The organism is Verticiella alkaliphila, assembly GCF_018904615.1.
GTDB lineage: Bacteria > Pseudomonadota > Gammaproteobacteria > Burkholderiales > Burkholderiaceae_B > Verticiella > Verticiella alkaliphila.
Genome location: NZ_JADCNH010000007.1, coordinates 1 through 56,009, shown reverse-complemented (window position 1 = coordinate 56,009; position 56,009 = coordinate 1). Strand labels below are relative to the sequence as shown.

At 65.0% G+C, this 56,009-nt stretch carries 57 protein-coding genes (1 of these 57 running past the window's edge); 10 read left to right on the top strand and 47 right to left on the bottom strand.

What is annotated here, in order from left to right; translation table 11 throughout:
• The 42 genes from IMZ29_RS07180 to IMZ29_RS06980 all read right to left on the bottom strand — a co-directional run.
• A protein-coding gene (locus IMZ29_RS07180) for a hypothetical protein (protein ID WP_216182188.1) crosses the window boundary here: on the bottom strand, positions 1-105 show its 5' portion. The gene continues 258 nt to the left of window position 1, outside the view; 105 of the gene's 363 nt are visible here — the first part of the coding sequence; it begins with the start codon at positions 103-105; its stop codon lies beyond the left edge, outside the window.
• Positions 102-608 carry a Panacea domain-containing protein gene (locus IMZ29_RS07175; protein WP_216182186.1) on the bottom strand — a complete coding sequence of 169 codons (507 nt, stop codon included), beginning with the start codon at positions 606-608 and terminating at the stop codon, positions 102-104. The genes IMZ29_RS07180 and IMZ29_RS07175 overlap by 4 nt, the downstream gene beginning before the upstream one ends.
• Before the next feature lie 186 nt (positions 609-794).
• Positions 795-2,528, bottom strand: coding sequence for an ATP-dependent DNA helicase (locus IMZ29_RS07170; protein ID WP_216182183.1), 1,734 nt, complete (start codon positions 2,526-2,528; stop codon positions 795-797).
• Entirely contained in the window at positions 2,510-3,811 is a 1,302-nt protein-coding gene (gene mobF, locus IMZ29_RS07165; RefSeq protein WP_216182180.1) for a MobF family relaxase, read from the bottom strand. The genes IMZ29_RS07170 and mobF overlap by 19 nt, the downstream gene beginning before the upstream one ends.
• 17 nt (positions 3,812-3,828) lie before the next feature.
• A complete protein-coding gene (locus tag IMZ29_RS07160) occupies positions 3,829-5,382 on the bottom strand; it encodes a type IV secretion system DNA-binding domain-containing protein (RefSeq protein WP_216182177.1) in 1,554 nt (517 codons plus the stop codon).
• Between the two features lie 17 nt (positions 5,383-5,399).
• Positions 5,400-5,774, bottom strand: a complete 375-nt coding sequence (locus tag IMZ29_RS07155) for a hypothetical protein (protein ID WP_216182174.1) — start codon at positions 5,772-5,774, stop codon at positions 5,400-5,402.
• 2 nt (positions 5,775-5,776) lie between these two features.
• Positions 5,777-6,484: a StbB family protein gene (stbB, locus tag IMZ29_RS07150; protein ID WP_216182171.1), complete on the bottom strand. Its 708-nt coding sequence runs from the start codon at positions 6,482-6,484 to the stop codon at positions 5,777-5,779.
• A gap of 4 nt (positions 6,485-6,488) precedes the next feature.
• Positions 6,489-6,866 (bottom strand): hypothetical protein, encoded by a 378-nt coding sequence (locus IMZ29_RS07145; RefSeq protein WP_216182168.1) that lies wholly within the window; start codon positions 6,864-6,866, stop codon positions 6,489-6,491.
• A gap of 562 nt (positions 6,867-7,428) precedes the next feature.
• On the bottom strand, positions 7,429-8,355 hold the full coding sequence (locus tag IMZ29_RS23230; RefSeq protein ID WP_371820151.1) for a helix-turn-helix domain-containing protein: 927 nt from the start codon (positions 8,353-8,355) through the stop codon (positions 7,429-7,431).
• Positions 8,356-8,397: 42 nt separating this feature from the next.
• Complete coding sequence (locus IMZ29_RS07140; protein WP_216182166.1) at positions 8,398-8,646, bottom strand: hypothetical protein; 249 nt, start codon at positions 8,644-8,646, stop codon at positions 8,398-8,400.
• A gap of 2 nt (positions 8,647-8,648) precedes the next feature.
• A complete protein-coding gene (virB11, locus tag IMZ29_RS07135) occupies positions 8,649-9,701 on the bottom strand; it encodes a P-type DNA transfer ATPase VirB11 (RefSeq protein WP_216182164.1) in 1,053 nt (350 codons plus the stop codon).
• A 128-nt stretch (positions 9,702-9,829) separates the two neighbouring features.
• Positions 9,830-10,009 (bottom strand): hypothetical protein, encoded by a 180-nt coding sequence (locus tag IMZ29_RS07130; RefSeq protein ID WP_216182162.1) that lies wholly within the window; start codon positions 10,007-10,009, stop codon positions 9,830-9,832.
• Positions 10,010-10,283: 274 nt separating this feature from the next.
• The gene (virB10, locus tag IMZ29_RS07125; protein WP_216182160.1) at positions 10,284-11,459 is read right to left on the bottom strand and encodes a type IV secretion system protein VirB10; all 1,176 of its coding nucleotides are present in this window, start codon (positions 11,457-11,459) and stop codon (positions 10,284-10,286) included.
• Entirely contained in the window at positions 11,456-12,259 is an 804-nt protein-coding gene (virB9, locus tag IMZ29_RS07120; protein WP_216182157.1) for a P-type conjugative transfer protein VirB9, read from the bottom strand. Before virB9 ends, virB10 begins: the two co-directional genes overlap by 4 nt.
• Complete coding sequence (locus tag IMZ29_RS07115) at positions 12,256-12,813, bottom strand: hypothetical protein (protein ID WP_216182154.1); 558 nt, start codon at positions 12,811-12,813, stop codon at positions 12,256-12,258. The genes virB9 and IMZ29_RS07115 overlap by 4 nt, the downstream gene beginning before the upstream one ends.
• Positions 12,814-12,823: 10 nt before the next feature.
• Positions 12,824-13,528, bottom strand: coding sequence for a VirB8 family type IV secretion system protein (locus IMZ29_RS07110; protein ID WP_216182151.1), 705 nt, complete (start codon positions 13,526-13,528; stop codon positions 12,824-12,826).
• A gap of 211 nt (positions 13,529-13,739) precedes the next feature.
• Entirely contained in the window at positions 13,740-14,702 is a 963-nt protein-coding gene (locus IMZ29_RS07105) for a TrbL/VirB6 family protein (RefSeq protein ID WP_216182148.1), read from the bottom strand.
• An 11-nt stretch (positions 14,703-14,713) separates the two neighbouring features.
• Positions 14,714-15,391 (bottom strand): P-type DNA transfer protein VirB5, encoded by a 678-nt coding sequence (gene virB5 / locus IMZ29_RS07100; protein WP_216182145.1) that lies wholly within the window; start codon positions 15,389-15,391, stop codon positions 14,714-14,716.
• On the bottom strand, positions 15,388-17,808 hold the full coding sequence (locus IMZ29_RS07095; RefSeq protein ID WP_216182142.1) for a VirB4 family type IV secretion/conjugal transfer ATPase: 2,421 nt from the start codon (positions 17,806-17,808) through the stop codon (positions 15,388-15,390). The genes virB5 and IMZ29_RS07095 overlap by 4 nt, the downstream gene beginning before the upstream one ends.
• A complete protein-coding gene (locus IMZ29_RS07090) occupies positions 17,805-18,125 on the bottom strand; it encodes a VirB3 family type IV secretion system protein (protein WP_371820150.1) in 321 nt (106 codons plus the stop codon). Before IMZ29_RS07090 ends, IMZ29_RS07095 begins: the two co-directional genes overlap by 4 nt.
• An 8-nt stretch (positions 18,126-18,133) precedes the next feature.
• Positions 18,134-18,424 (bottom strand): hypothetical protein, encoded by a 291-nt coding sequence (locus IMZ29_RS07085; protein ID WP_216182136.1) that lies wholly within the window; start codon positions 18,422-18,424, stop codon positions 18,134-18,136.
• A 43-nt stretch (positions 18,425-18,467) separates the two neighbouring features.
• Complete coding sequence (locus IMZ29_RS07080) at positions 18,468-19,133, bottom strand: lytic transglycosylase domain-containing protein (RefSeq protein WP_256445164.1); 666 nt, start codon at positions 19,131-19,133, stop codon at positions 18,468-18,470.
• 14 nt (positions 19,134-19,147) lie between these two features.
• Entirely contained in the window at positions 19,148-19,714 is a 567-nt protein-coding gene (locus tag IMZ29_RS07075; RefSeq protein WP_216182133.1) for a hypothetical protein, read from the bottom strand.
• Positions 19,711-20,913, bottom strand: a complete 1,203-nt coding sequence (locus tag IMZ29_RS07070; RefSeq protein ID WP_216182130.1) for a DUF1173 family protein — start codon at positions 20,911-20,913, stop codon at positions 19,711-19,713. Before IMZ29_RS07070 ends, IMZ29_RS07075 begins: the two co-directional genes overlap by 4 nt.
• Before the next feature lie 313 nt (positions 20,914-21,226).
• Positions 21,227-21,448, bottom strand: a complete 222-nt coding sequence (locus IMZ29_RS07065; RefSeq protein ID WP_216182127.1) for a hypothetical protein — start codon at positions 21,446-21,448, stop codon at positions 21,227-21,229.
• A 439-nt stretch (positions 21,449-21,887) separates the two neighbouring features.
• Positions 21,888-22,529, bottom strand: coding sequence for an SEN1982 family lipoprotein (locus IMZ29_RS07060; RefSeq protein WP_216182124.1), 642 nt, complete (start codon positions 22,527-22,529; stop codon positions 21,888-21,890).
• 33 nt (positions 22,530-22,562) lie between these two features.
• Positions 22,563-23,771: a DUF4214 domain-containing protein gene (locus IMZ29_RS07055; RefSeq protein WP_216182121.1), complete on the bottom strand. Its 1,209-nt coding sequence runs from the start codon at positions 23,769-23,771 to the stop codon at positions 22,563-22,565.
• 19 nt (positions 23,772-23,790) lie between these two features.
• Positions 23,791-24,000, bottom strand: a complete 210-nt coding sequence (locus IMZ29_RS07050) for a hypothetical protein (protein ID WP_216182118.1) — start codon at positions 23,998-24,000, stop codon at positions 23,791-23,793.
• A gap of 753 nt (positions 24,001-24,753) precedes the next feature.
• On the bottom strand, positions 24,754-24,909 hold the full coding sequence (locus tag IMZ29_RS07045; protein ID WP_216182115.1) for a hypothetical protein: 156 nt from the start codon (positions 24,907-24,909) through the stop codon (positions 24,754-24,756).
• A 1-nt stretch (position 24,910) separates the two neighbouring features.
• Entirely contained in the window at positions 24,911-25,633 is a 723-nt protein-coding gene (locus tag IMZ29_RS07040) for a Rha family transcriptional regulator (RefSeq protein ID WP_216182112.1), read from the bottom strand.
• A 326-nt stretch (positions 25,634-25,959) separates the two neighbouring features.
• The gene (locus tag IMZ29_RS07035) at positions 25,960-26,385 is read right to left on the bottom strand and encodes a HepT-like ribonuclease domain-containing protein (RefSeq protein ID WP_216182109.1); all 426 of its coding nucleotides are present in this window, start codon (positions 26,383-26,385) and stop codon (positions 25,960-25,962) included.
• Complete coding sequence (locus IMZ29_RS07030) at positions 26,382-26,672, bottom strand: nucleotidyltransferase family protein (protein WP_216182440.1); 291 nt, start codon at positions 26,670-26,672, stop codon at positions 26,382-26,384. The genes IMZ29_RS07035 and IMZ29_RS07030 overlap by 4 nt, the downstream gene beginning before the upstream one ends.
• A 101-nt stretch (positions 26,673-26,773) precedes the next feature.
• Complete coding sequence (locus IMZ29_RS07025) at positions 26,774-27,022, bottom strand: hypothetical protein (protein WP_216182108.1); 249 nt, start codon at positions 27,020-27,022, stop codon at positions 26,774-26,776.
• A gap of 47 nt (positions 27,023-27,069) precedes the next feature.
• Entirely contained in the window at positions 27,070-27,378 is a 309-nt protein-coding gene (locus tag IMZ29_RS07020) for a hypothetical protein (protein ID WP_216182106.1), read from the bottom strand.
• 82 nt (positions 27,379-27,460) lie between these two features.
• A complete protein-coding gene (locus IMZ29_RS07015) occupies positions 27,461-28,792 on the bottom strand; it encodes a prepilin-type N-terminal cleavage/methylation domain-containing protein (RefSeq protein ID WP_216182104.1) in 1,332 nt (443 codons plus the stop codon).
• Positions 28,793-28,848: 56 nt separating this feature from the next.
• The gene (locus IMZ29_RS07010) at positions 28,849-29,478 is read right to left on the bottom strand and encodes a type II secretion system protein (RefSeq protein ID WP_216182102.1); all 630 of its coding nucleotides are present in this window, start codon (positions 29,476-29,478) and stop codon (positions 28,849-28,851) included.
• A 67-nt stretch (positions 29,479-29,545) separates the two neighbouring features.
• Positions 29,546-30,505: a type II secretion system F family protein gene (locus IMZ29_RS07005; RefSeq protein WP_216182100.1), complete on the bottom strand. Its 960-nt coding sequence runs from the start codon at positions 30,503-30,505 to the stop codon at positions 29,546-29,548.
• 122 nt (positions 30,506-30,627) lie between these two features.
• Positions 30,628-32,358: a GspE/PulE family protein gene (locus IMZ29_RS07000; protein WP_216182098.1), complete on the bottom strand. Its 1,731-nt coding sequence runs from the start codon at positions 32,356-32,358 to the stop codon at positions 30,628-30,630.
• A 435-nt stretch (positions 32,359-32,793) separates the two neighbouring features.
• Positions 32,794-34,098 carry a hypothetical protein gene (locus IMZ29_RS06995; RefSeq protein ID WP_216182095.1) on the bottom strand — a complete coding sequence of 435 codons (1,305 nt, stop codon included), beginning with the start codon at positions 34,096-34,098 and terminating at the stop codon, positions 32,794-32,796.
• Positions 34,098-34,913, bottom strand: a complete 816-nt coding sequence (locus IMZ29_RS23225; RefSeq protein WP_216182092.1) for a type II secretion system protein GspD — start codon at positions 34,911-34,913, stop codon at positions 34,098-34,100. The genes IMZ29_RS06995 and IMZ29_RS23225 overlap by 1 nt, the downstream gene beginning before the upstream one ends.
• Positions 34,844-35,815 carry a hypothetical protein gene (locus IMZ29_RS06985; protein ID WP_216182089.1) on the bottom strand — a complete coding sequence of 324 codons (972 nt, stop codon included), beginning with the start codon at positions 35,813-35,815 and terminating at the stop codon, positions 34,844-34,846. Before IMZ29_RS06985 ends, IMZ29_RS23225 begins: the two co-directional genes overlap by 70 nt.
• Positions 35,816-35,825: 10 nt before the next feature.
• Positions 35,826-36,224, bottom strand: coding sequence for a toxin co-regulated pilus biosynthesis Q family protein (locus tag IMZ29_RS06980; protein ID WP_216182085.1), 399 nt, complete (start codon positions 36,222-36,224; stop codon positions 35,826-35,828).
• A 404-nt stretch (positions 36,225-36,628) separates the two neighbouring features.
• Between IMZ29_RS06980 and IMZ29_RS06975 the strand changes: the two genes are divergently transcribed.
• On the top strand, positions 36,629-37,474 hold the full coding sequence (locus tag IMZ29_RS06975; protein ID WP_216182083.1) for a class I SAM-dependent methyltransferase: 846 nt from the start codon (positions 36,629-36,631) through the stop codon (positions 37,472-37,474).
• A gap of 36 nt (positions 37,475-37,510) precedes the next feature.
• Here the strand turns inward: IMZ29_RS06975 and IMZ29_RS06970 are convergent, their stop codons facing one another.
• Together IMZ29_RS06970 and IMZ29_RS06965 are read right to left on the bottom strand one after the other, a co-directional pair.
• On the bottom strand, positions 37,511-39,682 hold the full coding sequence (locus IMZ29_RS06970) for an ATP-binding protein (protein WP_371820149.1): 2,172 nt from the start codon (positions 39,680-39,682) through the stop codon (positions 37,511-37,513).
• Positions 39,683-39,938: 256 nt separating this feature from the next.
• Positions 39,939-41,501 (bottom strand): phospholipase D family protein, encoded by a 1,563-nt coding sequence (locus IMZ29_RS06965; protein ID WP_216182081.1) that lies wholly within the window; start codon positions 41,499-41,501, stop codon positions 39,939-39,941.
• Between the two features lie 217 nt (positions 41,502-41,718).
• Between IMZ29_RS06965 and IMZ29_RS06960 the strand changes: the two genes are divergently transcribed.
• From IMZ29_RS06960 to IMZ29_RS06950, 3 genes are all read left to right on the top strand, one after another.
• On the top strand, positions 41,719-42,126 hold the full coding sequence (locus IMZ29_RS06960; RefSeq protein WP_216182079.1) for a lysozyme inhibitor LprI family protein: 408 nt from the start codon (positions 41,719-41,721) through the stop codon (positions 42,124-42,126).
• A gap of 208 nt (positions 42,127-42,334) precedes the next feature.
• A complete protein-coding gene (locus IMZ29_RS06955) occupies positions 42,335-43,336 on the top strand; it encodes an HD-GYP domain-containing protein (RefSeq protein WP_216182434.1) in 1,002 nt (333 codons plus the stop codon).
• Positions 43,337-43,366: 30 nt separating this feature from the next.
• Positions 43,367-44,272: a LysR substrate-binding domain-containing protein gene (locus tag IMZ29_RS06950; protein ID WP_216182077.1), complete on the top strand. Its 906-nt coding sequence runs from the start codon at positions 43,367-43,369 to the stop codon at positions 44,270-44,272.
• Between the two features lie 15 nt (positions 44,273-44,287).
• On the opposite strand, the gene IMZ29_RS06945 is transcribed toward IMZ29_RS06950, so the two are convergent.
• Positions 44,288-45,025, bottom strand: coding sequence for a sulfite exporter TauE/SafE family protein (locus IMZ29_RS06945; RefSeq protein ID WP_216182075.1), 738 nt, complete (start codon positions 45,023-45,025; stop codon positions 44,288-44,290).
• Between the two features lie 171 nt (positions 45,026-45,196).
• On the opposite strand from IMZ29_RS06945, the gene IMZ29_RS06940 reads away from it, so the two are divergent.
• Positions 45,197-45,856 carry an NUDIX hydrolase gene (locus tag IMZ29_RS06940; RefSeq protein WP_371820147.1) on the top strand — a complete coding sequence of 220 codons (660 nt, stop codon included), beginning with the start codon at positions 45,197-45,199 and terminating at the stop codon, positions 45,854-45,856.
• A 19-nt stretch (positions 45,857-45,875) separates the two neighbouring features.
• Here IMZ29_RS06940 and olsF read toward each other — a convergent pair whose 3' ends face one another.
• Entirely contained in the window at positions 45,876-47,600 is a 1,725-nt protein-coding gene (gene olsF / locus IMZ29_RS06935) for a bifunctional ornithine lipid synthase OlsF (protein ID WP_216182073.1), read from the bottom strand.
• A gap of 227 nt (positions 47,601-47,827) precedes the next feature.
• Here olsF and kdpA point away from each other — a divergent pair, with 227 nt between their 5' ends.
• From kdpA to IMZ29_RS06910, 5 genes are all read left to right on the top strand, one after another.
• Positions 47,828-49,525: a potassium-transporting ATPase subunit KdpA gene (gene kdpA, locus IMZ29_RS06930; protein ID WP_216182071.1), complete on the top strand. Its 1,698-nt coding sequence runs from the start codon at positions 47,828-47,830 to the stop codon at positions 49,523-49,525.
• Between the two features lie 10 nt (positions 49,526-49,535).
• Positions 49,536-51,554, top strand: a complete 2,019-nt coding sequence (gene kdpB / locus IMZ29_RS06925) for a potassium-transporting ATPase subunit KdpB (protein ID WP_216182069.1) — start codon at positions 49,536-49,538, stop codon at positions 51,552-51,554.
• A gap of 51 nt (positions 51,555-51,605) precedes the next feature.
• Positions 51,606-52,202: a potassium-transporting ATPase subunit KdpC gene (gene kdpC / locus IMZ29_RS06920; protein WP_216182067.1), complete on the top strand. Its 597-nt coding sequence runs from the start codon at positions 51,606-51,608 to the stop codon at positions 52,200-52,202.
• 131 nt (positions 52,203-52,333) lie between these two features.
• Positions 52,334-55,033, top strand: a complete 2,700-nt coding sequence (locus IMZ29_RS06915) for an ATP-binding protein (protein WP_216182065.1) — start codon at positions 52,334-52,336, stop codon at positions 55,031-55,033.
• The gene (locus IMZ29_RS06910) at positions 55,030-55,752 is read left to right on the top strand and encodes a response regulator (protein ID WP_216182063.1); all 723 of its coding nucleotides are present in this window, start codon (positions 55,030-55,032) and stop codon (positions 55,750-55,752) included. The genes IMZ29_RS06915 and IMZ29_RS06910 overlap by 4 nt, the downstream gene beginning before the upstream one ends.
• 19 nt (positions 55,753-55,771) lie before the next feature.
• On the opposite strand, the gene IMZ29_RS06905 is transcribed toward IMZ29_RS06910, so the two are convergent.
• A partial coding sequence (locus IMZ29_RS06905) for a (2Fe-2S)-binding protein (protein WP_216182061.1) occupies positions 55,772-56,009 on the bottom strand: 238 nt, incomplete at its 5' end.

The following is a 56,009-nucleotide window of genomic DNA, read 5'->3' as shown; positions in this document are numbered from 1 at the left end:
GAACTTGGCTTCGTCCGAGCCGCTCACCCGAGGAGGGTCAGCACTCTTAGGTTCTGCACCGTCCAGCTCCAGCCCTTCGATCTCGTCGATATCCGGTGGCGTCATTTCTTCGCCGCTGCTCGCGCACGGATTCGAGCCAATGCGTCTTCGAAGTGCTTCTTGATGAACTCAGGCGGTATGTCAGTTCCCCGACCTCCGCTCGACAGCGATCGTGCACGGTCCCATGGCCCGCCTGGGGCGTGAGTCATCTCCGATAATTGAATGCCGGAATACTTGGAGTAAGTGTCCCAGACCTTTCGAAGAAACCGCTGCACTTTCTCGTCCTGTGGTGGATCTATCGGAGCGAAATCGAAGTCCTCAGTAAGTTCGGTAGCGAGAGCTTTGATGGGCTGTCGGCCGTACTGTTTGAACTCATGATAGATGGAAGGAATCACGGGTCCGTAGGGCCACGCCTCGATCGGTTCGTTGATCAGGGGGGTGCCGGTGGTACCCAAGTACCACCCGTTTGCGTAGTAGACGAGCTTCTGCAACTTCATCGGATCAAGCGAAGACTTGGTCTGCTTCGCCCGCTCGATAAAGTAGTTTGCAACAGCCTTGGCGCTGTACATAAGGCCTCCGGTAAGGCTGTATAAAAATACAGTGTTTAGCACATAATGTTAACGCAACTTTCCTCAAAAATGTTGTGAGGCGAACGCATTCGCTCAGAGCCAGCGGCCAGATGCAGATATCTCGCTGAGGCCCAGCCACTAGCTTGAGAGCCAACAGCACCCTGAGTAGCAGAAACGACCGCCTAGCTAGGAAGCTAGTTCAAGCGCGGTCCCTTTCTCGGCTGCTCGCATAACAGAGGCTGGCAGCCTTGATGCGTCGTCCGTGAAAATCTCCGCCGTATGCCGCGCCCGCGAGACCGCGACGTAGTAGACCTCCTTGGAAGTCGTCCTGCTCTTGCTGTCTGCATGAAAAAGGACGTGGTCAGAGGTGAGCCCCTGGCTGCCGTGTACTGTCGTGGCGTAGGCCAGATCCACGTGCAATCTCTCGGTCGCGGGCAGCTTGACCTCTCGGTCCGGTGCGGTCAACGTGATGTTGGTGTCGTCCATGGCCGAGACCTGGAAGCGGTTGCCCGTTGCGAGGTCGCGGGCAGCGTCGTTACGTGTGATTCTGATCCAGTCGCCCACTGCTAGTTCTGCGCTTTCCGGCTCGTAGACCGATAGCTTCAGGGTACGGCGCGGGTCGAACTCGACCTGGCTGCCGTCGTCAGCCACTACCTTGAGCATGTTTCCCTCTCCCGACCCGAGGATCGTGTACATCGTCCCGCGCTTGAGGCCTGACGCGTAATTCCGCTCTGGCTGGATGATGTCCCCGCGGACGAAGTACTTTGAATGCCGGCGTTCCGCTTGTGTGGTGTCACGACGACGCAGAAGTGTGTAGTCTCGACCCGTGCCGTCAAGGCCGAGCTTGGTGCGTACCAAGTCGTTGATCGCGCGCCGCGACTCGTTTGTTCCAGTGACAATCAGCGTGTTGTCTCGCGTCGCGGCGTCACGTTCAGCGAAGGCGGCTGCCAGAGCCTCCCAACGATCGGCTTTGTCCTTGAACTGCTGGACGTTCGTGATTTTCTCCAAGGAGTCATGAGCTTTGCCTTGAGACGCCAGCACCACTGCCTCGCGCAGCACTGGGTCCAACTGGCGTTTGATCTCGCCCATCAGAGCCGTGGTCATGCCCGCTGCCTGCAGCTGATCGAAAGGCTTTCCAGCCTCAATGGCTTTGGTCTGGCCTGTGTCGCCGATGAGCACGACACGCGCATTCGCGCGCTCGGCTTGCACGAGCAGCTTGTCCATGAGACGTGCGGGTACTACTCCCGCTTCGTCGACGACGAGAACGGTCTTGCTATCCATGACGAAGCGGCCAGCCGTTGTGGCGCCGAGCATTGAGGCGATCGTGGCCGATTCGACACCGAGGTCTCGCAGCGCACGGACTTGGGCGCCGTAGGACGCCACAGTCTGGACTTTGTAGCCTGCAGCCTCGATGGCCTTGAGCGTCGGCTTGAGCATATGCGACTTGCCCGTTCCGGCGAGGCCTTGTACGCCGACTACGCGATTCGAGGTGGTGAGCATGAGCTCGGCGGCCTGGCGCTGACCAGGCGACAGCTTCGCGTCGTTCAGCACGGTCTGCGCGTCGGACATCGAGAGGACGGGCTTGATCGACTCTCTGCCGTCTTGCTCGACTCGAAGTACCGAAAGCTCGCGTCGGCGAGCTTGAGGTGTGGTGTAGCTCGGAGCGTCAGGGATGAGCCTGCCTTCTGCCACGGCGTTCGTCACCAGCGCTTCAGCCGCCTGGGCCGATCTTCCCTGCCTTCTGATCTGCTCCATCCAGCCTTCTGCCGTTAGGGCAGCGCCATCGCGGGCGTTCGCGGCGGGTCGGTACGTCGCGGTGCGTACTACTATCATCCCACGATTGATCAGGCTGCTGATTGATGATCCGATCTGCCCTGGAGAGGCTTTGCCCGCGGCATGCGTCAGTGCTTTGATGCGCAACTGCTCATGTCGACGATGCTTTCTCGCTCTGTCAGGTGGCGCAGGGCCCAGCGGACTGCGGCCTCAGCTGCGACATCGCCCGGCTCCACCTCTGTGCGCTGGGCACCGGAGTCGGCTGGTTCCGTCACTCCCCTGTTGCCAGGGGGTGCAGAGGAACGCGACGTTGGTGGTACTGTGCTCGCCGGCACAGTCTGCGTTTGCGGCGAATGGATTTCGCTCGCGAAACCGAATGCTCGCATGACTCGCTGTAGAAGCGTCTCCCGCTCGTGGAGCGCATCGGATTGAAGGCCGGCATCTATAGGAGACTCAGATGGGCCGGGCATGCCAGGGATCGGGCCTTCTAGCCGCACCTCTGCGTGAGCGTCCATCCGTTCGGTTGCGTTGAGTTCAGGGTCGAACTGAAGCCCGATTGCCTGCGCCTGTTGCATCCACTCCTTGCGCAGTTCGTCACGACTGAGCTCTAGATCCTTCCCTAGGCGCGACTTCAGGATGATCGTTTGCTTCTTGTTGCTCGAGGCTGTGGCTCTCGTCAGCCCTTCGGCGCGCAGCGTGGCTTCAAGGTCAGCGCTACGCTTGCTGAATGCTTCGATCTGATCCCTGGAGATATGGGCAAGGTCGAAGGATCCGTCCTTGTTGAAGCGCACGTCGTAGCCCAACTGCCGCAGCTCCTTCGCCAGCTCAGAGACATACACGGCGTCGATGTAGCGCTTCATGTCAAAAATCGCGCTGTTGTCCAACGCTCTCCATGACCCGTCCGATCGCTGGGTCATGTTCATGACGATCGCATGCGTGTGCAACTGCGGGTCGGGCAAGTCGTTGGCGGTTGGCCGTGCAGTCTCATGGCGGAAAGTCGCGGCCACGAGGTTTGTAGTGCGTTCTCGGTGGACCTTGCCGGATGTCTTGCTACGCGTGGCCGCATATGACTCGGCTTCAGTCAGCGCGCTTGCCACGGCTCGGTCGTGCGCTGCGATGACCCGACCGTCGCCGCCGAGGAGAGCCTGGAGCGTGACGCTCTTGGGCGCGCTGAAGGTAAGGTCCATGCCAGCACGCGCTTTTGAGTCCTTGCGTGTCGTCGCTGGCATGCTGAGCTTGCCTGCCAATTCGCCACGCAGGGCACCGACGAAGTCTTCTGGAGTGACTTCTCCCTGCAGGCCCAGCGCCGCGGCGCCCTTGCCATGCCACTGGGACGCCCCTTCCTTAGAGTAGTAGTCGTCCTTCTGGTCGACGTAGTAACGCTTCGCGTCGCCGGCAGCGGCGCGGTGCAGGGTCTTGATCTTGAGCATCTTGGCGCGTGATTAAGCTAAGGATTTGTTCGGAACGCGGTGGATTCGACGAACGGGGCCGTGTGCTGACGAAAGTCAGTGGGCGTGAGCACGACCCGCGCGATTGGCAGTTCGCCGGCGAACGCGACGTAGCCAGTGAGATGCGGAAGCGCAGCCACTTCTGCCGGCATGACCACACGCTCGCGTGTGCGGACGATACGTTCCCCTGTCGACTCGCTGCGCACGGCGCGAGTCTGGCTGTAGTCGATGCGCTCGACTTCGTGCTCCCCCAGCGCCTTGCTCATATCCTCGGCAGTCTGGGGGTCGGTCTTTGCGCCACCCAGGACCACCAACGAGCGGAAGGAGGCGCGCAGAGTCTGGGCTTGGTCACCGCCATAGATGTCGTTCAGTTGGGAGGTAGCCTGCAGGCAGGCGCACACGCGCAATCCGTGCTTGCGGCCCTTGGTCAGCGCGTCCTGCAGACTGGCCAGTTTCTCCAGGCTGGCCAGCTCGTCAATGTTCAGCCACCAGCGCCTTGAGCGGCTCTCTGGCAACGAAAGGATCGAGGTGCAGAACACGTCGGTCCAGGCCGACACAAGCGGCTTCATCGCCTTCGCCATGTCCTCGCGCCAGGTCACGAAGAGCGAGCCTGCATCGGGATCCGCCAGCCAATCCCGGATCGAGAAGTCCCCCGCTGGCATCGACGTGTGCTCGGCAAGCTTGCTGGAGAGCACGAAGCGGGCGCTGGAAAGGGCGCGGCTGGCTTCGGACGAGCCCGCGAACAGCGATTCGGCCAGGGTGCCCTCGAGGAAAAGCTTTAGTTCATCAGGTGGGGCGATCGTGCACCACCGGAAAAGCTCGTGGATCGAGGGCTGGCCCATCATGTGCAGCTTCTTGGCGGCTTCTCGCAGCAGCAATCTGCCGTACGTGTTCCACTCTTCAGCGTTGGCGTCCTTGCCCAGCGGCACCAGCGAGAAGGCAAAGCGGTGCCAGTCATAGTCGGCCCGGATTTCGTTGAAGAACGACCAGCCCTGTGTGCGGGCGTCATAGGGATTGAGAATGACGTCGCCCGGCCGCGCGAATCTCGATAGCAGATCTCCGTTGGGATCCACCACGAACATGCGGTCCCCGCGCCGGCGAGCGGTGTACGTCAGCCGACGCAACATCACTGACTTGCCGGAGCCGGTGGCACCGTTGATCAGCAGATGTAGAGTTTCAGCGTCGGTAGGCATCGGAATGCCGGCGACGTCGATCTGCGGCGCCTCCTGCTGGGTCAGACTGCGCAGCTTATCGGCCGTTGCGACGCGAGTCCCACGAACGAACTTTCGGTACTTCGCGCCAGCGAAGCCGTCGGTCTTTCTTTCAGGCAACAGCACGAGCAGAAATACCAGTGACGCTGCGACGGCCCCACCGACCAGGCCGTACACCAACGGATCGTACGACCAGGTCGCCGGCACTAGGGCAATGGCGTTCCGGATGAGAGAGCCAGGGGCGTGGAACAGGCCGAGGTGATGAGCGCCAACCGCCCACCCGCTGATGGGCAGAAAGAGAAACGCGCTCCACAGGATGAAGCGCCGTGTGTCGGGTGCCATGTGAGCTCCAGAAGGGATCAGGCGGAAAACGCCAGTGCCGCTGCCAGGTAGCCGGCCGCGGCGCCGGCGAGGGCGCCGGCGGCCATGCCGACTGCCAGGGCAATGTGTGTGTTTCTGCGTGTGGCGGCGTGGATGCTGGCCGCGTTGGTGCCCAGTTCGCGGGTGACGCTAACCAGGGAACGCTCTGCGTCGACGGAGGCTTTGCGAAGGTCGTCTGCCAGCCGCGGACCTTCCCGCTCAACGGCCGCGGCGACCTTGCCGGGAAGATCCGCCAATGCCTGCTGTGCGGCCTGCAGATCTTTGGCGGCGATCTCCAAGCGCGTTGTCAGCGCGCCGATGTCGCCCAGCGCCTCCTGGTACAAGAAGTCAAGCTTGGTGCGTGGATCGGCCATGGTCAGCTCATGAGCGCATCGAAGACGGCGTCGAGGTTGCGACTCACGGGTTTTGCCAGCGCGCGCGCGGCGAGCATGTCCGTCCACTGGTTGCGCTGCTTGACGTCGGCGTCAGGGTTCCCACGCAGCAGCGCGCGGTAGTCCGTGTCGTCGGCAAGCAGGTTCGCGATCGTCAGTCGCTTGGCGGCCAGCGCTTCGAACACCTCGTTCTCCCAGACGACTGCGTCTGGCGTCAGCGTGAACGCCTTGGAGGCCTTCGCATAGCCGAAGATCGCCGCGAACTCATCGCGAACGTCAACCTCTACCCGGTTGAATACGACGTGGATGCGGTCAGAGGGCACACCTACACCCGCCAAGGCCTGGATCGTCTTGATGGACTCGCGCTGTGCTTTGCCAGTGCTGACGACAGGCACGATGTAGGCATCCAGCTCGTCGTGCGAGTCCTCATACTTGGCCACCCGGTCGAGGAAGTCCTCGATGTTGGACGCACCTACATCCACGATGGCGTTGTCGAGACTCAGCAGCCGCTTGTACAAGGATCCGAACTGTCCGCCACGGAGCTGTTCGATGTCCAGGCCGAGGTCGGCCGCGGTTTCGTTGGTGCTCTCGACGGCAAAGATCGGCGCGTCGGCCATGCGGGGGGACAGCAGGTGCGAGGCGATGGTGGTCTTGCCAACGGAACCGCTGTAGTTCAGGACTGCAACTTTCATGGAGTTACTCCTTGGATTTGCCCAGTTGGGCGAGGGTGTCGAGATCGATTTCGGTGGTGCGAAGGTTGGCCAGGTCGGCCCGGTTGCGGATGCGGCCAGGGGGCTGCAGCCCATGGACAGGCGCAGGATCAAGACGAGGAGTGGCCGGTGCTGCGCTTGAGGCGCTGGGCTGATTCGCCTTGCGCCAGCGATACAGCCGCTTGCGCAGCGTGGGCACGGAGATGTTCAGGCCGTGGTTGGCCAGCAACGCGACGATCTCCTGGTGCGAGACGCCGTCTGCGATGCGTCGGTCGATCGCCGGCAGCAGACCGCGCAACTGTCGCGATGTGTCGCCGATCGGCATGGCCTCGATAGCTGCCAGCACGGTCTCGGGCTGTGGCATGTGAACTCCAGGTGGTGGTGAGCACGTACCGGCTGCCTGAACGGGGTCCGGGGCATGCCCTGATTCCGGGGGGAGGCCGGCTGCGCAAGGCGGTCGGGGGGCTGGTACGGCCCCCAGGGGGGCTCGGACGGCGCGGCCCGAAGGCCGGGCCAGGGGGGAGGCACTCCCCCGCGCCTTGGTGCTACGCGCTGCGGTGGCGGGCGGTCAGTGGCGCGAGGGGGGAGCCGGCGGCGTAGCGCCGGGGGGCGAAGCCCACGGTCGGAGGGGCATCCCGACCGCTGGGGGGCCAAGTCTCCCCCCGCCCGAAGGGTGGGGGACTTGATCATGGGGTTCAGGCCGACGCCGTAGGCGGCGGGGCGTAGGGAGCGCAGCGACCGGAGGGTAGGCGGGTTTTGGGCCGTGGTGGTTCGGTGCCCTCGCGCGCGAACCCTTTCAAATCTTTTAAACCTATAACCTATTGAGGCCCGTTTTCGGGACAGGCGTCGGTACCGTTTTCGGGAGAGGCGGCATCCGAAATCGGGATAAGTGAAATCCGAAATCGGGCTGGGTTGTGGACAACTCGCTAGGCCCGAAATTGGGCCAGGTTGTGGGCAAGTGCTGGGGATGAAGCGGCCCGGTGCACCGCATCGTGAACACGTTGTCGGAACGCCGGGCAGCTCTCCGAAGGGCCCTGGAATAGACGTAGCTCTTCGCCCTTGGCCACGATGCCAGACCACGAACTGTCCCAGGCGCGGCCACTCATAGAGGTCTGCTTGTCGCGTTGTCTGAAGACCCATCCGCGCCAGGTCTCAAACCAGTCTGCTGAAAGGCCCGCGTCCCCTTTGGATCGCCAGTAGGCCCCGAAGGTCGCAGCCAATGCATCGGTCTGTTGCGCTGTCCAGCGTGGCCGTACCTGCGCCGTCCACGCCCGCCATGTCTCTGGCAGCGTCCATCCAGGCGCTAGGCAACTCCCTCCCGCACCGGCAACGACAGGCGGGTTCGTTGTCGGGGCCTTCTGACGTCGTCCAGGTGCCGCTGTAGCCGATCCCGACGCAGAGGCGTCCGCCGATGTTGTCTTCGGAGGCGCGGCCGGCGCGTGCGGGTCTTGAGCTTGGCCGGCACCCTCTCCCGGAGGCACGGGGGGCTGGTGTTGATCATCTCCGTTTCCGTCTTCATCAGTCGGAATGTCTAGCGTCCCTGCGCCGGCGGCGTCGGGCTCGCAGACCAGTGGTACAGCGGACGGGCAGAGGCTGTACACCGGGCAGCTTCTATTCGCGCCTGCCTTGCGGCCCGTGTCCTGGATGACACCCAGTTCGCGCAGCCTGGCCAGCGAGTCGATGACGGTTTTGCGGTTCAGGTGCGTGATTCGCGCGAGGTACTCAATGGATGCGAATGCCGTCCAGGCGGTGGCGCCATAGCGCACCAGGTGAGCGAGTTCCAGCAGCACGGCTTTGTTGGAGGACTTCTGAACATCGGCGAGCCGAGCCCATCGGGAGGCATCAATACTCATTGCCTGACCTTGTATGTTGATTTACCGGGTAAAGCTGTGGCTTCATGGCGAAGTGACGCTCAGCGACTCCTTGATGGAGCGACGCATGCGCAACGGCAGGCCATGTGCCTCAAAGAACTCGCGGCGTGCCGCCAGCCAGGCCTTGTACGGCCAGTGAGCTCGAGGACCCCAAGGGTACGAGCGATCGATGCGGCGAGCGATCGCCTTCTCGTTGTCGCCGTCAGCGACGGCCTCCTGGTAAACGGTCTGCATCAGCTGATAGGCCAGCTTGACGCGCGAGAGGTCGGACATGGCTATCCTCGCGAACCCGTGATGCGCTCACGAGCGTAGATGGGGTCGTAGAACACTTCGGCCAGCTTCCAGTTGGCGAAGTACAGGACGACATCGATGGTGCTGAAGAGCACTTGGCGGATGACGTCGATGTCGATATCGCGCCCGGCGGGTGACTTCTTCACAAGTAGCGCGATGCGCTCGAAGGCAGCGGCCGCGCTGTTGGCGTGGGTCGTCGTGACGGAGCCCGGGTGCCCGGTATTTAGAGCCATGAGGTACTCCCATGCTTCGTTGCCACGTAGTTCGGCCAGGAAAATCCTGTCCGGCGATTGGCGCATGCAGGAGGCCAGACAAGCATCCGCGGAGATGCGGCCGGCGCCATCGCCGTAGAGCATGTGCACGCGGTTCGGATGACCGGGCAGATGCAGCTCATGGACGTCCTCGATGGTGACCAGACGCTCCTCGGGCGGGACAGCCTGGATGAGCGCGCGCGCGAACGTGGTCTTGCCGGAACCGGTCTTGCCGGCGATGACGATGTTGCGATGGTGTGCGACGCAGGCGCCGAGAAACGCTGGCATGTCACCGCGGCGCTTGAGCTGCAGCAGTTGCGCGTCGGTCTCGTCGAGACGGTGAACGCCGTGCACGCGCTTCAAGATCTCGATCTCTTCAGCGGTCGGGTTGTGGTAGCTGGTGTCTTTCCAACTATCAAAGGCGCCGGCGTCAGCGAGTTCGACCAGCTGCCGCGAGGTGCCGTTGTGCTTGCGAATGGAGAGGGATACAGAGCCGTCGATCACGGCCGGCGGCAGCACGATCTGGCCGCGCCAGCCCTGCGGCAGCACGACAGATGACACCGGCGCGGGCGCCAATCCGTTGTAGACGATCATGGCGTTGCTCAAGGCATTGAGCATGCCAGCGGTGAGCTCGGGCGCCGCGTGATGACGCCAGCCACCGTTCTCCCGCGTCCAATACTCTCCAGGTTGGTTGATGGTCAGCTCGGTCACGTCGTGGCGCTCGAGTTGCTGCTGCAACGGCTGCATCAAATGCAGCAACGTGCCGTCTCGGGATGTAGGTGTCATCGGGTTGGTCTGATTCAGGGGCGACGCCGGCGCAATGGCGATGCCGCGGAGGTCTCTTCGCCCGTGCAAGTTCAATTACAGTGAGAGCGACCTGCCAGTCCTGCCGTCGCCCTCGGTCTGTCCGGGAGCTATTGGTCGTCTTCCTGCCTTTCGACACTCAGGCGCGCGGTCATCACATCATCGCCCTCGAACCATCCGTTTCCGGACAAGCCGACCTCCTCCTCCAAAAGAGCGCATACCTCGACCGCAGCTAGCTGCGCGTTACCTGCCGCTCGCTGGATAACAATCTCGATTTTCTTGCGTAGCATTGATAGAGCTCCGCGTGGCTGTGTAGGCCACGCTTGACGTTAAATGGACTGCAAGAGTCAGGAAGGACGGCCCTACGGCGACGCTTTCTCTACGTCGAACACCTCAGCGATGAGTGCATCGAACTCCGCCGGTGTGGGTCTGACGGGATCGGGCAGGAGCATCAACGCATCCTCGAAGCGAGCGTCAATCGCCTCGTCAGCGCTGCAGAATCCTGCGCGAAATGCTCGGTAGAGTTTGGCGTGAAGCTGATCGAGGGCCGCTGAGGCCATCGGCTCAGCGGTCGGCAGCGGACTTGAGGTCATAGACAGCTCCGAAGTCCAGGTCACGTGCGACGACAATGGTCACGCGCTCGCCCTGGTGTTTGTAGAGAGTGGGGGGAATGTTGATCGAGTTGCGCAGCACCTCGGTAACGGCGTCCTGGGCGCCTCGGGATGTGCCCGTGAACTGCACCCTCTCAGTGCCGCTGTTGCTGCGGTTGGTCGCGGCTTCGCCGATGTCACCGATGATGCTGATGAGCAGTGCACCGCCGAAGCGTTGCCAGAAGTGGCTGTCCACTTCGCCGCCAAGGCCGGCTTCGCCAAGCGGGCCGGCGCCCGGTGAGTCCAGCGAGATGACCACGCCGTCTGGCGTCTCCACACGCGACCAAGTCACGAAGATTCGGGCTTGCCCCTGGGCCAGGCCGCCTTCGTACCGGCCTACGACGCGCGAACCGGCGTCCAGCAAGATCACCGCGCCGGAGGCCGATCGAACATCCTCGGTCAATGTGCAGGTGACCAAGCCTGGCTGCGCGGAAACGATGCGGGTCGTGAGCACGCAACTGATGGTTGCGCCTTGTGTGAGCAACAGGTTCCGATTCCCGATCAATCCCGCAGCCGCAGCTCGTAGCCGGAAGGGCTGCAGGCGATCGGCGAGATCGCCCGAGGCTGCTTCCGGCGGTAAGCTCTGGTTGCTGGCACCAGGTGTTCCCGATGGGGACACTGATGCTGCCAGTGGCGATCCGAGACGGCGGGCTTTGACGGTGTCGACCGGTGCTGTCCGAGCGCTAGGGACCCAAGGCTGAGCCGTTGCAGCTGGGGCCGAGTAGGGAATCTCATTCGGGCGGGACGACAGCGGCGGCACCACGAGGCCCGGATCAGGGACGTGAGCCGATGCCGCCGCCGGCACTGCCGGCGCAGAAGATGGGGTGCCCAGCGCCAACGGCGGAACACGGCTGCGACTGGGCGCAGAACTGCCATTGGCGGACGTCGTCTCCTCGCTCACCTGAATCGCCTTCCAGGAGAACGCTATGGCTGCTGCCACGACGATTGCAGCGCCGATGGCAAATGCTGCGCGTGCGCCACGTGGCGCGCCGCGCGCTTCGTCATCTAACTTGGCCGGTCCACGGGCGGCGACTCCTTCATCAAGGGATCCCATTTCTGCGCCGGCGTCGACTGTCTTGATGCGGCTCATTGAAACTCATCCTTTACGACGCGACGCACTTGGTCCGATACCGTGCGCGTCAGCGTCGGCCGCGCCGCAATGACGCCGTGCTGAGTGTCCTCGACGCCCGCGGCGCTCTCGCCCAAGCGCAGTACCCAACGCGCGGATGTCGTGTGCAGCACCACACGGCCGTCGGCCGAGCTTTCGACGTGCTGGTTTACGAGCCGCTCCTGCCCCGAGGCATCCATCGCGTAGATCGCCGGCAGCTCGCGGCCAGGACCGAACTGGAACCACGTGGTGTGCCCGTCATTCCAGGCGTGTCGCGGTACCAAGGTCGCATTGCCGAAGAATTGATAACCCTCCCAGCTCACCGGGGACGACGTGGTCTGCAGATCAGCGGCGACTTGTGCCCGGGTCTGCGCCTCTGCGGCGCGCGCGCGGTCGTTGTCCGGATAAGAGAAGCGCAGGGTGTAGAGGGCCTGCGCGCGCCGATCGGCCGTGAACGAAAGGCGGAACGCATAGGTGCGCCGGTTGGTCACCACCGCCAGGTTCGTGTTGGCATCATCAGCGGCCGGCTTCAGGAACAGATGGTTCTGATGCGTGGCGAACTGATAGGCCTGGGAGTCGCCGAAGGCGTGCGTCATGAGCTCCTCACCCGGTTCAAGGATCACATGCGTGGCGGTGCCCACCACGGCGTCGATCTGGACAACATCATCGGGGTTGTAGACAACGTTGCGCACGCGGTGGTCATAGGGGCTGTGCGTGGGTAGATCCAGCGCAATGGCCGGCGCTGCAGCAGACAGTATGAGGATGGCAGCGACTCGCTTCATCGTTCAATGCCTCGGGAGATCTGATAGGAGGGCGTTTCCAGGGCGGCTTCCCTTCCGGAGCTCGCCAATCCGATGGCGCCGTGTGGATAACGGATGTGAGCACTGGGCTCGTGGGCAAGCCGGCTGAGGTCACCAATCAGCTTCTGGCGAACATGCACGATGACGTCTCCGGACGCCATGTCGCGCTGAAGCACGTTGGCCTCGCTGACGCCCAGGATTGGACCTTTGTACGATTGGCCCGCAACGGGTGAGCGGACCATCATGTCGCGCTCAGAGACCAGATTGACCTCGGCGTAGCCCGTGTCAACCGTAAAGTGCTTGGCCACGACATTGGCCAGCCGTACGACCTCCGGCGTGCCGGCCGGCTGAGCTTGCACGTGCGCTGGAGCGTAGGCCTTCCAGAGCGTCGCAACCTCTTGGAGATCAACCTTCGCGTGGGCCTCCATGCGGCTCTGAAGCGATAGATCCGAGGCAGACGCTACGTAGAGGTCGCGGATGTCGCGAACCCGCTTGATCGACTCGATCAGCTTGCTGGAGTCGTTTTCGATGCTCATGAGTGCCTCGTCAGTGTTGTGCAACCAGGTCGTTGTCAGACCTATAGCTCGTGACCAAGAAGCCGCGCGGATTGAGCCACCGGTCATCTCGGCGCTGTGCCGCGTCGTCGTAGCTGTAGGTGAGCGTGGCGATCTTGTGCTGGGCGGGTTCACGGATTCCGTCGTCATGCTGGCGTTGGACCGTGAAGCGGATCACTGCTGCACCATGAGGGGCCGGCGTGATCGAACCAACCCTCACGCGGATGAGGACCCGGCTGCCGAGCTGGTTGTGCAACGCATCTTTGCCCTGGTACTGCGCCACGTATTGACGCTGCACCTCGGCACTAGAGAGAGCGCCGCAGGTCTCGTAGTCGCTCGCGAGCGAGTACCAGTTGTAGGACTCGCAAGCCAGGACGTAGCGATAGATGTTGGCTTGGTCTTCGGCTTCGGATGGCGTCAGCTGGACGTCACCGAGCGTCGTCATTTCGGCAACAGTGCCCGTGGTGCTGTCCACGCGCAGAACGATGGGAGGAGCTACGGTCTTGAGCGGGGTGAGAGCCAGGAGCGCGGCGATAGCCATGGCTGCCATGAGCAGCGCAGCTGTAGCAAGGATCCAAGCAGTACGACGCGATCTAGCGACTTCGTAGATCACGTCCCGCTCCAGCCCCTGGGTCTCGCGCAGATACTGGCGGATGCCGGAGACTTTGACCGTTGGCGAAGTGTTGCCGGTCGTCATGCCGTACCCTCCAGAATAGGAGGTGGGACGACGTTGACCGGCTGCGGCTGTGCGTCACTGTGGAAAGGGTCGATGGGAGATGGCGGCGCGAACGCGCACGCCGTCAGGCTGCTCAACAGGAGCAGCAACAAGATTCGTTGCATGGGAGATCTCCAAGGCCGTGAAACGGCGGCCTCGATAGGAAAGATGGGCTTGTGATGCCCCTAAGACGTTACGGCCGCATGAGTCGCTTAGCTAACCCTGCTGCGGCTCCGATACCGTGAGGCATCGCGAGGCGTGCAGCTGTGGCAACGCCGCCAAAACCGGAGCCTATGACCGACGTACCACCGCTAATTCCGCTGGCGATGGCAGGGATCCTGAGGAGCAAGACAAGGGACGACGCGGACAGGAGCAGCAGGCCAGTGAAGGCGTAGACAATGTTCATTTCTCCGTCGACCTTGATGGCCCCTGCGAACTCCGCGTAAAGGCTTGCGAAGAAGCCAAAGACCGTGATGAACAGAACTGCCGTGAAGCTGTAGCTCAGGATCTGGGCTACCCACCGGTCGAAGAATCCTTTGGTGGATTCGAAGAGAAGCGCCAGGATGAAAAGAGGCCCTAGCCCAGCGAGCAGGGCTACAGCTACCTGGCATGACAGGAGCACCGCCAGGCCCACGCCAGCGAGAAGGACTGTTCCGGCCAGAACGCCGATAGCCATCAGAACGTAGCCGGCACTTTGGTTCAAGTCCCAGATACTGGTTTGGTCCAGAAGCTTCTTCGCCGCGTCCATGCCCTTCTTCACAGCGAGGTCAACCACGTTCCCCGCGAGTTCTGGATTGTGCGTGTCCTGTCTATGGGATGTGGGTATGAAAGCTTCAGTCATGGCGGTTGGAAGCTTCACTAACGGGGTCGCCCAGTCGCTCTGGTAAAGCCCGGCACTGAGGGCGATCCCTGTTATCAAGGCGATTCGCAGGGAACGCCAAGCAAAATCCATCAGTGGCTCCCTGATGGCCCCTCGGATGATCAAGACTCCATAGAAAAGGAACCAGATCGCTAGCAGCACCGAGAATATCGGCGTGACAGCGGCGATTGTTGAGGAGACAGCTTCGCCGACGTAATTCAAGAGCATCGCGTCGATTCGGCGGAACATGCTCGACACGAACCGGAACCCTTCGAGGTCTTCGTTGATTGTGCTCATTACTGGGCCTATTAGAAAACCGGCATACCCCGATTCGCGGAGCTCGTAATCCTCCGAAAGTGTTCGTTTGTCTTCTCCCTGAGAAGCTTCTCCTCCGCGCGTTGCAGCATGGAGATCATCTCCAGCTTGGTCAGATCGGTTTGGATCAGCGCTTGCTCCGCGCCAATGCGCGCGTTGAGCTCGGCGATCGCTTGCGTATCTTGGGTTGCGCCGCTTGCGCGTATCAGCCCTTCGATCTGATCGATACGAGACTCGGCTGCGCTGTACGCTCGCATGGCAATCGCCTTCTGCGTTGCCGCTTGGTGTGCTCGGTCCTCCTGTAGATCCTGAGCAGCTTCCTCGACTGTCTTGTCGGTGTTGTTGATCGACGCAAGGATTTCCCTGACAGACCCGGAGATCCCGTGCCCGTAGGATCCAGCATCGTCGTAGACGCTGCGCCATTCGGGCGGTAATGAGGCACGCAGATCTGGATCGTGCAGGATCGTGCCGAAGCCCCGGTTTCCCGTGATGGCATCGTAGGCTTTGCGAGCCGTCTCCAGCTGATGGCGTAGCTGCTCGAGCTGCAGCACAGCCTGCGCAATACTGCCGAGGTCGGTGACCGGAATCTGCGCGTGCGCGAGCGGCACGCCCCAGCTGAGCGCGGTGGCCACGATCAACCTGGCGACGCGGATCATTCCAACGGTCGTCATGCCGTCACTCCTTGCGCCAGCTTGGCGCGGTTGATGTACTCGTCCAGCCAGAGCTCCGGTGCGTCGCCAGTCTCACTCATGAGCTCCTCCAGCATGGCAGCACGGTCGGGAGTTCCAGAGAGCACGAGCAGCAGATCTTCCATGCCGGTGAGGTCGATCTCGACGACGGCCACGGACGACGCCTGCTTGATGAGGGCCCGGCGGCTGAACTCGCCCAGTCCCATCAGCAGATCGAACTCGGCATCGGTTAGTCCGAAACCATCGACGTACTCGTCGCGGCGGCCATCCGGGTTGGGCAGGAAAATCTTCGTGGCCGCTTGCTGCACCAGGGTCTTGGCAATGACGCTATCCAGAATCGCGCCCGGCTCCTGCGTGGCGTACACGAAGATGCCGTTCTTCTTGCGGATGACGCGATTCTCGTTCTGCGCCATATGCTGAAAGCCGACGTCCCGGAGGCTGTGCTGGAACTCGTCGAACACATAGGCGAAGGGCCGCCCGTCGGGCATTTCAGCGGTCCGGTGCATCGCGTACATGTTGAAGACCTCGCGCACCGCTACGTTGTCGACGACATCGGTCAGATCGAATGCGTAGAGGTCGTGCGTGGTCAGATCCAGGCCGTCCTCGGCGCTGTCGAGAAGCCAACCGTGCTCATGGCCAGCGCACCAACGTTGCCAGCGCGTGTGGACGGAGGGATGCTCAGGCTTGGCAGGCGGCAGAGGCAGGCTCTGCAGCAGCACCGACGGCCGCCGCATTGCCTGTGGCATGTGCAGCATCACAGTGTCCACGGCAGTGTCGATGGTCGCCTGATCCGCGTGCGTCACAGGCTGTCCATCCTGGCTGATGGCCAGCGGAACGAGACGCTTCAAGAACGCGAGATTCCTCTTCGTCGGCTCCAGTTGGAATGGGTTGAAGCCGGTCGGCCGGCCTTCCTCGATCACGAAGTAACGGCCCCCCATCGCCTGGATGAGAGGCTGCATGCCTCGATCCTTGTCGAAGGCGACCACGCGAGGGCGCACGCGCTGCATCTGGGCCAGGAGCAATCCCAGCAGCACGGTTTTGCCCGTGCCCGTCTTACCGATCACCATCGTGTTGCCCGCAACCCGTCGACCGGTGTCGTCGGTTTCGGGCAACGTCGCGTGGAAGTTGAAGAAGAACGGGCCGCCGCTCTTGGTCTTCAGCTTGGTGATGGCCGGACCCCATGGGTTGCCCGTGGCTTTCCCGCTCAATTGGTTGTGCATCGATGCGAAGCACGCGAAGTTTCGGGACGTGATGGCCGCCGGTCGCGGCCGCCACCTCCAGTTGCCGGGGAACTGTGCCCACCAGGCTGCTTCCAGCGCCAGGTCCACCGGCTTGGCGATGATGCCCGCGGACAGCATCAGGCTGGCGGCACGCGAGAGGTTATCGCGCGCCTGCTCTGGGCTCTCGGCGAACACCGCCAGCGTCGCGTGGTGCTCTCCCATAACTATGTTGCCGGACTCCAACTCATCGAGCGCCTGTGACAGCTCCTCGATTTGGGTTTCGGAGGCATCCCCCGCATCCGTCATCAACCTCGCTTGGTTGCTGAGATACTGTCGGCCAGCGTGTTTCGAGAGCATGCCGAAGGATTGCGTTAGGACGCACTCAAATGAAGCGGATAGCAGGTCGTCCAGTTGCCCAGCTATCGTACGGGCCGGGTAGTCCCGAAGCTCCAGCATGGCGGCGTAGTTGGAGCGCGCTGCCGAGCGCAGCTCCACCACCTCGCCCCAGCGCGAGAACAGCGGACGGGTGGAGCAGATGGCGTCTGCCATCCGGCTGCGAGCGATCGGTAGGATCTGATGCGACGCATTGGCTAGCCTCGCCAAGAACTCTCCGGGTTGCGAATAAACATTTTCGCGGGCTTCGTACATGGTGAGCAGTTCTGGGCTGTAGCGACGGAGCGTGTTGCTGATCGCTCGCTGCAAATCCTTCATCTGCCGCAGAGCCTGGGACTGCCAGCGCCGTGCCTCAGCGGCTGTGCGCTTCTCAAGTTTCGAGAACACGGCCAGCGCGGGGTCCACCGACGGGCGGATAAGAATGCTCAGGTACAAGTCGTTGACGTACAGGTTCTGGCCTCGGAAGCGTTCTGCGTAAGCGCGGTCCAGGCGTTGGCAAAACGCTTGGTCGAACTCGCCTTCTCTGTACTCTTGAACGCGGCGCCGGATGGTGTGCACCCAGATGCCGACATTGGCGTCTCCGAGCGTGCGCAGCAGATTGTTGATCTCCTCGGTCCAGTTCATCCGCTGCTGCGGAGAGCCGCTCTCGGGGCTGCGCCCGCCTAGGCGCCACACCGACATGTACTGCATGCCTTCGAGCGAGATCACGGACGGGCTGACGTGGTAGCCGTAGGGCAGGAAGTTGGCAACAGTGATTTCGCGGGAGGGGGGACGTTGTCGAATCATGGCGTCAGCTTCCGAGTCTTGGGGTAGTCCAGCGGCGAGTAGCTCGATGCGCGCCAGAACGCCTTGTTCTGATTCCGCATCTTTGTGTCGATCCAGAGACCGAGGATGCGGAAGGCTCGGTCGTCCGTGCGAGTGATCGCCGCCATCGTTATCCAGGTGGGTGGGACCGCGAGCCAGAACCAGGGCGAAAGCGAAGTTGCGAAGGCCGCGAGAATGATGAATGCGGTGGCCAATGGCACTGCAGGTACACCCGCGAATGTCGGCACTCTGGTCGCACCGCGATACAGCGGAACGGACGGTATGGAAGATTGGTCCACGGCAAGAATCATCCGAAGAAGAATGCCGCGATTGGAACGCCGGTGCCCGCGATGATCGTGCCAACGACCCCAACCCAGAGGGAGCTCTTGTTGATCAAGCTTTTGCTGTACAGAGCACCGAGAATGATGAACGCGACGGCGCAAGAAACTCCGACGATGGGAATCAGGCCGTCGCGAAAGTTCGTGGCTTTCTCTTGTACGGCCGCCAGCCCGCCCGCAGCTTGAGCGAACACAGGGTGATAGACAATGCTGAGGACGAGCGCGGTCAGCGCGCGTTTGAAACGAGCGAGTGTTTTCATGAGTTTGGGAAGGTCGGTGCGCGGGAGGCGCGACTTTTAGCCGCTAAAAGGCCGCAGCTGGAGAGGAGAAAGCGTCCGGCGTTTCGGCCGGCGTGATTGGCTTGGTCGCGGGCGCGCGGCCGGAAGTGGCGCGGTCGAAGGCGTCTTGGCCGTGGGTCCGGAAAGCATCCGTGGGCGCTCGGGCGGGCGAGGTGGGCCCTGCAGGCGGGCCCGTGCTGGTTGGTCTTTCGGGCGCTTCGTTGCCGGTGGCCAAAGCGGGCACCTTCACACCAGCGTGCCGGGCCACCTTGTGCACGTAGCCGTTCCGGAATCCCCGCTCGAGCGAGCCCGTGTTGTAGCAGGACAGCGTCGCATACAGCGCCTGCTGAGAGGAGCCTGCTCGGCTGCTCGCACGTTCGTAGCACGCAACGAGGACGCGTTGAGCCGCGGCCAGGTTCGTGCAGGGATCGAATACCGATTCGGCGGTGAGGCCGAGCCAGTTCCAGTTCGCCACGTTGATCTGGGCAAGGCCGGCGTCGATGTTGGCGCCAGCGGCGATGAGCCTTCGAGCCTCCCGTACCGCGTGCTCGCGTTCCCGAGGTTGCCGAGCCAGAGGGGCGAAACCGCGATTCACGCCGATCGCGTAGGGATTGCCGGCGGACTCCTGGCGCACAATGGCGGCCATGGTTGTTGGGTGAACCGCGGGTGCGCAGGCGACTGCTAGGGCCATGAACTCGACCATGGTCAGATGCCCTTGGCGGTCGAGAGCAGCGCGCCGTTCAGCCACAACTCGACGCGCACCTTGTTCTGCCGCGGAAGCAGCACGAGTCGTTCGTACACCGTCACGGTCGAGGCAGTGTCGTCCTGATTCAGAGTCATGAAGACGTCCTGTGACTGGCCGCTCACGCACGCCCGAGGGATGTCTGTGTCGTAAAGCGACGCATTGAAGCCAGCTCCCGCAACCAGCACCGGCGTCTGCGCTATCGAAGGAATGGTGCCCGTCCCGAACTTGCCGAGAGCTGCCCAACGCGATTCGCCCGCGGTCATCCTAGTGCCGGTCGGGCAGTCGTCCCAGTGGATGATTGTTCGCCGCAAGGCAATGTCTCCTGTCTCCGTGCGGCAGGCGGGCACGCTTCTGCCACGTGCCCACTCACGCAGGGCGCGGTCAACGGGGGGACGGCAAGCGGACTCAGTCCGCGCGCCGCGCGGGTCACTCATGCACAGGGCGACTTCGCATGGCCAGTTGTCGGCCAGGGCAGGCGCGGCCGCGCTGAGAGCCAGGGCGACGCCGTAGAGCAGTTTGCGGATCATGTCGATGCTCGTGGTGGGGGTAGGGGAGGAAGTAGCCCGGACTCGACATCCCAATGCCAGTGCGGCATCGCGCTCGTCTCGATAAGCTCAAGGAGCCGATCGCGGTATGCGACGGACGCGCCGGGCGGTGTGACGTAGAGAGCAGTGCTGCTGGGAGAGTCGGTCAGGACGCCGTAGGCGATCGGCACATCAGGCCGGAGGTTGTACCGCTGGCCAAGTACGAAACGCCGGCGTGCCTCGACGAGCTGCTGTTGCACCGCGAGTTCGTACCGGTTGGCGTATGGAAGCCAGCGCTCTGAGACTGACAGCAACGCTGCCTCGCGCAGATGTGGTGTGCCGGTGCGTGTGACGGACACGGTTCCCATCAGGAGGGTGTGACCGTTCTCGTCCGTCTCTCGAAGTTCGAGCTCGGCCCCGAAGCGCTTACGGATCTGCGTGTGAAGCTCTGGCGAGAGCATGAGCGACATGTCCGGCATGTGCTTGATGGCCGCGCGAAAGCCATACCTCGAGGGCAGCAGGTCCTTGAGCTCGCACACGATGAGAAACAGCCGGTTCTGCTCGCCCTGAGTCGCATCAGCAATGTCAGCGCTGCGGCGCGCGATGATCTGGTCCGCACGCTCGGCGTTGTACATCTCAGGCACGAACAGGATCTGGTGCAGGGGAAGCCCCTTGAGCGCCTTGCCTCCGGCAGCCGCCATGATCTGGTGGCGCACAACGCCCCAGTTGCGCTTTCCTGTCATGCCGGGCGCCCACCGCGTGAGCTCGCCCTGGTCGTAGAGATAGTGCAACGTGGCCAGCAGCGTCAGACGTCGGGGGCTGTCTTGCGCATCGCCGCCGCTGGCACTTTCAGATGCCGTGGGCGGAGCGCGGCCGGGAGTTGTTCGAAGGGAGAAGGCAGTGGCGAGCTTGACCTGTCCGCTGGACTCATCCTCCACTATGGCCGTGCCAAGGACTTCGCCTGCGCCGGAGAGCTCTGCCGGCGGCTCGTATGAGGCACAGTCTTGGTGGTGGATCGCGCCGCAGTCCGGCATGCGCTTGACCAGGTAGCGGTCGCCAGCGCGGGCGATGTACATCGGCACGCCTTCCGCTTGGCATAGGCACTGCGGCCGTAAGCGCTTGGTGTGGGCTGCGGCGAGCGCGGCCTGGCCGTCCTGTGTTGACGGGTCGACGATCTTGTTGTCAATCTGGTAGGTGGGCATCTTGTGATCGGCACGGGCGCGCATCGACCCCGGCCTTCAATAGCGGGAGCCGGCGAATGCGCTGAGGGGGCGAGTTGAAGGCGGCCTGACAGGACCGGCCGAGTCTTGGCGTTCTAGAGAGAAGAGAGACTTGAGATCTCAGAATTCAGTCCGAAAGCCTCTGATTTTTCAGATGATTCTTCGGACTACTTTCTGCTGTTATCTCAAATGTCTAATTGCTGGATATCGAGCGCCTTGCAATCGAATCGGCAGGGCACAGGCTTGTAGAGCGGCAGCTATTCAGCAGAGAGCGCTAGGCTGTGCGACCGGCGGGTCAGCTTTGCAAGGCGCCGATTGCGCAAGCTTGCTGTGAGTCGGCGAAGACAATGTTGACCACGATGAGGTCGTCCTCTTCGAACACCTGATAGCAGAGAGCGTTGCCCGGCAGCCTGTGTAACGGCCTGCGTGCCAGGTCTTCCCTCAGCCAACGGGTCATCTGCCCGGACATAGAGAGCGCATCGGCGTGCTTGGTCGGCGGCAAGAACAGCGGCCACACGTGCAGGGAGCCAAGCAGCTTCCGGGTGCCTTGGTGGTGCCAAAAATACAAGGCGCGCGCGATCCCGTCCAATGCTGCGATTGTTGTCGTAGTGCTATCGACATAACGGGGGCAACTAAGCGGGCCGCTTGCTCGCTTATGGCCGCTGCGCGTGACGTGCGCGCCGCGGTGGCCATCAATGGCCACCGCTGCGTGGGCTTGCCGTCTGGCGGCAAGGAGCTCGAAACGCAGATAATCGTCCGCGACCGAGCTCTGAGCAATGTGCTCTGCGCATGCGAAGACTGCCGCGGAGTCTGTGGTTTCGACTTCTCCAAAGGAACATGGATTCTGTAGGCGCAGGAGCCCGGTTGCCCTGGCGTCACAGCGGAAGCACGTTGGAGATCGAGTGGTCGACATCAAGACGTTACTTTGTTCGGAATCCGCGTTCCAACTTCGGATGTCAGCGGCGCAGGCGTGTCGATTCCCAGCCCTCTGATGAGAGTTCCAGGTCCATGGATTCCTCGCGCCCGATGCGTGCCATCGAGCGTTCCACATCGCGAAAAGTCTTCTGCATGATCGGTTGGCTCGCCCAGGGTTGCTCTTCCGTCAGCTTGGCGGTGTAGATCACGCTGGCCTCTGCATACTCGCCGTCCCTCTTCGGGCCCAGCCACTTTACGACCTTCTCCAAGCGCTTCTGGCCCCAGCACAGATGCGAGTCCATCTGATCTTTCGGACCAAATAGGCCCCGCACCGTCGGGCGCTCGACGACGCTTCTCGCCGCAACCTCCGTCAGCGTGTAGCGGAAGCCAGCCGTCATTTGCTCTGTGGCGGTGCCGAACACACTGAGTTGTTGGACCTGCGCGGGCTCTTGCTTGACCAGTCCGGCCGCGCTCAACGCGGCCAAGCGATCAGCCTCGATCGACTTGCTTCCAGCTGGAAGCTCCTTCGGCCAGTGACCAAGATTCACGCATTCCGGACCGAGAGCCAGCAGCGTCGAGTCGACGACTTCGCCGAAGTTCTTGGCGTTCGCGTCAGACTTGCTATCGCACGCTGCTAGACCAAGAGCGCAGCTGGCTGCAATCAGGGAAAAAACGACTTTCAAAACAATGCCTCCGAGAGAGCTGTGAGGTTGGGTTCAAAGAAATGCTGCGTCCGGCTCGGCGCCAACCCCGACTACGGTGATCTCCTGGGCGCTGGCGTCTTGGAAGGCAGCGAGGCTGTCATCAAGGTGGCGAGTGTCGGCGCCGAAAGCCGCCAAGTCGACGTCCTCGGGCTCGAGCGCGAAGGTAATGAACTTGGCGACGGTGGCGGTCACGGCTGCCGCCGACGTGGGATACGCGTTAGCCAAGGCCTGGATGGCGAGGTAGGCATCGCCCGTGGTGCTCACCTCACTGAGCACCTTCACCAGATCGACGCTCTTGCCAGGGCCGGAGACATGTGCCTGGGCGGCATACTCTGCGACGGCGATGCGGGCACTCACATAGCTGCTGTCGCCAGCTGCGGCCAGTGCGCTGGTAAGGAAGGGCGCGATAAAGGTGCTGCGGTCGGCTCCGGCTTGCAACTGCTCCGTCCAGTACGTGGCGCCGCCGACGTCGGGCTCGCGGCCGAGCACGGTGTCGTAGACGAAGCGCACATAGGCGGCGTGATCCAGCGAAGTGCCGTTCTCGCCATTCTCGGCGCCGGCCACGTACATGGCCTTGGCCATCTGCTTCATGGCGTCGGGCTCGCTCATCCCGTTGGCCAGCAGCGTGGCGAGATCGTTGGCCCAGTATGCGAGGCCGGTGTGTTCCGGGGCACGGTCGAAGGCAGCGACGTAGATGCCGATGAGGAATTCGGTCTGGGCGTCGGTGACGCCGGGCAGGGCCAGATCGATGTCGGGCAGCATGGGCGTGCCCAGGCCGGCGTCGAAGATCGCTTCGAGCACATCGGCCGCGCTGGGGCTGGCCGACTCGATGCGCGCGGGCAGCCAGCCGGTGAGAAAGTCGATGCTGGTGATGGTGCCGGTGGACAGGGCAGTGACTAGGGCCGCGCTGTCGGCGGTGCTGGCGTTGGGGTAGAAGTAGGCGATCAATTCCGACGGCTTGACACTGTTGGCTAAGTCGGTGCTTGTATCGATGACCCACAGGGCTGGCGGGTGGCTCGGGAAGGCGTTCTGGTAGTAACCAACATCGCTGATCATCTGACGAATGATGACCTGCATGCTGGCTTCAATCGTCGTGTTGCCTCGCGAGATACCTGCGTCAACTACAGCAGTCCAATCTTTGACCGCTGTCTTGTCCGACGGAAGATAGTTTCGTTGGAACAACTCTATTTGCGTTATGGCTTGGGCACGGGTGAGGGCCATGATGATGTCCGATGAAATGTCAGTGAACGGCGGTCAGTCGGCACTGGTTGCCCGACTTGAGGATGTACGTTGCGGTGGTCTTTCCAGCGCCATAGGCCGCATTGGCGGCACGCTGGCAAAGGCCGTTGGCAGCACTCACGCCTCCCTGGCCAGCTTCGTCGTTGCTAGCGGCGGAGGCGTCAATCGCGCGAACCATATCCCGCCACAGATCAGGCATGTAAGTATTCACGAACGTGCTCCAGTTCAGCCCGGCAGCACTTCCCCCAGCATCATGGAAGGGCCCGTTAGCCGCGGTGCTTGCCCGGCTCCACCAATCGCCTAACCAGTAGCTGTACCCGGAGCTCTCCGGGCATCGCCCTGCAATGCCGAAGCTGCGGTAGTAACTGATCAGTTGATTCCGAAAGGAGTTCTGGATGAGCGTATTGCCTCCGGTGCTATACCCAGCGTCACCGGAGCCGCAGACCATCGCAGAGATTGATTGTGGGATGGGGAACTGCGTCCCTGGCGTGGGGGCAGGCGGTGGCGGAGGAGTGACTGGAGCCGGCGTGGTGCAGGTGCCCGTCCAAGATGACCAGGAAGACCACGTGCCACGCTGAACGGACCCATCCTGGTGTGTGTACACGGGACGGGAGCGTGACCGACGTTGTGTGCCGGTCTGGCCAGAAGGGCAAGCCCGCGACTCGGAGCCGGACTCCGTTGACTGCCGCACGCAGCCTCCCCAGTTCGCCTGGAACGAAAACCCTGACCTACACGCGCCGGGTGGATCCTGCGAGATGATCAGTTCCGCATGGAAGTCGGTAGAGTTGAGCTCGATATCCGCCGTGGATTGAGCGTGGGCGCCGATCGTGGACAAACTAAGCAGGGCGCCGGTAAGTGCGCGTAACAAGAAGGTAATCATCATACGGTTGGCACATCCGGTTCTTTAGGGTTGCCGCTGAAGCAGAGTGCTTCCCTACTTGCGTGACGTGCAAGCGCGGCGGGCTCATCGGCTCTTGTGGAGTGGGGTGGCTGATACCACCAAGTCCTGATCGGCAAAGCGATCTCGTGCGTCGAGCATCGCTCTCACAGGGCTGACGGCAATAGCGATCCATTGGTACGTGGCGTCTGCCAGGCGTACCTTGATGCGGTAGTGGTTCATGTCAGCCTCCGCGCTTCGCGGTCGGCTTCTTCATGATGTCGGCGTCCCAGTCCAGGCCGACGTATGCCGCGAGGCGGCGGCCCTCCTGCATGACGTGCATGCGGCCGGATTGGGCCAAGCGCTCGACGACTTCGAAGGCGGCGGCGTGGCGCGCAAGCGCTTGCAGGCTCTGATGCTCGGTGCGGGTAGGCGTCCAGTGTTCGGGGCGCAGCGTGCCGCTCTTGACGTCCTGGTCGGCCAGCATCTCGCCGCGATACCAGGCGAAGGCTGTGCGCGCGAGTTCCCAGGCGCGCTCATCGACGCGAGCGGTGAGCTTGGGGTCCAGGGCGGGCGCGAGCACGGCGCGCTGCTGCAGCCGAGCCTCCATCTGGTTGAAGGCGTCGATGTAGGCGAGCTTGAAATGAAGGGCGCGCTTGCCGGTGAATCCCATCGCGAGCAGGGTGAAGCCGTCGCGGGTTAGCAAGAAGGCGGGCGAGGATATCGACCCGCCGCCGCTCGGGTTCGGGCGCTCGGCGACCGTCTGGGAAAAATTTCTCTGATGGTCTGCAGGCACGTATGCGAGCAGGGCGCGAATCGATTTCAAGACGTCGTTGTGCGGTTTCCCGAAAAATTCCGCCACGGCCATGCTGGTCGTGACAGCACGATTCTGGGAAACGGAAATGACGGGCTCGGGGCGAGCGCTGTTTGCGGGCACAGACGTGCCGGGTGACGTGGTACCGGTCATGGATGACCCCTGTGTTGCGGTTCTTGAACCGCCTCCCGTCGCCAAACGGGGTGGGCGGACACACGTGGGTTGGCGAACCGGAACACAGGGACCGGCAGGGCCGAGGCCCTCCCACATGGCCCGCCCATAGGGGTGCCACGCTGCGCGCAGACGAAAAGAAAGCCGCGTGAACGGGCTTCAGGCGGCTGCGCGCCTGTGTATCTCGGGTCGCCAAACCCGCCGCCGGTTGTTTACCAGCGAACCCTCACTCTATCGCAAACTGGGGCCTGTTTCAATCCACGCTTGCTTGCGACTTGCACAAGCAGCCTGTCGCGTTGCCGAGCTGGTCAGAGGCCGAAATCGTCGCCCAGGTTGCGCTTTGCGACCAGAGGCTTTTCGTGTGCTCGGCCGTCTAGGGCTAGCTGCGCAACTCGGATCTCATTGGCCAGCTGAGGTACATGCTCTTTCACCGTCGCCCAGACCAGCCGCAGATTGATCTGAAAGTAGCCATGCGAGAGCCTGTTTCGCATGTCATATGCGTTGATCAGCGGGAGCTGCGGGTTCGCCGCCATGAACTCAGGGTGGTGCTTGGCGATGTTGTTCGCAGCTTCACCGACAACCTCGAGGTTTCGGATCACGCCGTCCTGCACCAGCTCTGAGCTAGGCGATAAGAAGGCTGCCTCACTCATCGTCCCCGTGTAGCGCTCGATGCGCGCGCACGCCTGGGTGATGTGCGACAGGTAGTCATCCAAACTAAGGGCGTCGCGACTCATACCGGTTGGGCCTCCCGCAGCACCCGACCGCGCCAACGGTCGGGCAGATCGTCGGGAGTGAGCACATCAACCTCGACGCCAAGCAACTCGCGCAGCTCGCGCTGGATTGCGCCGATGTCGAAGAGGGTGGTGTTGGAAAGGGGATCCACCAGGATGTCCAGGTCGCTGCCGTCCCGATCCTTGCCGTATAGCACTGACCCGAACACTCGCGGATTCAAGGCGCGATGAGAGGCAACAATCCGCCGGATGGCGTCGCGGTGGGCTTCCATCGCTACGGAGGGCTTCATCGAGATCTCCTGGGCTTGGCGGTTGTCGGTATGCCGATCATAGCCGCTCGACGACGCCTTGAGTGCCGAGGAATTCGGGATGCTCGTGGTGGTGGCGTTGCTCATTGCGTCTCCTCCGTTCGGATACTTGCCAGCCCGCGGCTGAGGTCTCGCAGCCGGGTGCGCTGCAGCAGCAGCAGGATCTCCGCTTCGACGATCGCTTCCAGAGGCTCAAGCTCCTGAGCATCGCGGATCCATGCACGCAGCCGGTAGGTAGTGTCTGGACACGCAAGGATCGTCGCGCGCGCTTGGTCGTAGGTGCAGCCGCTCAACGCCTGGTCGAGCGGAGCAAGCAGGGATGGGGTCTTCATGGTCTGTCCTGCAGGGCGCGGGCAGGCCCGCGCCATGTGTTGGCCCTTTAGGGCGTGTAGCGCTGGGCTTCCCGCGCGGCCATCTGGCTCTGCAGGTAGACCTGGGCGCCCTCCAGCATCAGCGAGATCGTCTGCATCGCCAGGTCTGCCGAGGCTGGCTCAGGCGGGATCCAGTCCGCCGCGGAGATGACGCCTGTGCTCAGACGCGGGTCGCGGTTCATCGCTGCGATGTATTCCGACAATGCTCGGCGCGCGATGGCACTTGCGAGTTCGGTCGCGCGGGCGTGGATCTGGGCCTCAAGGTTTGAGACGGCGCTGGAGGCTTTCGAGATGCTCCCGGAGGATGTGAGAGACATGGCTTGAGTCATCAATCTTTCCATTTGCGTGCGCCTGGCGGTCGTCAACGTGACAGCAACACGCGCACTGCATAGATAACGGTCAACCTAGCGTGCAACCCGTCATCGCAGATGCACGTGCCGCCGCGTCGGCGACGCTAAAGGCCACGGTCCATCCGCTTGAACGGGGAGTGGCGGTAACGCTCTGGCGTGTGCGGACGCTGCTGTCCGCGGTGCTGCTCACGGTGCCGCGGACTGTGCCGGTAACCGACACTGAGCCGGTGGTGTTGACGCTTCCGGAGCCTGTCACATTGCCGGCCAAGGTCCCGCGCACTGTGACCTCGCTTCCAGTTGCGGTGGTGGCAACCGTCTGTTGTGCGATCCTGACCCACGGCACCGTGCCGGGTGCGCAGGCAGGCGCTGGGATGACAGCGCCCTGTGCCAAATCAGAGCCGTGCCAGGCCACAACATGGCGGGTGAGCTCTTGCCAGCGGTTGCCGACGCACTGAGCGAGTACCCCGAGCTGCGTGGTGCCGTAGGCGTCTGCCAACGTGCAGGCGCTGCCCGCCACCGCTGCGCGTCTGATGGTAAGCGCTGTGTCCGTGGTGAGGTTGCCTGCGACGTCGAGGGTGTTGTTGAGCCGGACCCGACGTGTGTCGCCGTGGCGGACGAACTGAGAGAGTGATGTCGCGTCGAGGGATGCCACGACGCCGACCAAGCCTTGTGGTTGGCCGACTGCGCCAGCACTCCATGCTACGCCCGCCTGATTGAACAGTGGTCCGCGCAGTTGATTGGGAGCCATCCAGTTGTTGATGCCGAATCCCTGGGTCGACAGCATGACCTGGCCTACAAGGTCGGGTGAGCCTTGGTATGAGGCTGTGTCGTAGGCCGAGCAGTCGGCGGCCGCCGGCAGATGAACACCGGAGTCTTCGCCCACAGGAAGACACGTGTGGATGAGCACCGTCAGGTTGCAATCTGGCCCAGGGCAGGTGCCAAACGGTTTGATCTTGACCACGACGGCGCCGCCGAGCGGCGGTCTGTCGGGCAACGACGGCGGAAGGAATGCGAGGGCCCGGAGTGTCGCCGGATCCGCGCTGCGCCAGGTGGACCGGAATGTCGGGTCGGGATGCGTGGCCGCTCGCAGATTGTTGGCGAGGGCTGTCATCGCAGCATTCGGTGTGGGGTAGGTGCCGGCCGGCGCTGCACTGGTGTCGACTCGGTGCAGGAGGTCATAGTGCGTCGTGATGCTTTGCAGCACGGCACCGCGCATGGTCAGCAGATACGCGCCTGTGGCTTGCGCTTTGGCGTCCAGGGTGCCCTGCAGGAACACCCGGCCTGCCGCAACGGCGGCCAGCGCCAGCAAAGCACCGACGATGGCGACCTCGATCAGGGTGAAGCCCCCATGTCGACGGCAGCGCTTGGACGATCGGGTCATGCAGATCTCCTTCTGCGGCCGGGCATGTTGCGTGTGCGACCGCCCGGCACGCATTGTTATCGGCTCACGAAGACGAAGGTGTTGTTGTCACCGGCCACACACTGCTCCTCCGCGGCCACCGCGTTGTATGCGCCGGCCTCGTTGTTGGTGCCGAGAGCCTTGACCACCGTACCGTTGATGGACATCTGATCGGACATCTGCTGCATGATGCTCGCCAGAGACGGGCAGGCCGCTTCATTCACGTTCGTGAGAGTCAGCGCGAAGGCGCTTCCAGCCCCCCCGCCGGCGAGCGTTGCGGGAGCAACCGTGAGGACCCCATTCGTGCCGCTTCCTTGGCCGCCCAGGCGATGAGCGATGACACTGGTGTCCTCGTTTGCCTTGACCACGCTGCTGGTACGGAGTGCCTTCACGAGGTTGTTGGCGTTGTTGATGTTCGCGAATGGCGTCGGGCCGCCACCCTCGGCCGAGGCCTTGGTCCGCGCAACGAAGCGTTGCAGCTCGCCGGCCACCTTGGGCGCGCGGTTCTCGATGACGAACCCGTTGATGGCCGGCAGACCGATGATGGCCACGATGATCAAGATCACCGTGACGACGCCGACCTCCACCAGGCTGAAGCCGGCCTGTTTGCGCAGACGGAGAGATTGAAGGAATGCAGGGGCGTGCGAGTGCGATTGGCGCGATGCCATGAGATGAAACTCCGAAGGATTGAACTGCGATGGGCGAAGGCCCGATGGGTACTGGCGAACTCTGGGGTCAGCCGAGCAACTTCATGATTGCTACGAGCTCTTGCTGCACGATCGTGTGCCAGAGCGCGATAGCCACAATGGCTATTACCGAGCCAAGGGCGAGTGTCCAGCGCAACACAGCTGCACGCCGACGTACCTGGGCAAGCAAATGCGTCTCCGTACGTTGCCGAGCGAGTTGCATGCCTTCATCCATGCCACGTGCGTGGATGACATCCTCAAGGTAGTAGACGGTCTCTCGTTCAAGTAGGCCGGCATCGAACGTACTCGCTCCGATGTTGCTGTCGTCCACGCGACTGAGCAGTCGGTCCAGATGGTGACGCAGATACTCAGTAGCTCCAGCCTGCTGCATCTGCAGCGCGGCCCGCAGCTGTAGCGACGTCGAGCCACGTTGTCTGAGCACGATTGCCAGCGTCGACAGAAGTCGGATCGAGCACATCTGTCGGTACAGGCGCCAGATGCCGAATCGATCCAGGTAATCGCGAAGAGGGCCTGTGAGCGTGGTGACCGAGCTGGCGATCAGCCACACCAGAACTGCGGTGCCAGCTACGACGTATGGCGCGTATCGCTGCAGCCAGTCGGCAAAGCCGAACAAGCGTTGTGCCGACGCGCCATATCGCTCCGGGGGGACGTGCCTGAAGACCGATTGCAGCTCTGGTACCGTGAACAGCGGGATGGCTGCCAGCAGCATCACGAGCGCTGCGGCGCATACCGCGCCGACCAAAACGGTGCCGACGAATTCCATGCGGGCGCGTGTCGTCAGGCGTGTGAGGTTGGCGAGCTCCCGCAGGCCCTCCGCTAGCGCCGCGTGCCCGGCCTCTTGCAACGTCGCCAGAACCGCGACATCAGCAGCGGGAAGCGTGCCTGCGAAAGTGCGTGTGAGATCGCCATTGTCATCGTAGCGATCAGCCCAGTGAGCGCTGAGTATGCCGCGTGGCGTACTGCCATAGCGGGCGGCATCAGCCAGCATGATCTGTCGCAGAGTGAGCTGGCCCCCGGTGTGACCCAGGAGATCCGCCAGGTACTCGTAATAGTCCGCGCGGTGACCACGGAATCGGTGTGCGGCGAGGCGGATCCCGATTGCGCCGGCCCTCATGTCGCCTGACGCCGGGAGCGTTCCACAGTTTCGAAGGCCTGGAACCTGGGCTCAATTTCGCGTGGGTCGATCTCGCCCATCAAAGCTTTGTAGACCGCGCACTCCATTGCTGATTTGCCTTGCATCTCGGGTGAGTCGAACGTTGCGGCGCGCTGGCTTGCAGCCAACGTCATGAGCTGCAGGGCGTCCCCTTCGCGGATGGCACGGAGCATATGCACGTCCAACGACGGTTCGATCATCTCGGCGACTACCGTTCGACCGGCGAAGCCATTGAGCGTAGGCAGATCCGGGTTGCGGCAGTGCCCGCAGCCCTCTGAATTGCGTACGCGCAGGCCTGACGTGTCGACCTGGTACAGCCGACGGATGCGATCGGCATAGGCATGCCAGTGATCGCCGTCATGGTGCCGGCCGTCTAGACTCTGCCCCCCCGCGAAGAGATTGCTGAAGGGCAGCGCGCAGTTGCACAGCCTTGGCAGCAGCGCCTGATAGACCAGAAGCTTCAGCACTCCCGGCGTCGCCAGTAGATCGCGTGACACCCCCAGGAAATCGCTCGCCAGCCGTTCGGGGATGAGGGCGGCTCCCCCGACGTGGACGGTGGTGTAGACGTTCGTGCCGGAGCTGACCAGATCCATCCAAGCCAGCGCCGTTTCCTGATCGCGGATCTCGCCGACTAGCAGGTCCGTCATGGCCGAGCGCTTGACGGTGCGCAACTTGGCCCCGAACGGGTTCTCGCCGCCGGTCAGCGGGCGGCTGACTGTCGACTGTAGGGCGTTGGGGATGGCCGTCTCAACGGGATCTTCCAACGTGATTGGCTTGCGCGAATCCGGTAAGTCGGCCAGCAGTCGGGCTATGGTCGTGGATTTTCCCGATCCGACAACGCCCGACAGGATGATGGCACCACCCTCGGAGTTTTGCGCCCTGCGCAACAACGCCACCTGCGATGGCAAGTATCCGAGGGATTCCAGGGTCACATCGGATGCGGTCTTGTCCAGGCGCAGCAATCGCAGGCATACCGACGCACCAGCATCGATAGCCAGCGATGCCCAGCGCAGCATCACCGGAACGCCGTCGACGACTTCGTGGAGCCGGCCCTGCTGCTCGGTGCGAGGGTCGAACACCGCGCCCGTGCCGCCGCTGACGTCCATCCAGACCACGTTTGCCATATCTTGGAGTCGAGCGGTAGGCATGCGCCATCGAGATGGGTGCAGGTAGCGTCCCATGATGGTGAACGAGACCTGAGACTCCACTTCGCGCAAAGCCAGGTTGAGGTGAATGTCGGAGGCGGCGTGGGCCAGTGCCCAGCGAATGATGTCAGTGAACGCGCCACGCACGGCTGAGCGATCGCGGCTCCCGGTTCCATTGTCCGTGCGCGCTCGCAGGCCGCCTGCATCGATGTGCTCGCGCTCCAGCGTAAGCAGCAGAGTGGGCGTGATCATGACCACGCGGGTATCGAGCGCCGGCTGGGCGCGTCTGACCGCTTCCTTGATCGCCGCGAGTGGATCGCTGCGACCGTACTCAGGCGTGCACAGCACGATGAGTGAGCCATCCTCAAGCTCGGCTGGGCACACGTGTGGTGCAAGCCGCTGGCCCGACAGATCGACGCGCAGACGGCGGTACGCAGGCTTCAGGCTGTGGAGATCCGCGAGGCTGCTGAGCAGGGTCGGCCCATCGGTATCGACGGAGTGTGTGGAGGGAGCAGAGGTAAGTATCTGGCGCAATGCGCTCATGGATGCCTCGCTGTGGGTTGGCAAAGTGTGGAGCTGCCGGTGATGCCATCGAGCACCGCGCAGGGCGGACGCAGGGCGCTGAGGCGGTATCGCTGGCCGCGGTGGTTGGCGTACCACTGCCCAGGTCTCAGGGTTATGCGGTCACCCGCGATCACAAACTCGGCAGACAGCACACTATCAACTCCATAGATGGCCAGCAGGCGGGGTGCGGCCACAGGGGAAGCGTCCGTGTCGTCGGCTGCCGGGTCGCGGGGGGGCGATTCGACCGCGGGGAGGTCGGCCCGCGGCGCCACTTCCCCTCTTCCTGCTCGCAAAGCCTTCTCAGCGTCCAATTGCAGAAGCTCGCTCACGAGGGCTGCGGCGGGAGCTGGAGGCACTGCGACCAAGTCCGACGCTCCGGCCATCCCGCAGATCATGGTGAGCGCAACGAGTGCGCTAATCCGTTTCATAGATTGTTCCTGTGAGCGTCGCGGTCAGCGCGCTCCGTTGTAGGGTGGGTGTGGCTTCATCCAGCACGTGCAACTGGACTTTGGAAATCCTCGCTTGGGGCCAGATCGGAGCCAGCGAGAACGAGCGCAGTGGGCCGGTGACGTCAAAATTGCGCGTGCGTGGCAGCTTCACGCCGCTCTGATGTGCCGGAGGCGGCTGGTACTGTGTGCCATCGGGCAACCAAGTGGGTGCAGGCTGTATGGCCGCCGGCTGCGCCTCACGTGTTGCAACGCCTTCCAACGCGGGTAGCAACTGCTGCCAACTGGTCCATCCCCATGACGGCGTGCCTGTGGCTGCCAGCGTGGTAGTCACTCGTCGAGCAGTCCAGCGCGCCTCTACGAGTGCCAGGTTGGAGACATCCAGGTCCCAGCCGGGTGGCGCTGCGGCGACAGCGTCGGCATGCGTGCCCAGCGGCCCGCGCCGAAAGCGAGCCTCGCATGACCACTGGCTCGCAGTGGCCGGTGTGCATGTCGCGCTATGCAGCGGCCAGCGTCCCAGCGCGAGTGGGATGCTCAGCAGGGCGTCGTACAGCGAGCTCAGCCCTGGCTGCCCGTCGACGACGGTGCCCGCCTGCCAAGCCGCCACGGCATCGCGCCAGAGTTGGGCGTCATCCGGGCGGCTGGCTTCGCGTGCGGCACGCTCCTGTTGCTGTTGATGGTCTCGCCAGGTCGTCCAGCCGGCATTGAGCAGGGCCAACGCGGCAGCGCCGGCGAGCAGCCAGCGCAATCCCACAGGCACCGCGGCCAAGGTCAACTTCGACGGTTGGAGGGTCGTGTCCGCCGTGAGGTGATCGGTGATGACGCCGGCGGGCAGCGGCTGTGCCGTGCCATCGCCGTACGCTTGCAGGTCCGGGTGCATGTCGTGCAGGGCGGCCACCGCAGCATCAGCTTCGAAGTCGCTCGCGTAGATACGGTCGCCACCCATAAGCACGGCGCCGTTGTGCGCGGCACCCACCCAGACGCGGCCATCCTCCCAGCGCACTCGTACCGCGCGTGTGCCTGTCGGCATCGCGCGAGCGATAGCTGCGGCGGGGGAATGGAGGGCGCTGCCTGCCGCATCACGGCCCTTGAGTCGCACAGTGCCCACAATGTGGCTGCGAGGACCGCCTCGCACGTAATGGCTAGCCTTGGCCCGTCGAGCCGAGCGCCTGGCCAGCCTGTCAAGGTCATTGCCAATGACAACGTTCCAGGCCAGGCCGAACACCAGCGTGCGGCCGTCGGGTAGCGTCTCGGTGACGTAGGGCGATGTCATTACATACCCTCTTCAGGCAGAGCCGTCACGATCACCAGGGTGTAGGTGTGCTGCGACTGTGCTTCGTTGCCGCCGCCCAGCAGCATGGGCGCGTCGCGATCTGCCCGTCGGCGGCGAGCGCTGTCGGATTCCTGGCTGAAGCCGGCGACGATGATCGGCTGACCAGGCCGCAGCTCGACCTGCTGGGTGACGCCGCGGCCGGTGATGCGGGGCTGCTGCACAAACGAACCATCAGTGCCAAGTTCCTGGCGCTGCAGCTCGACCAAGCGGGTGTCGTCGTAGGCCAGGGTTAGCAGGACTTGGCCGTCGTCCTGGGCGTCAGGGACCAGGGTGACGAACGTGCCGACCGTCTCCTTTTGTTGATTCGCCGTGACCGTGGGCGCCGTGCTGTCCGACGTGCTCTGGGTCTGCTGCAGGCTCTTGATGTACTCGAACGAGTCGCGCACAGCGTAGGTCACTGGCCGGCGATTGAGCGTGAGCACCGGCATGCTGGTGCGCCGCACAATGGTGCCGATCTGAGAGAGCGCTTGCAGGGTCACGCTGGAGCCAGCCCATTGCCCGGAGCCGATAGATGCGCCCAGCGACGCGGCGCTGTCGGAGGCGCCGATTTGGGTTGCTGTGCCCAAGCCGACGGCACCGGTAGCCCGTCCAGCGCTTGTGAACACCAGATTCCAGTCGATGCCCGCCTTGTCCACGTCGTCGCGGGTCAGCGTGATCTCATCGATCACCATGCGCACGCGGCGGGTCAGCGCGCGATTCTCGGCTTCCAGGTAGCGCGCGACCTGGTCGAGAGCATCTTTGGTGTCCGTGGCCACGATGATGTTGCTGGCGCCCTCAGGTGCAACGACCGAGCCCGCGCGGTCAGGAACTGTTCGACTTTGGCAACGACCGCGGCCAGCGTAGGGGTGTCGCTCGAATCCGAAGTGAAGCGGCTACGGCTGCGGCTCTCGAAGGCGCCGCCGCCAGAGTCCGCGTCGCCACCGCCCTGGCTCGCCAGACCCAGCTCGAGTTCTGTCTGCGCGGCTAGAGCGAGGGCCCGCACGTTGAATTGCCGGGTCTCGGTGCGGTAGATGACGATGGCGCCCAGCTCAGCGTCGTAGCGCCAGTAGGTGCCCAGGCGCAGGCTCACCATGTCCAGGACGTTGGCGAGAGGGGCTTCACCATGCGGCAGGAGGGCCGGCGCCGAAGCGATCCGCGGGTTGGCTTGTCCAAGCGCAGGGATGAGCGGGCCGGCCTGGCGGTCGGTGGGCAGGTCGTAGCGAAATCCCGGGAAGTGGACATCGGCCACTTGTGCTGTGCCAGCGTCTTGCTTCGCATCGCCTGCCAGGCGCGGCAGGAACCGATCGCGCGGCAGGATTGCGTCCGGCGTGACTTGGACAGGGATGCCCGTGGCGCGCTGAATGCGCTCGGCGACAGTGAGCAGGTCCCCTGTGCTGTCGGCGAAGAGCAGCGTGGTGTTGACGTTGGCGCGTAGCGGCGCCGGCAGCGTCACCTCGCGGGCGAGTGGAATGGCGGGTCCTGCGATCCACGGGCGCTGCACGTGGCTGCCCAAGCTGCGATAGCTATCCGCTACACCTGCACGAAATTGCGCTGAATCCACGGTGAGCGTGGTTTGGGTGGCGTTTCCCATGTCGCTGACCGCGGCCACGCGTTCGAACGACGCGCAGCCGGACAGGATCGTCGTCAGAGCGACGAGGCTGAAGGTTTTGGTGAGCACGAAGGGCCTCTCAGGGACGGGCAGGCGATGCAGTGCGGTCGCACAGCTCGTTGTAGGGAAGGACGCGCAGCACCTGGTTGCCGTAGAAGCACGCGCGCAGCGGGGTGCGGGACAGGCTCGTGGCAGCAGCCAGATCCTGGACAGCCTCCACGAAATCGCCATGGAAAGTTGCTGAGGCCGCCACGGTGATATCCGCTGGCAGGGCCCACTCGGCCGGGCCGAACGTCCAACCAGCCAGGCGCGCCCAGCGCTGTAGCGTCTGGCGTACGGTGACGTCGGCCGGCGATATGGACCAGGTCATCGAGGCGGGTTGCGGGGAGCCAAAGGCGTCGGCGGGTTGCGTATCGGCATGCGCAGGCGCCAGCATGCCGGCCGCGAGGAGCGCGGCCGCCAGGAGGGGTCGTTTCATGGGAGGTCCAGAGACGCGGCGAGTGCCGCGGGAGACAGGGGACTGTCGGGTCCGAGAAAGCAGGGCAGGCTGAAGCTCAGCGAGAACGTTGCCCCAGCCGTTCCTGTAACGATGTTGGTGGTTCGGCCGATGGCCGACCCGCGCAAGGCTTAAAATTGCGGTGAAGTTCGGCTTTGGGGCCGCTGACGCTCAGATCTGCGAAGGAACAGTGTGGGTCAGCAAGTCACTTCGCTGCGCTCGGACCGACAAAGGATTCTCCCGTTCGGCCCCATTTTTGCCCCAGATATCCCGGTAGCCCGCGTGAATACTAGACGGCCGATTCCTTTCACCGGCACCATCAGATTGCAACGTGTGGATCCGCCAGGATCCGCCTCTGGTCATCCAGCGTCCATCGCCAACTCCCCATGACCCCCGAGATCAAACCCGAGCAGTCCATCGAACTGCTCAAGGCCCTGCACATCCTCACCCGCGACGGGAAGATGAATCAGGACAGCCGGCGCAAGCTCAAGCAGGTCTATCACCTCTTCAACTTCATCGAGCCGCTCCTGAAGGGCTTGAAGGAGGAGGGTGGGGATATCTCGCTGGTGGACCATGGCGCGGGCAAGTCGTATCTCGGGTTCATCCTCTACGACCTCTTCTTCAAGGCGTTGAACGACGGCTCGCACATCTACGGAATCGAGACGCGCGAGGAACTGGTGCAGAAGTCGCGCGAGCTCGCGTCGCATCTGGGGTTTGGGCGGATGTCGTTCCTGAATCTGTCGGTGGCGGATTCGATCACGTCCACGGCGCTGCCCGAGCGCATCGACGTGGTGACCGCCTTGCATGCGTGCGATACCGCCACGGATGACGCGATCCGCTTCGCCCTGCAGAAGCACGCCAGGCACATCGTGGTGGTGCCCTGCTGTCAGGCCGAAGTGGCCGGCGTCCTGCGTCGTTTGAAGGGTGGCATGCTGGCTTCTACTGCCTTGAGCGAGATCTGGCGGCACCCGATCCACACGCGTGAGTTCGGCAGCCAGATCACCAACGTGCTGCGCTGCCTGCAACTGGAGGCGCACGGCTACCAGGTCACGGTGACGGAGCTGGTGGGCTGGGAGCACTCCATGAAGAACGAGCTCATCATCGCCACCTACAAGGATCTGCCGCGCCGGCGTCCGGCCGAGCGGCTCCAGGAAGTGTTGAAGAGCGTGGGGCTGGAGGAAATGGGCGAGCGGTTCTTCACGGAATCGGGAGCGTGTCGGGCGGACGCCTGACGCCGTGGACGTGGGTTTGTGCGTTCGGGGGCATCGTCACCGCGGCGCACGCTCGCCCAGCACCGCCTGCAGCGCCGCGAGATCCACCGGCTTGACCAAGTGCGCGTCGAAGCCGGCCTCGGCGGATTGCTGGCGGTCGGCGTCCTGACCCCAGCCGGTCAGGGCGATGACGGTGGTGTGTTGCCCCCAAGGTTCCTGACGCAAGCGCTGGCAGGCTTCGTGGCCGCTCATGTCGGGCATGCCGATGTCCATCAGGATGAGGTCCGGGCGCAGCTGGGCGCCCAGACGCAATGCCTGGGCGCCGCCGTAGGCGGTGTGGACCTCGTGGCCCTCGAGGGTGAGCAGGGTAGCCAGGGATTGCGCGACGTCGGCGTTGTCGTCCACGACGAGGATGCGGCGGGGGGTGAGGGGCGTGTGCGTCGGGCCACGTGCCACGGCAACGTTGGCCATCGCCGCCAATGGCAGGCGCACGACGAATTCGCTGCCTTGGCCTAGGCCGGGACTGTTCGCGCGCACGCTGCCGCCATGCATGTCCACCAACTGTTTGACCAGGGTGAGGCCGATGCCCAGGCCGCCCTGGGCGCGGTCCCGCGAGCGGTCGACCTGGGTGAAGATCTCGAAGATGCGATCGAGCTCGTCGACAGGAATGCCGCCGCCATTGTCGCGCACCACCACCTCGACATCGTCCGCCGTCTGCGTGACCTGAACGTCGATCGCGCCCCCAGCGGGGGTGTATTTGCAGGCGTTGGTGAGCAGGTTGCCGAACACCTGGGTGAGGCGCGCCGGGTCCCCAAAGAGATGCACGGGGCTGTCCGTCAGGCTCAGGTGCAGCGTATGGCCGCGCTCCGTGAGGAGGGGCTCGCACACGTCGATCGCCTGCTGAAGAATGGGGTCGAGCGTGAGGGCTTCATGACGCAGCTCGAGTTTGCCGCGATTGATCCGGTTCACGTCCAGCAAGTCGTCGACGAGGCGCACGAGCTGCTGCAGCTGTCGCGCCATCACATCGCGAGACGCCCGCATCTGCCTCACGTCGGTCTCGGCGCGTTTCTGGACTTCGAGCATGTTGCAGAGGGGCGCGAGCGGATTGCGCAGCTCGTGGGCCAGCATCGCGAGAAACTCGTCCTTGCGCCGCCGCTCCTGGGCGAGTTCCTGCTCCACCTGATGTCGCTCAATGAGCTCGGCTGCCTGACGGGCCAGAAGATCGATGTAGCGCAGGGCGGCGGGCGTGGGCCCGCCCAGCCAGTCGTAATGGTTGTTAAGCATCCCGAGCAGCCGCCCGTCCCGGCTGACCAGCGGGGTGCACTGGATGGAACGGATGCCTTCGCGCTGCACGATGGCTTGGCCCAGCGTGTCTTCGAGATCGTCCAGATGCTCGACATCCGGCACGACGAGGCGCTTGACCTGTTTGGCGGCCTCGCCGCAGCTGACGTCCCAGCCGTCGTCCTTGAAGTGTCGAATGAACTGCTCGCTCAACCCCTGATGCACGACGATGCGCAGCTTGTCACTGGTAGAGTCATAGACCTGAACATTGCCTTTGTCCGTCCCGGAAATGTCTGCTGCGGCGGCCAAGATCTTCTGCAGCAGCAGCTCGAACTCGCCGGGGCCGACCAACTCCGCGCTCAGTTCCTGTAGGCGGTTGAGCGCATACATTTCGTTGCGAATATGCGCCTCGGTACGGTCGCGTTCCACGACGATGCTGGTGGCAAGCGCGCCGAATTCGGCGACGCGGCGCTCCCATGGGTCGGGCCGGCGCGCCTCGGACAGGCACAGAAAGAACGAGCCGACGGCTTTACCGCCGGTGCCCAGAGCAGGGTGGGAATAGCAGGCACGGATACCGTTCGCGAGGCACAGGGCGCGCCAGGCAGACGACCACTGGGCGTCATGCTCGATGTCCACGCATTCGAACGGGCGACCTTCGTGGATTGCAGCGCCGCAGGCGCCGATCAAGGCCACGCCGATCGGCAGGCCGCGAATCGCCTCGGAGAACGCCGGCGGAAAGTGCGAGGAGTAGCCCTGCGCCATCATCGTGCGATCGGCGCTGGCCAACAGGACGCAGGCTCGCGTATTGGGTGCGAGGCGGGCGACGGCATCGGTGAGCGCGTCCAGACAGTCACCCACGGGCGCACCCGACGCAATCATGAGCAAGGCTTTACGCTGCTCCTCGTCCAGACGGCGAACGCGGCGGGCCAGGGTGGACGTCGGCGTCACGGGCAACCTCCTGTCGAATCGACCGAGCGTGAAGGCGGCGGGCTTGCGCAACGCAGCCGGTGCAAGGGGCGACCTGACAACCGAGGCTCGATGGAAGCGACCATTGCGCTGGCATGCTCGCACACTCCGTCTGTCGGCAAATGACCACATGTATCCAGATGCCTCTGGACACACCCTCGCCTTGCTCGACAGTGAGCGGCGAGTGGACTCGTGCTCGTGCTGCCTGCACGCAGCGGCTCAACGGCGCAAGCGGCTTCTACAGCTGGCTTTCGATGGGCAACCAGCGCAGCACACTGACGACCGCGCGTTGCCAGCGTGTCGTCTCCGGCTCCTGCGCCAGACGCCGTGGCGGCTCTTCGCGTTCGTCCAACCACACGACACGTCCGTCTTCCAGCGCCACGCCGTAGCTCTTCTCAGGCCCCGCATAGCGCTGATACAGGGCCATGACCTCCTGGGCCAGTTCGCGGTGGCGAAAGCGCACCCCCATCTCCGTGTTGAGCCGCACGGAGCGTGGATCGAAATTGAATGAGCCCACAAAAGCGGAATCATCGTCGACCACGTAAGCTTTGGTGTGCAGGCTCGCGCCGCTGGAGCCGAAGAGACTGGAGCCGGAGGGCCCGAAGGGCATCAGCTCGCGCAGCACGATGCCCGCCTCCAGCAGCGGCTGGCGATAGCGCAGATAGCCGCTGTGCACGGCGAGCACGTCGTTCGAGGCGAGCGAATTGGTCAGGATCTCGATGCGGATGCCGCGCTCGGCCGCCGCGCGCAGGGCCTTCTCGCCGTCCGCGCCCGGCACGAAGTAGGGCGAGATCATCGTGAAGGCATGCTGGGCCTCGGCAGCCTGGTCGGCGATCTGGGCGATGAGCCAGTCGGCCTCGTCGCGGCTCTCGCCGAACGCCTTTTCGGGCGGGTCGGACACGACCTGGGCTTCCTTTGTCCAGTGCAGGCGGGCCTTGCCCTGGACCAGATCACGGACCGTGGCGGACTCGGCGATCTGACGCAGGTAGGGGCCTGCTTCCTTCTCGCCGGCCTCGGCCGTCCACGCGCCTGAGCTGGCCTGCAGTGGCACCACCTCCTCGCCGTCGACGAGCGCTTCGACCGGCAGGGCGCCCTTGCTGTTCCAGAACGCGTCGAAGATGGCTTCGGTCTGCGGCACGGCGGGGCCGACGATGGCCAGGTCGGCGTCGAGGAAGTTCATCTGCTGATCGGCATCGAAATACTCGTTGCCGACGTTGCGCCCGCCCACGATGGCCACGCGCCCGTCCGCGATCCACGCCTTGTTGTGCATGCGACGATTCAGGCTCACCGCGCGCAGCAGCATCTCCACGGCGCGTCCGATGGAGCCTCCGCGATTGCGGGTGGGATTGAAGAGCCGCACCTCGACGTTCGGATGTTGGGCGAGCGACATCAGGCTCAGCTCGGTGCCATGGGCGTTGATGTCGTCGACGAGCAGTCTGACCCGCACGCCGCGCTCGGCTGCCCGCAGCAGCTCCTGCAGCAGCAGCCGGCCGGTGAGATCGTCATGCCAAATGTAGTACTGCACGTCCAGACTGCGCTCGGCCGCGCGTGCGCTGACCGCACGAATCGCGAAGGCATCGGCGTTGTCGCTGACCAGGGCAAGCCCGCTGTGGTCGGGGTGGGCCTGGAGCAAGGGCGCGATCGCGCGGTCGAGCCGGGTCTGGGCAGGCTGTACCGGGATCGCGCTGGACGGTGGGCCCAACGCGCCTTGGGCAAAATGGCTGTAGGCCAGCAGCGCGAGCAGCGCTGCCACGATGAGCACCACGAGCACGATGAGCGTGCGGCGAACGAAACGGCGCAACGGCGTCTCCAAGAACAATCGGCACCGTGACGAGTGCGGTGGCTCCACGCTTGCCCCGGACATGGTCGAGCCGGCATGACGCACCGTGCAAGGCTTCAGCGCCGGAAGGCGGCGAGGCCGTAAGCATATTTCAGACCGGGGTGTCCGGGTGGCCCCCCGGGCAGGTTCGTCGTTTGCGTCGGTGGGGCCGTTCAACCGCATTCAGGAGCGTACCGTCATGCACCGTTGGTTCTCTGTTCTCGTCGTCGCCGCGCTGCCGTGGGTGGGCCAGGCTGCCGAGTCCACCGCAGACCGGGGCCCTGCGCCCAGCGAGCAGCACACCGCCTGCATGGAAAAGGCTGGTGGGGTCACGGCCGACATGGTTTCCTGCATCACGGCCGAGTACGAGCGTCAGGACAAACGGCTGAACGATGCCTATGCCGCAGCGCGCGAACGTGTCGGCAAGGGGCGTGATGCCGCGCTGCGCGACGTGCAGCGTGCGTGGCTGCACTTTCGCGATCTCAACTGCGACTTCCGCAACGATCCGGACGGCGGCACCTTGGCTCGCGTCGAGGCCAACCATTGCATGCTGTCCATGACAGCCGCCCGCGCTGACGAGCTCGAAGGCATCGCCAACCGTCCCTGAGGGGCGCTCGGCCAGGACGAGCGACTGGACATGCCGCCCGGCCGTGGCCTGCGCGCGAGAGCGGCGTCAACACACTTCTGCGCTTTTAAAGTTCCGTAGCTCGGCAGGCCCATGTACCATGGCCTTCTGCACGGCCTCGTTTGCCGCCCGGATCTCCCGTGCGGCAGGGGCCTCACTCCCGTGCCGCGCGCACGGAACGCCCACCATGATGCCCACTTTCGATATTCAACCGCGCATTCTGGTGGTCGATGATGAGCCGTTGAACCTCGAAGTTCTCAAGCTGCTGCTCGAGGAAGACTACGAATTGTTGTATGCGCGCGACGGTGAGCGCGCGCTCGACATCGCGCGTCAGCAACGTCCGGATTTGATCCTGCTCGACGTGATGATGCCGATGATGAGCGGATACGACGTCTGTCTCGCGCTCAAGGCGGACCCGTTGACCCGGCACATTCCGGTGATCTTCGTCACCGCCATGACGGATCACCGCAGCGAAGCCCAGGGCTTCGAAGTCGGGGCGGTGGATTACATCTCCAAGCCCGTGAGCCCTGCGGTGGTGCGCATGCGTGTGCGCACGCACCTGTCGCTGGTCCGCGTGGACGAGTTGCGAGAGACGCGGCTCCAGGTCGTGCAGCGGCTCGGCCGGGCCGCGGAGTACAAGGACAACGAGACCGGGCTGCACGTCATCCGGATGAGCCACTACGCGTACCGGATCGCGCTCGCGGCCGGGTGCAGCGCTGGCGACGCCGAGGATCTCCTGCATGCCTCGCCCATGCACGACGTCGGCAAGATCGGGATTCCAGATGCCATCCTGCAGAAGCCAGGTCGTCTGGACGCCGAAGAATGGGCCATCATGAAGCGCCACACGGAGATCGGCGCCCACATCATCGGCGAAGAGGCGGGCGGCCTGCTCGGCATGGCCCGGCGCATCGCCATCGCCCACCACGAGAAGTGGGATGGCAGCGGCTACCCCTATGGCCTCGTCGGGATGGCCATTCCCTGGGAGGCGCGCATCGTGGCGCTGGCTGACGTCTTCGACGCCCTGACGAGCGTGCGCCCCTACAAGCAGGCGTGGTCCGTGCCAGACGCCGTGGCCTTGATCCGCGATGAGCGCGGGCGGCACTTCGATCCGCGCTTTACTGACGTCTTCCTGAACCACCTGCCCGATCTCCTGGAGATCCGCTCCCGCTGGACCGAGCCTGCCGCCGCGTGAGCGTGGCTCACGGCGGGTTAGCATGACGGGATGCGATTCGATCTCGTCGACCTGCGTCTTTTCGTGAACATCTGCGATGCTGGCAGCATTGCCGGCGGGGCGGCGCGCAGCCACCTCGCGGCGCAATCCGCAAGCGATCGCGTGCTCGCGATGGAGGCGGCGCTGGGCGCGCCGCTGCTGCTGCGAGACCGGCGCGGCGTGCGCGCGACCGAAGCCGGGCACACGCTGCTGCGTCACGCGCGGGTCATCCTGCGGCAGGCCGAGCACATGGTGGGCGAATTGAGCGCCCACGCGCAGGGCTTGCGCACGCACGTGCGGCTGCTCTGCAATGCGGCTGCCATGGCCGAGTACCTGCCCGAAGCGCTGGGCGCCTTCCTGCGCGAGCAACCTGGCGTGTCGCTCGACGTCGAGACGCGGGCCAGCGTAGACATCGTGCGGGCGGTACGTGAAGGTCAGGCCGATCTCGGCCTGCTCGCGAGTTCGGCCGATCTGGCGGGGCTCGCCTGCCGATCCGTGCGCGAAGACGCACTGCAGGTGCTGGTGCCGCGAAGGCACCGCCTGGCAGGCCAGGGGGAGGCGTCGCTCGCGGACATCGTCGATGCCGATCTCGTCGGCCTGGAGCGCGACAACCCTTTGCAGGCACACATCGACGCGCAGGCGGCCAAGGCGGGACGTCGCCTGGCCTATCGCGTGCGTCTGGGCAGCTTCGATGCCGTGTCGCGCATGGTGGCAGCCGGCATCGGGCTGGCGGTGCTGCCCCGCACGGCCGCCGTGCGCGCGCAGGCTGCCTGGCCGGTGGAGGCGCTCACGCTTGCGGAGCCCTGGGCGCAGCGCTGGCTGATCGCGTGCGCGCGGGATTTCGCGGCGTTGCCGCCGCTCACCCGGGCGCTGGCGGACGCGCTCGCGCCCGCTGGTGAGGGCGACGCCACCGCATGAAGCGGATGGGCGTGATCAGGCCTGACGCATCATGTAGAGACCGAGCAGGATCAGCGCCACGAAAAAGCCACGCTTGAACGTGCTTTCGCTCACGCGACGGCGGATGTGCTGCCCGACCCACATGCCCAGGATGGCGGGGACGAGATACACGAGCGAGCTGCCGATGCGCGAGGCATCCAGCACGCCGCCGGTGCCCAGGCCCGCCATGAGCGCGAGCGTGGCCGCGCAGAACGCGATGCCCATGGCCTGCACCATGCGGTCCTTCTCCAGCCCGAGCGATTGGAGGTAGGGCACCAAGGGCACCACGAAGATGCCAGTGGCGGCCGTGATGGCGCCCGTGAGGTAGCCCACGATGGGCGAGAGCCAGACTTCATGCCGGCCCGGCGGCGGCAACCGCCGCGCGACGAGCGCCCAGAGCCCGTAGACAACCAGAATGATGCCGAGGGCGGCCTCGGCGCTGCGGTCCGTGTCGCCCAGGCTCGGCAGGCCATTGAAGGTGGCCCCGACGAAGAGCCCGACGATCAGGCCCGCCAGCCGTCGGAGCAGCGGCCGGAACGTGGCGAGCGGCATCAGCTGCCAGAGATTCGTGATGATCGTGGGCATGAGCAGCAGGTTGGCTGCGGCCGCGGGCGGCATCACGAGCGTGAGCAGGCCCATGGCCACGGTGGGCATGCCCAGGCCGATGACACCCTTGACCAGGCCGGCGGCGAGAAACACGAGGCTGGCGATGAGGAGGAGGGTAGCGGTATCCACGAGCGAGGCTCCGGCGGGCAGGACGTGCAGGGATTGTGGCGTGCCCGCTGGGATGCGGTCCAGCCGGATTCCCCGGGGGCTGGCGCAGGCCGGACCGGCGCCGCGCCCACCCGGTATGATGCCTTGCACGCCCCGTGTCGAGGGCGCAATCGAGGAAGGACGTGGCCCCCCGTGATCTGTGACGACCTCCTGCGCGAGCAGATTCGCAAGCGACTGGCAGGCTTCACCCGCCTCGCCGCGGCGCCTGGCGAGCAGCGTGCGGCGGCCGTGGCCGTGGCCGTGACCCAGACAGGGCACGGGGCCGATCTGCCGGGCATGCCGATGTTCGACGCCTGGCAGTGCGACCCGGCGCTGATCCTCACGCGGCGGGCTGGCAGTCTGCGTCATCATGCGGGTCAGTGGGCATTGCCCGGCGGGCGCGTGGATGATGCCGAGAGCGCCCAAGCGGCCGCCTTGCGCGAGCTCGACGAGGAAGTGGGCCTACGGCTCGCCCCGCCTGACATCCTTGGCTTGCTGGACGATTACGTCACGCGCTCGGGTTTTGTCATCACGCCTGTGGTGGTGTGGGCCGGCGCGGCGCGCGGGATTGCCCCCAACCCCGGCGAAGTCGCCAGCCTGCATCGCATTTCGGTGAGCGAATTCGAGCGCGAGGATTCGCCGCGGCTGGATCCGGGCGAGCTGCCCGGGCAGCCCGTGCTGCGCATGCCTGTGGGCAACAGCTGGATCGCCGCGCCCACCGCTGCCGTCCTGTACCAGTTTCGCGAAGTGTGTCTTGCAGGCCGTGCCACCCGCGTGGCGCACTTCGATCAACCGGCCTTTGCCTGGCGCTGACGGCGTTCAGTCGGTCGGTTCATGCGGCGAGATCGCCCATGCCGCGCGGCGTCAGGTAGCGGGCGCGCTTGGCCGGCTTGACCCGGGCAAGGTCCACGCGGATCAGCCCATCGACGGTGCCGGCGAAGGCAGGGTCGGTGCCAAAGCCGAGAAAGCTCACGCCGCCGGGTTCGCAGAAGTCGACATATTGTTTGTAGAGCGCTGGAATGCGCGTGCCCAGGCGCTGCAACTCGCTTTGCAGCACGAGGCGCGCGGCCTCCGCATCGAGCTCGCCGAAGGCGGGCGGCACGCCGGAGAACTGGAAGGGGTGCGGAGAGCGTGCAAGCTCTCGCGGCTCGCCAAAGTAGCGGCTGTAGTAGCCCACCATCCATTCGCGCGCCTCGCGCGGCAGCGCCGGGCTGATCGAGACCGGCCCGAAGAGATAGCGGGCTTGGGGATGCTGACGCAGCCACGCACCGATGCCGTACCACAGCGAATCGAGACTGCGCCCGCCCTGATAGGCCGGTGCCACGAAGCTGCGGCCGAGTTCCACCCCCGCATGCACCATCTCGAGCAACGCGGGATCAAAGGCGAAGAGGCTCGCGCTGTAGAGGCCTGCCAGCCCGCGTTCGGCCAGCACGCGCGCGCCCGACGCCGCGCGGTAGGCGCCAGCGATCTCGCCCGCGGCAGCATCCCATAGCACGATGTGCTCGTACCAGCTGTCGTAGGGGTCGGTGTCCATCCGTCTGCCGGTGCCTTCACCCGCCTGGCGAAAGCTCAGCTCGCGCAGCCGGGCGATCTCGCGCAGCAAGGGCGCGTCGGTGGCGAGCGGGCCGGCATGGATACGCTTGCCGTCCGCGGTCTCACCCAGCAGCGGGAGGCTGTCCAGGTCGGCACGCAGGGCGCGCAGGTTGGTGCGATGGACGACGGCGCGCGGTGCCTGCCACACGGGCTGCGGCCGGGCGAGCGTATCGACGGCTCGCCGCACCGCCTCGCTCGCCGCGCGTCGGTCGCGCCCCATCTGCGCGAGCAGCGCCGTCGAATCCACCGGGTCGGCTACGCGCAGCATCACCCGGGTGCCGCGGCGGGCGAAGAGCTCACGCGGCAGTAGCGTGGTGCTGAGCGGCCGGTACAGCGCCGAGGCGCCGTAGAAGAGCGCCGAATTGCGTCCTTCGATGCGCACCGGAAGGATCGGCGCCTGCGCGGCCTGGGCCATGCGCACGAAGCCCGGCCGCCAGCTGCCGTCACGCACGCCGCGCCAGTCCCAGCGGGACACCTCGCCCGCGGGAAACACGATGACCGCGCCATCCGCCTCCAGCGTGTCGCGCACCGCGGCGAGTTGCGTGGCCGAGGCTCGGCCTTCGAGCACGGGAATCGGGATGAGCAGATCGGCCAGGCCGCCCAGCCAGCCCAGGATGTCGTTGGCCACGATGCGCACGTCGCGACGCACGCTGCCCACGCAGGCGAGCAGGGCGAGCGCATCGATGCCGCCCATGGGGTGGTTGGCCGCGATCACGACGCGTCCCGTCTCGGGAATGCGTTGTCGCTCGACCTGGTCCACAAGGTACCGACAATCCAGATGCTCCAGGGCGGCCTCCACGAAGGCCAGGCCGCGCAGGTGCGCGTGCTCGGCGAGAAAGGCGTCGATGGCATCGAGCCGTGCCACCTTCGACAGCCCCCGGAACAGCGGCCGGGCGAGCTGGGCGCGCCGACCTTCGAACCAATGCGCAAAACGCGACTCGACCTGTGCCTGCAACGTACCCATCGACGCCAACCTGCGGTAGTGGAGATGGTGCGAACGCTAGGCCTTGTGTGTTGCAGGAGCGTGAACGCGACGGTGGCGGTTTACGCAGAATTGACGCGCTCGGGCCTCGCGTGAATGGAGACTTTACGGCCGTCGGACAGATACTTCGTGTCAGCCGACGCACTCCGCGGGCGGCGTGCCGGGCCGGTCTGAGCGTGTCCGGCGCCGATGCGATCTGGATACCGATCATGATGGAAGCTGGCATTGTCCTGGCCCTTGCGCTGGGGCTTGGATGGCCGCTGGGACGTTACCTGGCGGCGGTGATGGCAGGCGGGCCGATGCGTGGGGATGCGCTCTTCCTGCCGATCGAACGTCGGCTCTATGCCGTGTTGGGGACGGACCCGCGCCAGTCCATGGGCTGGCGGACCTACGCGGCGGCATTCCTGCTCAGCAACCTCGTGCTGGGCGTCGTCGTGCTCCTGCTCTTCATGACCCAGGGCTCGCTGCCGCTCAACCCGAATGGCGCGTCGAACCTGCGCTGGGATCTCGCGCTGCACACGATGGTGTCGTTCCTCACGAACACCAACCAGCAGCATTACGCCGGGCAGGCACAATTGTCCTACCTTTCGCAGATGCTGGGCGTGGTGACGCTGCAGATGGTCACGCCCATGATGGGCCTGGCCGTTCTCGTGGCAACGCTGCGCGGGTTGACGGGCATGCGTGGGGCTGGCGCGCAGGATGTCCCCGTGGCGCTCGGCAACTACTGGGCGGACGTGATCCGCCCGACCCTGCGATTCCTGATGCCGCTGTGCCTGGCGTTCTCGGTGGTGCTCACCAGCCAGGGCGTGCCGGCGACATTCTCGGGCGGGCCTGCGGCCACACCGCTGGATGCGACGGCGGGCATGGTCGAACAGACAATTCCGCCGGGCCCGGTGGCGCCGATGGTGGCCGTCAAGCAGCTCGGCACGAACGGCGGCGGCTGGTACGGCCCCAACAGCACCGTCGCGTTGGAGAATCCCACGCCAATCTCGAACCTGCTGGAGACGCTGGCCATCGTGCTGATCCCGGTGAGCCTCGTCTTCATGCTTGGCCGATTTACCGGCAGACCGCGATTCACGCTGCTGGTGCTGGGCACCATGCTCACGATGTCGGTCGCATCGGCCGGCCTGGCGATGTGGAGCGAGACCGCACCTGGCGCGAGCCCGACGGCCGCGGCGATGCTGGCCGAAGGCAAGGAAGTCCGCCTCGGCGCGCCGGCGTCGGCGCTCTGGGCAGCACTCACCACCCAGACTTCGAACGGCTCGGTCAACGCGATGATGGATTCCGTGGCGCCGCTCACGGGCCTGGTCGCCATCACGAACATGCTCATCAACGCGATCTGGGGCGGGATCGGCTGCGGCCTGCAGCAATTCCTCGTGTATCTGCTGCTGAGCGTCTTTCTCGCCGGGCTCATGACCGGCCGCACGCCTGAGCTCTTTGGCCGCCGCATCGAAGCGCCCGAGGTGCGGCTGCTCGCGGTGCTGGTCCTGCTGCAGCCCCTCGTGCTGCTGGGACTGACCGCGGCCGCGCTCACGATCCCTGGCGTGGCAGGCACGTCGAACCCCGGCTTTCACGGCGTGAGCCAGGTGTTCTACGAGTACGTATCGGCGTTCGCCAACAACGGCTCCGGCATGGAAGGGCTGGCCGATGGCACGCCCTGGTGGAACCTCACGGCCACGCTGGCCCTCATGCTCGGGCGGTATCCCGCGCTGCTGATTCCGCTCGCGATCGCTGCAATGCTTGCGGGCAAGCGCGCAGTGCCCGAGAGCGTGGGCAGCCTGCGCGTAGAGACGCCGACCTTCGCACTCATGGTCGTGGCGGTCATCGCGATCCTGACGCTGCTGCAGTTCCTGCCGGTACTCGTGCTCGGGCCGATCGCCGAGCATCTGACCTTGTCGATTCATTGAGGGCGCTGCCATGACGACCCAGCCATCTTCTGCCGGCGCGCACAGTGCCGTGCGTATTCTCCTGGAGGCGCTACGCAAGCTCGCGCCGAATCACATGCTGCGCAACCCCGTCATGGGCGTCGTGTGGGCAGGCACGCTCGTCACCGCCGCTGCCACACTGGCGGGCAAGGCCCCTGCAGGGTTCGGGGCGGCCGTGACGGCCATTCTCTTTCTCACTGTGCTGTTCGGCAATGTTGCCGAAGCGATGGCGGAATCCCGCGGTCGCGGCCAGGCCGCGGCCCTGCGCCGAGCCCGCGAGGATCTCGTGGCCTGCCGGCTCGATGCCAGCGGCCAGGGCACGCGCATGCCGGCCACCGAGCTGCGGGCTGGCGATCTGGTGCGCGTGAACGCCGGCGAAGCTGTTCCTGCCGATGGCGAAGTCATCGAGGGCATGGCCAGCGTGAACGAGGCGGCCGTGACGGGCGAGTCCGCACCCGTGCTGCGCGAGGCGGGCACGGACCGATCCGGCGTGATCGGTGGCACGCAGGTGCTCTCGGACAGCATTGTCGTACGTGTGACGGCCGAGGCCGGCGACAGCTTTCTGGATCGCATGATCGGACTGGTCGAGGGCGCGAATCGCCAGAAGACGCCCAACGAGGTGGCGCTCGGCATCTTGCTTGGCACGATGACGATCACGTTCCTCATCGTTGTCGTGACACTGCCACTGATCGGCAGTGCGGTGGGCGTGGAGCCGGATCTCGTGCTGCTCGTGGCCTTGCTGGTGTGCCTCATCCCCACGACGATCGGCGGGCTGCTGCCCGCGATCGGCATCGCCGGCATGAACCGTGCGCTGCGGGCCAACGTGCTCGCCAAATCCGGCAAGGCGGTCGAGGTGGCGGGCGATATCGACGTTCTGCTGCTGGACAAGACCGGCACGATCACCTATGGTGATCGGCAGGCGACGGCCTTCCTGCCGCTCAGCCGTGTATCGGCCACGCGCTTGCGCGACGCGGCACTGCTCGCCTCGCTTGGCGACCCGACCCCGGAGGGCAAGTCCATCGTCAAGCTCGCGCAGGCCCAGGGGGCGATGGGCGCTGCCGATCCGCACGCCACGCTGGTGCCGTTCTCGGCGCAGACACGGCTCTCCGGCGTGGACTTGCCAGATGGCCGCTGCCTGCGCAAAGGCGCGCTGGACGCGGTCGTGCGCCACGTCGAGCGCCTGGGCGGGATCGTGCCCACCGATGTGCAGGGCCATGTGGATGGGGTGGCGCGCGAGGGGGCCACGCCCCTGGTCGTGAGCGATGGCAGCGTCGTGCTGGGCGTGATCGCGCTGGCGGATGTCGTCAAACCCGGCATCACGGAGCGCTTTGCCCGGCTGCGGGCGATGGGCGTGCGCACGGTCATGGTGACGGGGGACAATCCGCTCACCGCCGCGAGCATCGCTGCGCAAGCGGGCGTGGACGACTACGTGGCCGAGGCACGCCCAGAGGACAAGCTCGCCCGCATTCGCGCAGAGCAAGCCTCGGGGCGGCTCGTGGCGATGGTGGGTGACGGCACCAACGACGCGCCAGCGCTGGCGCAGGCCGACGTGGGGCTGGCGATGAATGCCGGCACGCAGGCCGCGCGAGAAGCCGGCAACATGGTGGATCTGGACAGCGATCCCACCAAGCTCCTGGCGGTGGTCGAAATCGGCAAGCAGCAGCTCATCACGCGTGGCGCGTTGACGACCTTCTCGCTCGCCAACGACGTCTCGAAGTACTTCGCCATCCTGCCAGCGCTCTTTGCCAGTGCGATTCCCGCGCTCGCCGCGTTCAACGTGATGCAGCTCGCCACGCCGGCCACCGCGGTGATCTCGGCACTCATCTTCAATGCGCTGGTGATCCCGATGCTGATCCCCCTCGCATTGCGCGGGGTGCGCGTGCGCGCGGCCGGGGCCACGCGCCTGCTGCGTCACAACCTGCTGGTCTATGGCGCGGGCGGCATCCTGCTGCCTTTCATCGGCATCAAGGCCATCGATCTGGTCCTGTCGTTCTTCCTTGTCTCGTTGTAGGGGTATTGCATGATGTCGTCATCGTCTTTCGGGTCTGCCACCGGCACCCCCATGCCTGCGAGGAGTCACTCGGGCCTGTGGCGCGCGGCGCTCGGCTTCGCGGGGCTGGCCCTCACCGGGGCGGGCCTGTTGTACCCGCTCGCGGGCGTGGGCCTGGGCCAGGTCGCCTTCCATGCTGCGGCCAATGGATCGATCCTCATGCACGAGGGGCGGGCGGTGGGCTCGATGCTTGTCGCGCAGCCCTTTGCGGCCGACCGCTATTTCCAACCGCGACCCTCGGCAGCCGGCTATGACCCCATGGCGCTCGCGGGCAGCAACCAGGCGCGCAGCCATCCGGCCCTGGCCGAGCGCATCGAGGCCACGCGTGCGCAGATCGCGCAGCGCGAGCGCGTCGATCCGGCTGACGTGCCGGCCGATCTGCTCACGCAGTCGGGCTCGGGCACCGATCCGCACATCAGCCCGGCTGCGGCCCGCATTCAGGTGGTGCGCGTGGCCGCCGCGCGCGGGATGACGCCGGCCCAGGTGCAACGTGTGGTCGATGCGCAGACCGAGCCGCCCTCGCTGGGTGTGCTGGGCGAGGCGCGGGTGAACGTGCTGGCGCTGAACCTGGCGCTGGAAGCCAGCCCGGCCGGGCGGCCGCATCCATGAATGAGCCCGGTCTGCCTGGCACGGGTCCGTGGCGAGCATGGGACGCGTGCCGTTGCGGGGCGGTTCAGGTATCGTGTCCAGCGCCGGTGCGAGCTCGCCCGGCGACGCCGCTTCACCAGGAGTGAGCAGGCATGGCCGCCGAGCAGACTGAACACGCAGACGTCCTGATGCGCGCGCTGGCGCGCCAGGATGCAGGACGCCTGACGGTGTTCCTGGGCGCCGCACCAGGCGTGGGCAAGACCTACGCCATGCTGGCGCGCGCACGCGAGCTCCAGCGGCAGGGCGTGGATGTCGTCATCGGCATCGTGGAAACGCACGGCCGCAGCGAAACCCAGGCGATGGCCGATGGCCTGGCTGTGCAGCAGCGCCGCACCACGGTGCACCGCGGGCAATCTCTGCAGGATCTGGATCTGGATGGTCTGCTGGCTCGGCGTCCTGCCGTGGCGCTGGTCGACGAGCTCGCGCATCGCAATGTGCCTGGCAGCCGCCATGAGCGCCGATGGCAGGACGTGCTGGAGCTGCTCGATGCGGGCATCGACGTGTACACGACCGTCAACGTCCAGCATCTCGAAAGCCTGAACGACATCGTGCATCAGATCACCGGCATTCGCGTGACCGAGACGGTGCCAGATGCGATGTTCGCGCGCTTGCGGGACATCCGGCTGGTCGATCTGCCGGCGAGCGATCTCATCGAGCGCTTGAAGGCCGGCAAGGTGTACTTGCCCGAGCAGGCAGCGCATGCCCTTCAGGCGTTCTTCTCGCCCTCGAATCTTGCCGCCCTGCGCGAGCTCGCCATGCAGACGGTGGCGAGCCATGTCGACGCGGATCTGCAGGAGACCCGGACGGTGCTTGGGCTGGAGCGCGTCCCGTTGCGGCACCATGTATTGATTGCAGTGGATGGTCAGGGGCAGTCTTCGTACCTCGTTCGCGCCGGTGCGCGCATGGCCGAGCGGCGCGGCGCATCATGGTCGGTGGTCACGGTGCAGCGCGGCCCGATGGACAGCGCCCGGCCCGAGGCGTCTATCGATGGTGCCCAGACGCAGCCGCCGCAACGCGAGATCGATGCGGCCTTCGCCCTGGCACGCAGTCTGGGCGGGCAGACGGTCGTCGTGCATGACACTGACGTGGTTCGAGGGCTGCTCGATGCGGCCGAGGCACGCGGGGCGCGCGCCATCGTGATCGGACGCACGCGCAATCGGCCGATCGCGCGGGCGTTCAATCGCACCCTCACGCAGCAAATGCTGCAGCAGGGATCTCGCTACGAGCTCACCATCGTGAGCACGCCGCAGGCTCGCCTGCGAAGCCGGCGTTGGCCCTCGCTCGGAGCAGGTTGGCTGCGACTTCGCGATCTCTGGCACATCGGCGCGGCCAGCGTGGGTGCAGGCTTGGCCGCCGTGCTGGGGGAACGTTGGCTCGACCTGGCCGACGTGTCCCCGATCTTCCTTGTCGCGGTCGTCCTGGTGGCCTCGCGCACCCGCATGTCGGCCGCCGTGGCCACCGCGGTGCTCTGCTTTCTCGCCTACGACTACTTCTTCATCGAGCCGCGTTTCACGCTGCGCATCGGCGCCACGCAGGGGCTTGCCACCGTCTTGCTGTTCCTTGCCGCGGCGCTCATCGCTGGCCGCCTTGCCGCAAGACTACGCCAGCAGGTGGTGGCCTTGCGGGCGGCCAACGCGCACGCCAGTGCCTTGCAGGCACTCGGCCGTCAGCTCGCGCAGGCGGCCGATCTCGGCCAGGTGCTGACAGCAGGCGTGCAGGCGCTGCGCAGCACGCTCAAGGCCGACGTGTGTATCCGTGTGCATGGCGCCAGCGCCGCGGCACCACTCACCGTCACCTTGACCGACAAGGACCAGCGCGCGGCGGACTGGACTGCGCGGCATGGCCAGCCGAGCGGACGCTTCACCGACACGCTCACGCAGTCGCCCTGGTGGTTCCTGCCCGTGCGTGTGGCGCCGGATACGGTCGGCGTCGTTGGCCTGCGTCTGCCCCCCGAGGCTGCGCCGCCGCTCTACGAGCACGAAAGGTTGGTGCAAGGCATGGTCGAGGATATCGGGCAGGCGGCAGTACGCGCGCGCCTGGTCGCTGAGCTCGAAACCACGCGCGTGACGGCCGAGACCGAACGCCTGCGCTCGGCGCTGCTGTCTTCCGTGTCGCACGATTTGCGCTCACCCCTGGCTGCCATGATCGGGTCGGCCGACAGCCTGGCGCGCTATGGCGATGCGATGAGTCCGGAAGATCGTGAGAGCCTTCTCAGCATGATCAGGCTCGATGGCGAGCGACTGGATCGCTACATCCAGAATCTCCTGGACATGACCCGGCTCGGCCACGAGGGCTTGGCACTTGCGCGCGACTGGATCGGTGTCGACGAGCTGGTAGGGTCGGCGTCGCGGCGGCTGCAGCGCTACGAGCCGCAGGTGCGCATCGTGCATGACATCGCGCCGGGCCTGCCCCTCATCCACGTGCATCCTGCGCTGATCGAGCAGGCGCTCTTCAATGTCATGGAGAATGCGGCGAAGTTCGCGCCGCCGGGCGAACCGATCCAGGTGCGCGTCGGACGCACGGCCGACGGCGAGCTTGGCATCGACGTCATGGACGGCGGGCCGGGGATTCCCGCTGCCGAGCGTCACCGGGTCTTCGACATGTTCTACAGTGTGGAGCGCGGCGATCGTGGCCGGCACGGCACGGGCCTCGGGCTCACGATCGTGCAGGGCATCATCGGCGCCCACCTGGGCCGTGTCGAGGCACTGCCCGGGCCGCACGGCCGGGGCACCACCATCCGGCTGATCCTGCCCTGGGGTGCTGACGCCCCGCCTGGAGATTCTGGCGCATGATCACGCCGCCTGCCGCTCGCGCCCCGCGCATCCTGGTCATCGATGACGAGCCGCACATCCGCAAGTTCCTCGACATCAGCCTGCGCGCGCAGGGCTACGCCACGCGGCTCGCGGGCAGCGGCCGGGACGGGCTTGCCGTACTGGCCAGCCAGGGCGCTGAACTCGTCATCCTGGATCTGGGCCTGCCGGACGAGGACGGGCATGACGTGCTCACCGAGTTGCGCGGGTGGTCCGACATTCCGGTGATCGTGCTGACGGTGCGAGCGGGTGAGGAAGAGAAGGTGCGTCTGCTGGACGCGGGCGCGAACGACTACGTGACTAAGCCCTTTGGCCTGGATGAGCTCATGGCGCGCATCCGAGTCTGCCTGCGGGCCGGCGTCTCGCGCGAGGCGGGCGGCCCGGTGTTCGACGATGGCTGCCTGCGGGTGGATCTCGCGCTGCGCCAGGTGCGCCTCGATGGCCACGTGGTGACGCTCACGCGCAAAGAGTACGCCTTGCTGGCGCTGCTGGTGCGTCAACCCGGCCGCCTCGTGACGCAGACTCAGCTCTTGCGAGAACTCTGGGGTCCGTCGCACGATGCGGATACGCATTATCTGCGGGTGCTCGTGGGCAAGCTGCGTCATAAGCTGGGCGACGACGCCTCGGCCCCGCGCTACATCCTGACCGAGCCGGGCGTAGGGCTCCGACTCATCGCGCGAGAGCCGGCGTCCGAAGATTGATCCTCGGCGCTGTCGCCCCTCAGGCGGCAACCGTGGCGACCGCGAGTCGCCGTCTGAGCTCCGGCACACACGAGCCGCATCCCGTACCACAGCCCAGTTCGCGCCTGAGCCCGTCCAGGTCCAGGCCCGTGTCGATCCCCGCCTGGATCGCTACGTCCGTCACGCTGCGGCAGGCGCAGACGATGCGCGCGCGAACTGCCGGCGCGCTGCGGCCTGCCAGCAGCGCGGTCACGCTCGCGGGTGCCGGGGCGCCGTCG

What these genes read in the sequence shown, in the direction of transcription:
- IMZ29_RS06915 (WP_216182065.1), top strand. Translation starts at nt 52,334, where the DNA reads ATGGCCGCCGAGCAGACTGAACACGCAGACGTCCTGATGCGCGCGCTG.
- IMZ29_RS07035 (WP_216182109.1), bottom strand. Translation starts at nt 26,385, where the DNA reads ATGAGTCGCGACGCCCTTAGTTTGGATGACTACCTGTCGCACATCACC.
- IMZ29_RS07140 (WP_216182166.1), bottom strand. Translation starts at nt 8,646, where the DNA reads ATGTCCGACCTCTCGCGCGTCAAGCTGGCCTATCAGCTGATGCAGACC.
- IMZ29_RS07095 (WP_216182142.1), bottom strand. Translation starts at nt 17,808, where the DNA reads ATGATTCGACAACGTCCCCCCTCCCGCGAAATCACTGTTGCCAACTTC.
- IMZ29_RS07155 (WP_216182174.1), bottom strand. Translation starts at nt 5,774, where the DNA reads ATGGCCGATCCACGCACCAAGCTTGACTTCTTGTACCAGGAGGCGCTG.
- IMZ29_RS06910 (WP_216182063.1), top strand. Translation starts at nt 55,030, where the DNA reads ATGATCACGCCGCCTGCCGCTCGCGCCCCGCGCATCCTGGTCATCGAT.
- olsF (WP_216182073.1), bottom strand. Translation starts at nt 47,600, where the DNA reads ATGGGTACGTTGCAGGCACAGGTCGAGTCGCGTTTTGCGCATTGGTTC.
- kdpC (WP_216182067.1), top strand. Translation starts at nt 51,606, where the DNA reads ATGCCTGCGAGGAGTCACTCGGGCCTGTGGCGCGCGGCGCTCGGCTTC.
- virB9 (WP_216182157.1), bottom strand. Translation starts at nt 12,259, where the DNA reads ATGAAGCGAGTCGCTGCCATCCTCATACTGTCTGCTGCAGCGCCGGCC.
- IMZ29_RS06995 (WP_216182095.1), bottom strand. Translation starts at nt 34,098, where the DNA reads ATGACATCGCCCTACGTCACCGAGACGCTACCCGACGGCCGCACGCTG.
- IMZ29_RS07000 (WP_216182098.1), bottom strand. Translation starts at nt 32,358, where the DNA reads ATGAGCGCATTGCGCCAGATACTTACCTCTGCTCCCTCCACACACTCC.
- IMZ29_RS07010 (WP_216182102.1), bottom strand. Translation starts at nt 29,478, where the DNA reads ATGGCATCGCGCCAATCGCACTCGCACGCCCCTGCATTCCTTCAATCT.
- mobF (WP_216182180.1), bottom strand. Translation starts at nt 3,811, where the DNA reads ATGCTCAAGATCAAGACCCTGCACCGCGCCGCTGCCGGCGACGCGAAG.
- IMZ29_RS07075 (WP_216182133.1), bottom strand. Translation starts at nt 19,714, where the DNA reads ATGATCCGCAAACTGCTCTACGGCGTCGCCCTGGCTCTCAGCGCGGCC.
- IMZ29_RS07110 (WP_216182151.1), bottom strand. Translation starts at nt 13,528, where the DNA reads ATGACGACCGGCAACACTTCGCCAACGGTCAAAGTCTCCGGCATCCGC.
- kdpB (WP_216182069.1), top strand. Translation starts at nt 49,536, where the DNA reads ATGACGACCCAGCCATCTTCTGCCGGCGCGCACAGTGCCGTGCGTATT.
- IMZ29_RS07040 (WP_216182112.1), bottom strand. Translation starts at nt 25,633, where the DNA reads ATGACCGGTACCACGTCACCCGGCACGTCTGTGCCCGCAAACAGCGCT.
- IMZ29_RS07115 (WP_216182154.1), bottom strand. Translation starts at nt 12,813, where the DNA reads ATGAGCATCGAAAACGACTCCAGCAAGCTGATCGAGTCGATCAAGCGG.
- IMZ29_RS07160 (WP_216182177.1), bottom strand. Translation starts at nt 5,382, where the DNA reads ATGGCACCCGACACACGGCGCTTCATCCTGTGGAGCGCGTTTCTCTTT.
- IMZ29_RS07055 (WP_216182121.1), bottom strand. Translation starts at nt 23,771, where the DNA reads ATGGCCCTCACCCGTGCCCAAGCCATAACGCAAATAGAGTTGTTCCAA.
- IMZ29_RS07025 (WP_216182108.1), bottom strand. Translation starts at nt 27,022, where the DNA reads ATGAAGACCCCATCCCTGCTTGCTCCGCTCGACCAGGCGTTGAGCGGC.
- stbB (WP_216182171.1), bottom strand. Translation starts at nt 6,484, where the DNA reads ATGAAAGTTGCAGTCCTGAACTACAGCGGTTCCGTTGGCAAGACCACC.
- IMZ29_RS07085 (WP_216182136.1), bottom strand. Translation starts at nt 18,424, where the DNA reads ATGAAAACACTCGCTCGTTTCAAACGCGCGCTGACCGCGCTCGTCCTC.
- virB11 (WP_216182164.1), bottom strand. Translation starts at nt 9,701, where the DNA reads ATGACACCTACATCCCGAGACGGCACGTTGCTGCATTTGATGCAGCCG.
- kdpA (WP_216182071.1), top strand. Translation starts at nt 47,828, where the DNA reads ATGATGGAAGCTGGCATTGTCCTGGCCCTTGCGCTGGGGCTTGGATGG.
- virB10 (WP_216182160.1), bottom strand. Translation starts at nt 11,459, where the DNA reads ATGAGCCGCATCAAGACAGTCGACGCCGGCGCAGAAATGGGATCCCTT.
- IMZ29_RS07020 (WP_216182106.1), bottom strand. Translation starts at nt 27,378, where the DNA reads ATGTCTCTCACATCCTCCGGGAGCATCTCGAAAGCCTCCAGCGCCGTC.
- IMZ29_RS06955 (WP_216182434.1), top strand. Translation starts at nt 42,335, where the DNA reads ATGCCCACTTTCGATATTCAACCGCGCATTCTGGTGGTCGATGATGAG.
- virB5 (WP_216182145.1), bottom strand. Translation starts at nt 15,391, where the DNA reads ATGACGACCGTTGGAATGATCCGCGTCGCCAGGTTGATCGTGGCCACC.
- IMZ29_RS06975 (WP_216182083.1), top strand. Translation starts at nt 36,629, where the DNA reads ATGACCCCCGAGATCAAACCCGAGCAGTCCATCGAACTGCTCAAGGCC.
- IMZ29_RS06950 (WP_216182077.1), top strand. Translation starts at nt 43,367, where the DNA reads ATGCGATTCGATCTCGTCGACCTGCGTCTTTTCGTGAACATCTGCGAT.
- IMZ29_RS07105 (WP_216182148.1), bottom strand. Translation starts at nt 14,702, where the DNA reads ATGAGCACAATCAACGAAGACCTCGAAGGGTTCCGGTTCGTGTCGAGC.
- IMZ29_RS07080 (WP_256445164.1), bottom strand. Translation starts at nt 19,133, where the DNA reads ATGGCCCTAGCAGTCGCCTGCGCACCCGCGGTTCACCCAACAACCATG.
- IMZ29_RS07045 (WP_216182115.1), bottom strand. Translation starts at nt 24,909, where the DNA reads ATGAACCACTACCGCATCAAGGTACGCCTGGCAGACGCCACGTACCAA.
- IMZ29_RS23230 (WP_371820151.1), bottom strand. Translation starts at nt 8,355, where the DNA reads ATGAGTATTGATGCCTCCCGATGGGCTCGGCTCGCCGATGTTCAGAAG.
- IMZ29_RS06980 (WP_216182085.1), bottom strand. Translation starts at nt 36,224, where the DNA reads ATGAAACGACCCCTCCTGGCGGCCGCGCTCCTCGCGGCCGGCATGCTG.
- IMZ29_RS07130 (WP_216182162.1), bottom strand. Translation starts at nt 10,009, where the DNA reads ATGCTACGCAAGAAAATCGAGATTGTTATCCAGCGAGCGGCAGGTAAC.
- IMZ29_RS06960 (WP_216182079.1), top strand. Translation starts at nt 41,719, where the DNA reads ATGCACCGTTGGTTCTCTGTTCTCGTCGTCGCCGCGCTGCCGTGGGTG.
- IMZ29_RS07145 (WP_216182168.1), bottom strand. Translation starts at nt 6,866, where the DNA reads ATGCCACAGCCCGAGACCGTGCTGGCAGCTATCGAGGCCATGCCGATC.
- IMZ29_RS07015 (WP_216182104.1), bottom strand. Translation starts at nt 28,792, where the DNA reads ATGACCCGATCGTCCAAGCGCTGCCGTCGACATGGGGGCTTCACCCTG.
- IMZ29_RS07005 (WP_216182100.1), bottom strand. Translation starts at nt 30,505, where the DNA reads ATGCTGGCTGATGCCGCCCGCTATGGCAGTACGCCACGCGGCATACTC.
- IMZ29_RS07175 (WP_216182186.1), bottom strand. Translation starts at nt 608, where the DNA reads ATGTACAGCGCCAAGGCTGTTGCAAACTACTTTATCGAGCGGGCGAAG.
- IMZ29_RS07070 (WP_216182130.1), bottom strand. Translation starts at nt 20,913, where the DNA reads ATGCCCACCTACCAGATTGACAACAAGATCGTCGACCCGTCAACACAG.
- IMZ29_RS07030 (WP_216182440.1), bottom strand. Translation starts at nt 26,672, where the DNA reads ATGAAGCCCTCCGTAGCGATGGAAGCCCACCGCGACGCCATCCGGCGG.